The organism is Duganella sp. 1224, assembly GCF_013408245.1.
GTDB lineage: Bacteria > Pseudomonadota > Gammaproteobacteria > Burkholderiales > Burkholderiaceae_D > Rugamonas.
The window spans coordinates 1-44,091 of sequence record NZ_JACBYS010000013.1 but is presented as its reverse complement, the minus strand read 5'-3'; the positions used below and the strand labels follow the sequence as shown (position 1 = coordinate 44,091).

At 64.0% G+C, this 44,091-nt stretch carries 37 protein-coding genes and 1 pseudogene; 23 read left to right on the top strand and 15 right to left on the bottom strand.

The window, feature by feature from the left end; genetic code table 11:
* Nucleotides 1–98: 98 nt before the first annotated feature.
* Nucleotides 99–1,088: an octaprenyl diphosphate synthase gene (gene ispB, locus FHW58_RS27095; protein WP_179676303.1), complete on the bottom strand. Its 990-nt coding sequence runs from the start codon at nt 1,086–1,088 to the stop codon at nt 99–101.
* Nucleotides 1,089–1,339: 251 nt separating this feature from the next.
* On the opposite strand from ispB, the gene rplU reads away from it, so the two are divergent.
* The 4 genes from rplU to proB all read left to right on the top strand — a co-directional run bounded on the left by rplU (nt 1,340) and on the right by proB (nt 4,445).
* On the top strand, nt 1,340–1,651 hold the full coding sequence (rplU, locus tag FHW58_RS27090; RefSeq protein WP_135204478.1) for a 50S ribosomal protein L21: 312 nt from the start codon (nt 1,340–1,342) through the stop codon (nt 1,649–1,651).
* Nucleotides 1,652–1,691: 40 nt separating this feature from the next.
* Nucleotides 1,692–1,952 (top strand): 50S ribosomal protein L27, encoded by a 261-nt coding sequence (gene rpmA, locus FHW58_RS27085; RefSeq protein WP_179676302.1) that lies wholly within the window; start codon nt 1,692–1,694, stop codon nt 1,950–1,952.
* Nucleotides 1,953–2,053: 101 nt separating this feature from the next.
* Complete coding sequence (gene obgE, locus FHW58_RS27080; protein ID WP_179676301.1) at nt 2,054–3,163, top strand: GTPase ObgE; 1,110 nt, start codon at nt 2,054–2,056, stop codon at nt 3,161–3,163.
* A gap of 163 nt (nt 3,164–3,326) precedes the next feature.
* Complete coding sequence (gene proB / locus FHW58_RS27075) at nt 3,327–4,445, top strand: glutamate 5-kinase (protein WP_179676300.1); 1,119 nt, start codon at nt 3,327–3,329, stop codon at nt 4,443–4,445.
* Between the two features lie 84 nt (nt 4,446–4,529).
* Here the strand turns inward: proB and nth are convergent, their stop codons facing one another.
* From nth to fdxA, 5 genes are all read right to left on the bottom strand, one after another.
* On the bottom strand, nt 4,530–5,177 hold the full coding sequence (gene nth, locus FHW58_RS27070; protein WP_179676299.1) for an endonuclease III: 648 nt from the start codon (nt 5,175–5,177) through the stop codon (nt 4,530–4,532).
* The gene (gene rsxB / locus FHW58_RS27065; protein WP_179676298.1) at nt 5,174–5,848 is read right to left on the bottom strand and encodes an electron transport complex subunit RsxB; all 675 of its coding nucleotides are present in this window, start codon (nt 5,846–5,848) and stop codon (nt 5,174–5,176) included. Before rsxB ends, nth begins: the two co-directional genes overlap by 4 nt.
* Before the next feature lie 192 nt (nt 5,849–6,040).
* On the bottom strand, nt 6,041–7,276 hold the full coding sequence (locus FHW58_RS27060) for a polyhydroxyalkanoate depolymerase (RefSeq protein WP_179676297.1): 1,236 nt from the start codon (nt 7,274–7,276) through the stop codon (nt 6,041–6,043).
* 218 nt (nt 7,277–7,494) lie between these two features.
* On the bottom strand, nt 7,495–8,562 hold the full coding sequence (locus tag FHW58_RS27055; RefSeq protein WP_179676296.1) for an NAD(P)/FAD-dependent oxidoreductase: 1,068 nt from the start codon (nt 8,560–8,562) through the stop codon (nt 7,495–7,497).
* Between the two features lie 45 nt (nt 8,563–8,607).
* Nucleotides 8,608–8,931, bottom strand: a complete 324-nt coding sequence (gene fdxA, locus FHW58_RS27050) for a ferredoxin FdxA (protein ID WP_179676295.1) — start codon at nt 8,929–8,931, stop codon at nt 8,608–8,610.
* 244 nt (nt 8,932–9,175) lie between these two features.
* Here fdxA and FHW58_RS27045 point away from each other — a divergent pair, with 244 nt between their 5' ends.
* Nucleotides 9,176–9,454 carry a polyhydroxyalkanoic acid system family protein gene (locus tag FHW58_RS27045; protein WP_179676294.1) on the top strand — a complete coding sequence of 93 codons (279 nt, stop codon included), beginning with the start codon at nt 9,176–9,178 and terminating at the stop codon, nt 9,452–9,454.
* Between the two features lie 158 nt (nt 9,455–9,612).
* Here the strand turns inward: FHW58_RS27045 and FHW58_RS27040 are convergent, their stop codons facing one another.
* Both FHW58_RS27040 and FHW58_RS27035 read right to left on the bottom strand, forming a co-directional pair.
* Nucleotides 9,613–9,864, bottom strand: coding sequence for an acyl-CoA-binding protein (locus FHW58_RS27040; protein ID WP_179676293.1), 252 nt, complete (start codon nt 9,862–9,864; stop codon nt 9,613–9,615).
* Nucleotides 9,865–10,027: 163 nt separating this feature from the next.
* On the bottom strand, nt 10,028–10,315 hold the full coding sequence (locus tag FHW58_RS27035; RefSeq protein ID WP_179676292.1) for an HU family DNA-binding protein: 288 nt from the start codon (nt 10,313–10,315) through the stop codon (nt 10,028–10,030).
* Between the two features lie 216 nt (nt 10,316–10,531).
* Here FHW58_RS27035 and FHW58_RS27030 point away from each other — a divergent pair, with 216 nt between their 5' ends.
* On the top strand, nt 10,532–11,314 hold the full coding sequence (locus FHW58_RS27030; RefSeq protein ID WP_179676291.1) for a zf-HC2 domain-containing protein: 783 nt from the start codon (nt 10,532–10,534) through the stop codon (nt 11,312–11,314).
* A gap of 9 nt (nt 11,315–11,323) precedes the next feature.
* Here the strand turns inward: FHW58_RS27030 and FHW58_RS27025 are convergent, their stop codons facing one another.
* Nucleotides 11,324–11,680, bottom strand: coding sequence for an FKBP-type peptidyl-prolyl cis-trans isomerase (locus tag FHW58_RS27025; RefSeq protein WP_179676290.1), 357 nt, complete (start codon nt 11,678–11,680; stop codon nt 11,324–11,326).
* Between the two features lie 134 nt (nt 11,681–11,814).
* Here FHW58_RS27025 and FHW58_RS27020 point away from each other — a divergent pair, with 134 nt between their 5' ends.
* The 7 genes from FHW58_RS27020 (at nt 11,815) to FHW58_RS26990 (ending at nt 21,011) form a co-directional block, all read left to right on the top strand.
* Nucleotides 11,815–12,768 (top strand): cytochrome D1 domain-containing protein, encoded by a 954-nt coding sequence (locus FHW58_RS27020; protein ID WP_373996740.1) that lies wholly within the window; start codon nt 11,815–11,817, stop codon nt 12,766–12,768.
* Entirely contained in the window at nt 12,768–13,526 is a 759-nt protein-coding gene (locus tag FHW58_RS27015) for a polysaccharide deacetylase family protein (protein ID WP_179676288.1), read from the top strand. The genes FHW58_RS27020 and FHW58_RS27015 overlap by 1 nt, the downstream gene beginning before the upstream one ends.
* Nucleotides 13,523–14,515 (top strand): sterol desaturase family protein, encoded by a 993-nt coding sequence (locus FHW58_RS27010; RefSeq protein ID WP_179676287.1) that lies wholly within the window; start codon nt 13,523–13,525, stop codon nt 14,513–14,515. The genes FHW58_RS27015 and FHW58_RS27010 overlap by 4 nt, the downstream gene beginning before the upstream one ends.
* Complete coding sequence (locus tag FHW58_RS27005; protein WP_179676286.1) at nt 14,515–15,351, top strand: EI24 domain-containing protein; 837 nt, start codon at nt 14,515–14,517, stop codon at nt 15,349–15,351. Before FHW58_RS27010 ends, FHW58_RS27005 begins: the two co-directional genes overlap by 1 nt.
* Before the next feature lie 10 nt (nt 15,352–15,361).
* On the top strand, nt 15,362–16,147 hold the full coding sequence (locus FHW58_RS27000; protein WP_179676285.1) for a molybdopterin-binding protein: 786 nt from the start codon (nt 15,362–15,364) through the stop codon (nt 16,145–16,147).
* Nucleotides 16,148–16,377: 230 nt separating this feature from the next.
* Nucleotides 16,378–19,503, top strand: coding sequence for a transglycosylase domain-containing protein (locus FHW58_RS26995; protein ID WP_179676284.1), 3,126 nt, complete (start codon nt 16,378–16,380; stop codon nt 19,501–19,503).
* A gap of 143 nt (nt 19,504–19,646) precedes the next feature.
* Entirely contained in the window at nt 19,647–21,011 is a 1,365-nt protein-coding gene (locus tag FHW58_RS26990) for a TAXI family TRAP transporter solute-binding subunit (protein ID WP_179676283.1), read from the top strand.
* Between the two features lie 95 nt (nt 21,012–21,106).
* Here FHW58_RS26990 and FHW58_RS26985 read toward each other — a convergent pair whose 3' ends face one another.
* Nucleotides 21,107–21,565: a rhodanese-like domain-containing protein gene (locus FHW58_RS26985; protein WP_179676282.1), complete on the bottom strand. Its 459-nt coding sequence runs from the start codon at nt 21,563–21,565 to the stop codon at nt 21,107–21,109.
* 238 nt (nt 21,566–21,803) lie between these two features.
* On the opposite strand from FHW58_RS26985, the gene glnA reads away from it, so the two are divergent.
* The 4 genes from glnA to ntrC all read left to right on the top strand — a co-directional run bounded on the left by glnA (nt 21,804) and on the right by ntrC (nt 26,508).
* Complete coding sequence (gene glnA / locus FHW58_RS26980; RefSeq protein WP_179676281.1) at nt 21,804–23,219, top strand: type I glutamate--ammonia ligase; 1,416 nt, start codon at nt 21,804–21,806, stop codon at nt 23,217–23,219.
* A gap of 118 nt (nt 23,220–23,337) precedes the next feature.
* Nucleotides 23,338–23,823, top strand: a complete 486-nt coding sequence (locus tag FHW58_RS26975) for a DUF4124 domain-containing protein (protein ID WP_179676280.1) — start codon at nt 23,338–23,340, stop codon at nt 23,821–23,823.
* A gap of 10 nt (nt 23,824–23,833) precedes the next feature.
* Nucleotides 23,834–24,946: a nitrogen regulation protein NR(II) gene (gene glnL / locus FHW58_RS26970; RefSeq protein ID WP_179676279.1), complete on the top strand. Its 1,113-nt coding sequence runs from the start codon at nt 23,834–23,836 to the stop codon at nt 24,944–24,946.
* A 65-nt stretch (nt 24,947–25,011) separates the two neighbouring features.
* Nucleotides 25,012–26,508, top strand: a complete 1,497-nt coding sequence (gene ntrC, locus FHW58_RS26965) for a nitrogen regulation protein NR(I) (protein ID WP_179676278.1) — start codon at nt 25,012–25,014, stop codon at nt 26,506–26,508.
* A gap of 107 nt (nt 26,509–26,615) precedes the next feature.
* On the opposite strand, the gene FHW58_RS26960 is transcribed toward ntrC, so the two are convergent.
* Nucleotides 26,616–27,350, bottom strand: a complete 735-nt coding sequence (locus FHW58_RS26960) for an SDR family oxidoreductase (protein WP_179676277.1) — start codon at nt 27,348–27,350, stop codon at nt 26,616–26,618.
* 93 nt (nt 27,351–27,443) lie between these two features.
* Between FHW58_RS26960 and FHW58_RS26955 the strand changes: the two genes are divergently transcribed.
* Together FHW58_RS26955 and corA are read left to right on the top strand one after the other, a co-directional pair.
* Complete coding sequence (locus FHW58_RS26955; RefSeq protein ID WP_179676276.1) at nt 27,444–28,337, top strand: AraC family transcriptional regulator; 894 nt, start codon at nt 27,444–27,446, stop codon at nt 28,335–28,337.
* 35 nt (nt 28,338–28,372) lie between these two features.
* Nucleotides 28,373–29,341, top strand: coding sequence for a magnesium/cobalt transporter CorA (corA, locus tag FHW58_RS26950; RefSeq protein WP_179676275.1), 969 nt, complete (start codon nt 28,373–28,375; stop codon nt 29,339–29,341).
* A 6-nt stretch (nt 29,342–29,347) separates the two neighbouring features.
* Here the strand turns inward: corA and FHW58_RS26945 are convergent.
* Together FHW58_RS26945 and FHW58_RS26940 are read right to left on the bottom strand one after the other, a co-directional pair.
* A pseudogene (locus FHW58_RS26945) lies at nt 29,348–30,181 on the bottom strand (cyclase family protein); the annotation flags it as partial.
* A 92-nt stretch (nt 30,182–30,273) separates the two neighbouring features.
* Nucleotides 30,274–33,042: a TonB-dependent receptor gene (locus FHW58_RS26940; protein ID WP_179676273.1), complete on the bottom strand. Its 2,769-nt coding sequence runs from the start codon at nt 33,040–33,042 to the stop codon at nt 30,274–30,276.
* Between the two features lie 310 nt (nt 33,043–33,352).
* Here FHW58_RS26940 and FHW58_RS26935 point away from each other — a divergent pair, with 310 nt between their 5' ends.
* Nucleotides 33,353–34,702 carry a GAF domain-containing sensor histidine kinase gene (locus FHW58_RS26935; RefSeq protein ID WP_179676272.1) on the top strand — a complete coding sequence of 450 codons (1,350 nt, stop codon included), beginning with the start codon at nt 33,353–33,355 and terminating at the stop codon, nt 34,700–34,702.
* A 13-nt stretch (nt 34,703–34,715) separates the two neighbouring features.
* Here the strand turns inward: FHW58_RS26935 and FHW58_RS26930 are convergent, their stop codons facing one another.
* Both FHW58_RS26930 and FHW58_RS26925 read right to left on the bottom strand, forming a co-directional pair.
* Nucleotides 34,716–36,347, bottom strand: coding sequence for an NAD(P)/FAD-dependent oxidoreductase (locus FHW58_RS26930; protein ID WP_179676271.1), 1,632 nt, complete (start codon nt 36,345–36,347; stop codon nt 34,716–34,718).
* Between the two features lie 87 nt (nt 36,348–36,434).
* Nucleotides 36,435–37,163 carry a 16S rRNA (uracil(1498)-N(3))-methyltransferase gene (locus tag FHW58_RS26925; RefSeq protein ID WP_179676270.1) on the bottom strand — a complete coding sequence of 243 codons (729 nt, stop codon included), beginning with the start codon at nt 37,161–37,163 and terminating at the stop codon, nt 36,435–36,437.
* Between the two features lie 533 nt (nt 37,164–37,696).
* Here FHW58_RS26925 and FHW58_RS26920 point away from each other — a divergent pair.
* The 3 genes from FHW58_RS26920 to gap all read left to right on the top strand — a co-directional run bounded on the left by FHW58_RS26920 (nt 37,697) and on the right by gap (nt 43,962).
* Entirely contained in the window at nt 37,697–40,744 is a 3,048-nt protein-coding gene (locus FHW58_RS26920) for a TonB-dependent receptor plug domain-containing protein (protein WP_229265510.1), read from the top strand.
* A 164-nt stretch (nt 40,745–40,908) separates the two neighbouring features.
* Nucleotides 40,909–42,903 carry a transketolase gene (tkt, locus tag FHW58_RS26915; protein ID WP_179676269.1) on the top strand — a complete coding sequence of 665 codons (1,995 nt, stop codon included), beginning with the start codon at nt 40,909–40,911 and terminating at the stop codon, nt 42,901–42,903.
* A 48-nt stretch (nt 42,904–42,951) separates the two neighbouring features.
* Nucleotides 42,952–43,962 (top strand): type I glyceraldehyde-3-phosphate dehydrogenase, encoded by a 1,011-nt coding sequence (gene gap, locus FHW58_RS26910; protein WP_176646406.1) that lies wholly within the window; start codon nt 42,952–42,954, stop codon nt 43,960–43,962.
* The last annotated feature ends 129 nt before the right edge of the window (nt 43,963–44,091 follow it).

Below are 44,091 nucleotides of genomic sequence, written 5' to 3'. Positions count from 1 at the left end.
ACTCCGGGGTCAGGTCCTCCATTTCTACACGACCTCTGCCGTACGCGCGCGTACGGCAGAGGTCGTGTAGAAATGGAGGACCTGACCCCGGAGTTGGGTTAGTGGTTGCGGTGGACCGAGAAGTGGGCCAGTTGCTGCAGCGATTCCTTGTAGATGCTGTCCGGCAGGCCGGCGATCGCTTCGGATGCGCGCTTGGCGGCAATCACGGCTTGCTCGCGCGTGTAGTCCAGCGCGCCGCTGCTGGTGATCGCGGCCAGGATGGCGTCGAAGTGCTGCTCGTCGCCGTTCTCGATGCACGAGCGCACCAGCTCGCGCTGCTCGGGCGTGCCGTTCTCCATCAGATAGATCAGCGGCAAGGTCGGCTTGCCTTCGCGCAGGTCGTCGCCGACGTTCTTGCCGATCTCGCTGGCGTCGCCGGCGTAGTCCAGCACGTCGTCGATCAGCTGGAACGCCGTGCCCAGCGAGCGGCCGTATTCGCCGGCGGCGGCGATCTGCTCGTCCGTGGCGCCGGCCACCAGCGCGCCCAGCTCGGCGGCCGCCTCGAACAGCTTGGCGGTCTTGGAGCGGATCACCTGCAGGTAGCGTTCCTGCGTCACGTCCGGGTCGTGCATGTTGAGCAGTTGCAGCACCTCGCCCTCGGCGATGACGTTGGTGGCGTCCGACAGGATCTGCATCACGCGCATGTTGTTCAGGCCGACCATCATCTGGAACGAACGCGAATACAGGAAGTCGCCCACCAGCACCGAGGCGGCGTTGCCGAACAGCGCGTTGGCGGTGGCGCGGCCGCGGCGCAGCGACGATTCATCCACCACGTCGTCGTGCAGCAGCGTGGCGGTGTGGATGAACTCGACCACCGCCGCCAGCTCGTGGTGCGCCGTGCCCTTGTAGGACCAGGCGTTGGCCACCAGCAGGACCAGTACCGGACGGATGCGTTTGCCGCCGGCGCTGATGATGTATTCAGCAATCTGATTGACGAGGGAAACCTCGGAATGCAGGCGTTGGCGGATCACCGCGTTGACCGCGTCCATGTCGGCGGCAATGGTGTGGGTGATGGTGTTTTGGTTGACGTTTTGAGTGGCGGCAGACAAGGCGAACCTGTGCAGTTAGACTATTGGTGCCGGAATTATACGTCATGACCCGCCCCACGGGGCGCTGCCCCCTGCGTTCGGCCCTGGTAAATTAACGCTATGTTAAGCAACCCGCCCGGCAAACTTGTTTGACATACCACGCCCTCCGCGATTTGTGAATAGTTTTTGACGCAAAATTGGTTCCTGTGTATAATCTGCGGTTCCCCGGTTTGCCCGGTGGATTTTCTTAACATTTGAAGAGGTTTCAAATCATGTACGCGGTCATAAAAACCGGCGGCAAACAATACAAAGTTGCTGCAGGCGAAAAACTCAAAGTAGAACAGATACCGGCTGACATTGGTTCCGAAATCACCATCGACCAGGTCCTCGCCGTTGGCGCGGGCGACAGCATCAAGTTTGGTGCGCCGCTGGTTGAAGGTGCCAAGGTTCTGGTCACCGTTGTGTCCCACGGTCGTCACGACAAGGTGAAGATCTTCAAGATGCGTCGTCGTAAGCACTACCAGAAGCATCAGGGTCACCGTCAGAACTACACCGAAATCCAAGTTGTTTCGATCAACGCCTAATCGCGTATCGACACTTTTTTAGTATCCAAGGAGCTTTAGCATGGCACACAAAAAAGGCGGCGGCACTACGCGAAACGGCCGTGACTCGGAATCAAAACGCCTGGGCGTTAAGGTTTACGGCGGTCAATCGATCAACGCTGGCGGCATCATCATTCGTCAACGCGGCACCCCAGTGCGCGCCGGCGAAGGTGTAGGCACCGGCAAAGACCACACCCTGTTCGCCCTGGTGGACGGCGTGGTCAAGTTCGTCAAAAAAGGTGAAGGCTCGAAACAGTTCGTCACCGTAGTAGCAGCAGCGTAATTTACGCTCCGGCCTCGTCATGGGGCCGTTTGTAAGGCGCAAGCCTTCAATCGAAAGGCTCTGCCCATAGGTGGAGCCTTTTAGTTTTATGGCGGTACATCATGAAGTTTATCGACGAAGCAAAAATTGAAGTGATCGGTGGTGACGGCGGCAATGGCTGCTCGTCGTTTTGCCGTGAAAAATTCCGCCCGTTTGGCGGCCCTGACGGCGGCGACGGCGGCAAGGGTGGCTCGATCTGGGCCGTAGCGGACCGTAACATCAATACCTTGGTCGATTTCCGCTTCTCCAAAGTGCACCGCGCCGGCAACGGCGAAGCCGGCCGTGGCGCCGACTGCTATGGCCGCGGCGCCGACGATGTCCACCTGCGCATGCCGCTGGGCACGCTGATCATCGACGACGTCAGCGGCGAAATCCTGGCCGACCTGAGCGAGCACGGCCAGATGGAACTGCTGGCCAAGGGCGGCGAGGGCGGCTGGGGCAACATCCACTTCAAGACCTCGACCAACCGCGCGCCGCGCCAGAAGACCAACGGCAAGGAAGGCGAGCACCGCACGCTGCGCCTGGAGCTGAAGGTGCTGGCCGACGTCGGCCTGCTGGGCATGCCGAATGCCGGCAAGTCGACCTTCATCACCGCCGTGTCCAACGCGCGCCCGAAGATCGCCGATTATCCGTTCACCACCTTGCACCCGAACCTGGGCGTGGTGCGCGTGTCGCACGAGAAGAGCTTCGTGATCGCCGACATTCCGGGCCTGATCGAGGGCGCGGCCGAAGGCGCCGGCCTGGGCCACCAGTTCCTGCGCCACCTGTCGCGCACCGGCCTGCTGCTGCACATCGTCGACCTGGCGCCGTTCGAGGCCTCGGTCGATCCGGTCAAGGAAGCCAAGGCGCTGGTCAATGAGCTGAAGAAGTACGACGAGGCGCTGGTCGACAAGCCGCGCTGGCTGGTGCTGAACAAGCTGGACATGATTCCGGAAGAGGAACGCGCCAAGAAGGTCAAGGACTTCGTCAAGAAGTTCGGCTTCAAGGGCCCGGTGTTCGAGATCTCGGCGCTGAGCCACGACGGCACGCAGGAGCTGGTCAACGCCATCCAGAAGCATCTGGAAGAGACGCGCCACACCGAGCAGCGCGCCGAGGAAACCCAGATGGCCGAAGATGCGCGCGGCATTTCGTCGATCGATCCGGACGATCCACGCTTCAAAATCCTCGACTAATCCTCTGCCTCACCGGCATAATCGGTTATCAGCTGATTATGCCTTCCCATCTCGGCGCCCGTCCTGCCATCGCAGGATCGGCGGCCGTCAGAGCGGCAAGCCGGGCCAACCGCCCGCCAAATCACAGCAGATTTTTCTACGCTTGTTTTGAGAATGTCGCCTTATGAATTCTGTCATACAAAAAGCTACCCGCATCATCATCAAGGTTGGATCGTCGCTGGTCACCAATGATGGGCGCGGACTCGATCACGCCGCCATCGCGCGCTGGGCCTCGCAGATCGCCGGCCTGCGCGCGCTGGGCAAGGAGGTGGTGCTGGTGTCGTCCGGCGCCATCGCCGAGGGCATGCTGCGCCTGGGGTTTGAGCGGCGGCCGACCGACATTCACGAACTGCAGGCTTGCGCCGCCGTCGGCCAGATGGGCCTGGCGCAGATTTACGAGACCAGCTTCCGCGCGCACCAGCTGGGCACCGCGCAGGTGCTGCTGACCCATGCCGACCTGGCGGACCGCGAGCGTTACCTGAATGCGCGCTCGACGCTGACCACCTTGCTGCGCCTGGGCGTGGTGCCGATCATTAATGAGAACGATACGGTGGTCACCGATGAGATCAAGTTCGGCGACAACGATACGCTGGGCGCGCTGGTCGCCAATCTGATCGAGGCCGATGCGCTGATTATTCTCACGGACCAGAAGGGCTTGTACAGCGCCGATCCGCGCAAGGAGCCGTCGGCGGTGCTGATCCAGCATGGCCGCGCGGGCGATCCGGCGCTGGAGGCAATGGCCGGTGGCGCCGGTAGCAGCCTGGGACGCGGCGGCATGCTGACCAAGATTCTGGCGGCCAAGCGGGCGGCCAAGTCGGGGGCGCATACGGTCATCGCGTATGGCCGCGAGCGCGAGGTGCTGGCGCGCTTGGCCAGCGGCGAGTCGATCGGTACGGAGCTGGCGGCGCAGACCGGGCATCTGACGGCGCGCAAGCAGTGGATGGCGGATCATCTGCATACGGCGGGGCAGGTGGTGCTGGATGCCGGCGCGGTGCAGAAGCTGACCGGGGAGGGCAAGTCGCTGCTGCCGATTGGGGTGGTGGACGTCAAGGGCGAGTTTGGACGCGGCGCGGTTATCACCTGCGTTTCGCCGGATGGCGTGGCGGTGGCGCGCGGGTTGTCCAACTATACCAGCGGCGAAACCCGCCGCATCATGCGCAAGCCTTCTTCCGAGATCGAGGCGTTACTTGGCTTCGTTGAGGGCAAGGAGCTGATTCATCGCGATAACCTGGTGTTGCTTTAACCCGCAAGGCCAGGCTGGGGTCAGACCCCGTACGGGGTCTGACCCCACGACTGAGCAGCGGTTGGGGGTGACAGCGGACGCTGCTCAGATACTCGCTGGAGCGGGGGTTTTGGCGCGGTAGTCGCACAGGTCGATCTGCATGCAGTTCCAGCATTCGGGCTTGCGGGCCTTGCAGGTGTAGCGGCCATGCAGGATCAGCCAGTGGTGGGCGTCGTGCAGAAACTCCTTCGGCACGAATTTCAGCAGCTTTTGTTCGACGATGTCGACGTTCTTGCCCGGCGCCAGGCCGGTGCGGTTGGAGACGCGGAAGATGTGCGTGTCAACCGCCATCGTCGGCTGGCCGAAGGCGGTGTTGAGCACCACGTTGGCGGTCTTGCGGCCCACGCCCGGCAGTTCTTCCAGCGCTTCGCGCTCCTGCGGCACCACGCCGCCATGCTTCTCCACCAGAATTCTGCAGGTGGCGATGACGTTCTTGGCCTTGGTCTTGTACAGCCCTATCGTCTGGATGTAGGTCTTCAGTTCCTCCTCGCCCATGTCGAGGATGGCCTGCGGCGTGTTGGCCACCGGGTACAGCTTGCGCGTGGCCTTGTTGACGCCGACGTCGGTGGCCTGCGCCGACAGCAGCACGGCGATCAGCAGTTCAAACGGTGTGGTGTATTCCAGCTCGGTGACAGGGTGGGGATTGGCGGCGCGGAAGCGCACAAACATTTCGTAGCGTTTGGCTGCGTTCATTTATTCTCGGCTTCTTTTTTAAGACGGGTACGCTCCATGGCGGCGGCGATGATGGCGCGCTTGCGTTCCAGCGCGGCGGCCGATGCGGCGTCGGCCGGGTCGATACTGTTGACCTGCTCCAGCTTGGCCTTGGCTTTCTCGGCCAGGCGGGCGTCGTTCTCCTCCTTGTCGCGCTGGAGGCGGAAGGTGCGGAAGTCGTGGCGTTCGCGCGCGGCGTCGGCGTCAGCCTGCGACCACGCGGCCCAGCCGGTAGCCTCGGTCACCGGGTACATGACGATGCAGTCGACCGGGCAGGGCGCCACGCACAGGTCGCAGCCGGTGCACAGCGCCGGCACCACCGTGTGCATCAACTTGGCGGCGCCGACGATGGCATCGACCGGGCAGGCCTGGATGCACAGGGTGCAGCCGATGCACAGCGATTCGTCGATGTAGGCGACGGCGCGCGGCCGTTCCAGGCCATGGGCGGGGTTCAGCGGGATGACCTGGCGCCCGGTGACCGATGACAGGCGCACGATGCCTTCAGCGCCGCCGGGCGGGCACTGGTTGATGTCGGCGTCGCCGGCCGCGATCGCCTCGGCGTAGGGACGGCAGCCGTTGTAGCCGCACTTGGTGCATTGCGTCTGCGGCAGGACGTCTTCAATACGGTCGGCGAGGGTGGGTTCGGTGGACACGGCGGACTAACATCGGGCAAAAGCGACATTATCCGACATCTGCGCGCAGAAGGCCTAAAAACCCCACCCGGTGCGCGGATTGTTTTTCGGGGCTGCGCTGTTGAGGCGGTGCGGCGGCGCTTGCTTCCACCCCGCACACCGCATACCGGGGTCAGACCCCGTACGGGGTCTGACCCCACGGCTGTTCTGGGGTCAGCCGTGCTTTTTGATGAACGCGGCGATCTGCGGGCACACCACTTCGCGCCAGCGGCGGCCGGAGAAGATGCCGTAGTGACCGGCCCCTTCCACCACCAGGTCCTGCTGCATCTCGGCAGGGATGTTGCTGCACAGGTCGTGCGCCGCCTGGGTCTGGCCGGCGCCGGAGATATCGTCCAGCTCGCCCTCGACGGTGAACAACGCCACCGTCTTGATGTCGGCCGGTTGCACCAGCTTGCCGCCCACCAGCCATTCGCCTTTCGGCAGCGCAAAGTCCTGGAACACGGTCTTGATGGTGTCCAGGTAGTACTCGGCCGGCATGTCCAGCACCGCGTTGTACTCGTCGTAGAACTTGCGGTGCGCCTCGGCGGTTTCCTCGTCGCCCTTGACCAGGTGATCGTAGAAATCGCGGTGGCTCTGCGCGTGGCGGCCCGGGTTCATGGCGATGAAGCCGGCGTGCTGCAGGAAGCCCGGATACACCTTGCGGCCAAAGCCCGGATAGTTCGGCGGCACCGGGTAGATCACGGTGTTCTCAAACCACGAATACGGCTTCTCGGTGGCCAGGTTGTTGACCGCGGTGGGCGAGCGGCGCGGGTCGATCGGGCCGCCCATCATGGTCATGGTCTTGGGCAGCTTGGGATCGTTGTCCGAGGCCATCAGCGAAATCGCCGCCAGCACCGGCACGGTTGGCTGGCACACCGAAATCACGTGCACGTCCGGGCCCAGCAGGCGGATGAAGTCCTGCACGTAGTAGATGTAATCGTCGAGGTGGAACGCGCCTTCCGACAGCGGCACCATGCGCGCGTCGGTCCAGTCGGTGATGTAGACGTCATGCTGCACCAGCAGGCCGCGCACGGTGTCGCGCAGCAGCGTCGAGTGGTGGCCGGACAGCGGCGCCACCAGCAGCACGGTCGGCTGTTTGAGCGCCTTGAACTTCTTGTCGTCCAGATCCTTCTTGAAGTGGATCAGGCGGCAGAACGGCTTGTTGACGGTGACGTGCTCGATGATGCCGACCGTCTCGCCCTTGATCTCGGTGCTGTCGATGTCGAAGGTGGGTTTCTCGTAATCCTTGCCCAGGCGGTACAGCAGTTCATAGCCGGCGGCGATGCGCTGCGAGAACGGCGTGTGCGCCAGCGGCGACACCGGGTTGGTGAACAATTTCGCCGACGCCTCCGCCCACTGCATCAGGGGCGTGAGGAAGGAACGCTGCATTTCATGGAGTTGGTAGAGCATAAGACATCCCGGTTTATAGGCATGGTGCGATGCACCAAAACGACATCATAAGCCAAATTATAGGCGCTGTGTTTTTGACGTAAAGCATTTCCGAGTGCCGCTGGGCAAACACTACGTACTATCCACAGACAATCTTGTAAGAAAGAATAATACTGCTGCGGGCATAAAAAAAGCAGCGTTTCCGCTGCTTTCTTGTAGGACAGTGCGCCGCCGTGTACTCAATCGAACACAGGCGTTTCGACGCCCAGCACCTTGTGCAGTTTCGGCGAGGTGGTGGTGTATTGCATGTGGATCTTCTTGTCCGGGAAGATGTACGGCGCGGCGCCGAAGGCGGCCAGCGCGGCTTCGTGGAAGCCCGACAGGATCAGCTTCTTCTTGCCTGGATAGGTGTTGATGTCGCCCACGGCGAAGATGCCCGGCACGTTGGTTTCGAACTTCTCGGTGTTCTGCACCTTCAGCTGGCGGCGCTCGATGTCCAGGCCCCACTCGGCGATCGGGCCCAGCTTGGGCGACAGGCCGTAGAACACCAGCAGCATGTCCAGCGGCACACGGCGGGTGACGCCGTCGGCGGCGGTCACTTTCAGGTGCTCCAGCTTGCCGTCGGCCGAGGCTTCGAAGCCGGTGGCGGTGCCGATCAGCAGCTGCATTTCGTAGTCGTCGCACAGCGCCTTCATCTTGGCCACCGAGGCCGGCGCGGCGCGGAATTCCTCGCGACGGTGCAGCAGCACGACCGACTCGGCCTTGCCGACGAAGTTCAGCGCCCAGTCCAGCGCGGAGTCGCCGCCGCCGCAGATGACCAGGTTCTTGCCTTCGAAGATGGCCGGGTCCTTGACCTTGTAGTGCAGCTGCGTGCCTTCGAACACGTCGATGCCGTCCACCTTCAGCGTGCGCGCCTGGAACGAGCCGACGCCGGCGGCGATGAAGATGGTCTTGGTGATGAACTGGGTGCCGGTGCTGGTTTCGACGTCGAAGCGGCCATCGCCGCGGCGCTCGACCTTGGTTACTTCCTGGCCCAGGTGGAAGGTCGGCTCGAACGGCTCGATCTGCTTGAGCAGGTTGTCGGTCAGCTCCTGGCCGGTGCACGACGGCACGGCCGGGATGTCGTAGATCGGCTTGTCCGGATACAGTTCCACGCACTGGCCACCCACGGCGTTCAGCGAATCGATCACGTGGGCCTTGATTTCCAGCAGGCCGAGCTCGAAGACCTGGAACAAGCCGACCGGGCCGGCGCCAATGATGACGGCATCGGCTTCGATGACGCCCGTAGGGGTGACAGTGCTATTCATACGTGGTTTTTCCTGTGATTTCAGTGTGGCCGCAGCGGCGTGCGCTTAGCGGGCCAGCAGGTGCAGTTTTTCTTTGACGTCCTTGAACTGATCCGCATCCGGCAGGGCGGGAATCGTCTTGGTGATCGAAGGCCAGTTACGCGCCAGATCGACGTTGATCTTGATGAATTGTTGCTGGTCGCCCGGCACATCTTCCTCGGCGTAGATGGCGTTGACCGGGCATTCGGCAACGCAGACGGCGCAGTCGATGCACTCGTCCGGGTCAATGGCGAGGAAGTTTGGGCCTTGGCGGAAACAATCTACCGGGCAAACATCGACGCAGTCCGTATAACGGCAAGCGATGCAAGATTCGGTGACAACGTGGGTCATAACAGTCCTATCAATGTTGGTGTGCTAGCGGCTTCGGTGGCGGGGCAGTGCCTGGCTAACCTTGGCAAAGCACTGTATTTTAAGGTAATTCGCTATTTCTCACAAATTGGGCTTATATACAATACATATAAGCAAATTCGTTCGGCGGAAGCGACAGCGGTCCCCCGCCGCCTGGCGGACTGGCGCGGGCGGGGCGCAACTGGCATCATGGCGGCTTTGTTTTCTTCAGAGCAGGGGGAGCCGCATGGCGGACATCAACATCGTCCAGGAACACCACCTGGCGCCGGAGCAGGCCCGCGCGGCCGCCCAACAAGTGGCCGACAAGCTGGCCGAACAATTTGAACTGGCGTGCCGCTGGGAGGGCGACGTGTTGCGCTTCGAGCGCAGCGGCGTGAATGGCTCGTTGACCTTGCGGCCGAATCAGGCACAGGTGCAGATCGCGCTGGGCTTTCCGATCAGTTTGATGGCGGGGCAGGTGGAAGCCAAGGTGGTGGAGAAGATGCGGAAGGTGTTTGTTGCTTGAAAAATAAAAGGACCGCGGAGGTCCTTTTTTTTCGGGGTGGCGGTTCGCGGGATGTTGGCCGGTCCAAGCAGGCGGGCTGAACGCGCCACCGTTACCCCGAGGCTCCGCTCCGGGGTCAGACCCCGTACGGGGTCTGACCCCACAGCCGCCGTGCGGGCTTACTTCAGGTCTTCGATCAGGTCGATGTACTGCTGCTTGGCCTGATCCTGGCTGGTGCCCTTGAGCTCGGCCCACGCGTCGAACTTGGCGCGGCCCACGAAGTCCGTCATGCCCGGGCGCTCGCCGCTCGCATCGCCGCTCGACGCCTGCTTGAACAGCGCGTAAATCTTCAGCAGCGTCTGGTTGTCCGGACGTTCCGGCAGATTCTTCGAGTCCGCCTGGGCCTGTTCAAACTGTTCTTGCAAACTCATACCGCGCTCCTTGTGATGTGGTTGACCATCGCATCATAACCGCAGCGGCGGCCAAACCCGCTAGAGGGCGCGCTCCAAAACAGAACGGCGGCCATGCCGGGCATCTACCCGCATGAGCCGCCGTCTCGGTGCCCTTGCGGGCACGCGTAAAACTCCGGAAGAATTACTTCTTCTTCGTCGGGTTGACTGCCGATTTCAGCGTGGCGCCAGCCGAGAATTTCGGGGTTTTCGACGCAGCGATCTTGATCGCTTCGCCGGTTGCGGGATTGCGGCCTTTGCGTGCAGCGCGCTTGGCGACGGAGAAGGTGCCGAAGCCGGTGATGCCGACCGAGTCGCCCTTTTTCAGACGTTCGGTGATGATGGCGATCAGGGTGTTCACTGCGCCGTTGGCGGCAGCAGCGGACATCTCGGTGCGTTTCGCAAATTCTGCAATCAGTTCGCCTTTTTTCATTACTACCTCCTTGGTTATTGGAGCGCGCAGATTAGCATAAATATTGTTAAAAGTAATGGTTTCTGTACGAACTCTTGATGAAGTAAGCCTTGTAGTCGCTGCCTCGCTGCGTCGCGGTGTCAACAAGGCCTTGTATTTAAAGGGTTTCTGCGTTTTCACCAATCCCGCATGCGGCGCAAAAAAGGTTTATGATGGAATGCCTAAAGGACGGGAAATATGAGCTTTTCAGACGAGACACTGATGGCCTATGCCGATGGCGAGCTGGACGAAGATACCCGCCGCGCGGTCGAAGCCGCCATGCGCCATGACAGCAGCCTGGCACGCCGGGTGGCGCGGCTGCGCGCGGCGCGCGACGAAGGCGTGTATGCCGACCAGCGCGGCCCGTCCGCCGCGCGCGCGCGCCAGAGCGCCAACGTGGTGCAGCTGGCGGCGGTGCGGGCGCAGCGGCTGGCCGCGCAGCAGGCGGTGCGCAAGGCCGCGCGCCGGCGCTGGAGCTGGCTGGAGTGGAGCGCGCTGGCGTTGGTGATGGTGCTGGGGCTGGCGGCCGGCAAGTTCGGGCTGGCCAAGTGGCAGCCCGACTGGTTTGGCGGCGAGGCCAAGCCGCCGCCGAGCGAGGTGGCCAGCCGCAACGGTTGGCTGCTGGCGCAGGGCAAGCTGGCCACCGCGCTCAGCCAGCAGTTGGGGGCGGCGGTGCAGACCGACAGCGAGGTGCGCGTGGGCCTGAGCTTCCTGTCGAACGAGGGCACGTACTGCCGCAGTTTTACGCTGGTGGGGATGACGCAGGATGTGGTCGGCATTGCCTGCCGCGCCAACGACGAGTGGCGGATACCGGTGATGGTGCAGAATGCGCGGCCGCTGCCGGCGGCCGGCGGCGGCTACCGCGCGGCGGGCACCGAGATGCCGACGGCGCTGCTGGAGGCGATCGACCAGCGCATCGTCGGCGGCATGCTCGATACGCGCGCGGAGCTGGAAGCGCTGCGCCGCAACTGGCAGCGCTAGCGGATGGGCTTAAACGCCCAGCAGTTCCACGTCAAAAATCAGCGTGGCGTTGGGCGGGATCACGCCGCCGGCGCCGCGCGAGCCGTAGCCCAGGTCGGCTGGAATGATCAGCTGGCGGGTGCCGCCGATCTTCATGCCCTGCACGCCTTCGTCCCAGCCGCGGATGACCATGCCGGCGCCCAGCGCGAACTCGAACGGATCGTTGCGGTCTTTGCTCGAATCGAATTTCGGGCCCTTGCTGCCGTCGTCGTTTTGCAGCCAGCCGGTGTAGTGCACGGTGACGTTCTGGCCGGCCTTGGCTTCCGCGCCTTCGCCGACGGTCAGTTCGATGTATTGCAGGCCGGATGGGGTGGTGATGGTGGACATGATCTTCCTTTCATTAGAAACAGGCCGGAATTGTAGCAGGGCCGTCGCACGCATGAAGATTTGTCCCGGTTTCGTCTCGCCAGCGCCCGGTTTGCACGTAAAATAAAGCTTTGCTCTCACTGGCGATGTTTTCCATGTTCCGCAGTCTTGTTTTTTCCACCGTCCTGCTGGCTGTTGGCGCGGCCCAGGCCAATGTCGTGGTGGTCCTGAATTCCCGCGACGCCACCGTACAACTGCTGGACCAGGCCACCTACCAGGACTTCGGCACCATCCCGGTCGGCAAGGAGCCGCACCACCTGATGGCGACGCCGGACAACAAGTCGCTGATCGTCGCCAGCTCGGTCGGCAACGAGCTGATCTTCCTCGACCCGAAAACCGGCAAGCCGCAGCGCACCGTCAAGGACATCCTCGACCCGTACCAGATCGGCTTCTCGCCCGACCAGAAATGGTTCGTGTCGAACTCGCTGCGGCTGGACCGCGTCGACCTGTACAAATACGACGGCGCCAACCTGGCGCTGGCCAAGCGCATCCCGCTGCCCAAGCTGCCGAGCCACATGGCCTTCAACGCCGCCAGCACCATGGTGTTCATCACCCAGCAGGGCAGCGACCAGGTCAGCGCCATCGACCTGACCACGCAGACCGTCAAGTGGACGCTGCCGGTCGGCAAGCTGCCGGCGGGGATCGCCATGACGCCGGACGACCAGTATCTGCTGGTCGGCATCATGGGCAGCGACTACGTGGAAGTGATCGACTGGAAGGCGCAGAAAACCGTCAAGCGCATCAAGACCGGCATGGGCGCGCACAACTTCCGCTCGGCCGGCGATGGGCGCTACACCTACGTCTCCAACCGTGTTTCCAATTCGATTAACATCATTGATCAGAAGACATTGGAAAACGTCGGCCAGATCAACGTGCCCGGCGGCCCGGACTGCATGGAAGTGACCGACGACGGCAAGACCATGTGGGTCACGCTGCGCTGGATCAAGAAGGTGGCGGTGATCGATCTGCCAAGCCGCAAGGTGATCAAGGTGATCCCGGTCGGCCGTTCGCCGCACGGCGTGTTCTTCTTCAATTCCGCGCAACGCTGATGCAGCGCGCCGCCGCCCTGACCCTGTTGGCACTGGCGGCGCCGTTGCAGGCGGCGCCGGCGGCCTGCAAGGGCACCATCTACCTGACCTTTGACACCGGCAGCCAGTCGCAGGCCGGGCTGATCGCCGACACGCTGAACCGCCACCAGATCAAGGCCACCTTCTTCCTGGCCAACGAGAAAACCGTGCGCGGCGATTATTCGCTTGATCCATCCTGGTCCGCGTACTGGAAGGCGCGCGTGGCCGAGGGCCACGCGGTCGGCACCCATACCTGGGACCACGCCGTGTACGCGCGCGACGGCGCCGATGGCGCGGTGGTGGTCAAGCCCGGTTTCGGCCCGCAGGCGGGCAAGCTGGTCAGCTGGACGCCGCAGCAGTATTGCCAGCAGCTTCAGCGCGTCGACCAGCGCTTTGTCGAACTGACCGGCACGCATCTCGATCCGCTATGGCGCGCGCCGGCCGGCCGCACCTCGCCGCGCCTGCTGGAGATCGGCAAGGCCTGCGGCTACGCGCACGTGGGCTGGTCGCCGGCCGGCTTTTCGGGTGACGAACTGGCGAGCGAAAAGTACCCGAATACGGTACTGCTGCGGAAGTCGTTGCGCGAGCTGCGCGGTGGCGATATCGTGCTGATCCACATGGGCATCTGGTCGCGCAAGGACCCTTGGGCGCCGGCGAATCTTGAACCTCTGATTAGCGGGCTGGAGCAGAAAGGCATGTGCTTCGCCACGCTGCGCGAGCATCCGGACTATAAAAAATGATCGACACACTGTCTGACTGGCTCGGCGTGGCGCAGGGCTGGTTGTTTGAAACGGCGGTCCAGCCGCTGGTGTTCCGGCTCGGCTTCGGCGAATTTGTCGAGGACGCGTTCGAGGGCACCGAGTGGCTGCTGATCGGCCTGCTGGAACTGGCGCTGCTGTTCCTGGTGCTGCGGCCGCTGGAGTCCTTGATTCCGGCGCAGAAGATCACCGACCCACGCGCGCGCTGGAACGACTTTATTTACACCGTGCTGCACCGGATCGGCGTGTTTTCGGTGCTGATTTTCTTCACGCTTGATCCGCTGATGGACAGCCTGGCCGGCTGGCTGCGCTTTGATGGCGTCCACCCGTTCAACCTGGAGTCGCTGTGGCCCGGCATCAACCCGCTGGCCGCGTTTGCCGTGTATTTCGTGGTGCTGGACTTCTTCGATTACTGGTATCACCGCGCCTCGCACCACTTCAACTGGTGGTGGGGCCTGCACGGCCTGCACCACAGCCAGCAGAACATGAACCTGTGGAGCGACGACCGCAACCACATCCTCGACGACCTGCTGCGCGACGTGTATATGGGCGTGATCGCACTGTGCATCGGCGTCGAGCCGGCGCAGTATGTGCTGCTGGTGTCGGTGTCGCGTATTCTGCAGAGCCTGCAGCACGCCAACGTCCGCATCCATTTCGGCTGGCTGGGCGAGCGGCTGCTGGTGTCGCCGCGCTATCACCGCATGCACCACGCGATCGGCGCCGGGCACGAGAACAAGGATGGCAAGCTGGGTGGCTGCAATTTTGCCGTGCTGCTGCCGGTGTGGGATATCCTGTTCCGCACCGCCAATTTCACGCCGCAATTCGTCGCCACCGGCATCCGCGACCAGCTGCCGCGCAACGGCGCCGACGGCCGCCAGACTCCGGGGCGCGACTACGGCAAGGGCTTCTGGGCGCAGCAGGTGCTGGGCCTGCGCCGCATGATTGAATACGCACGTAAGGATATTGTTTGATGGGTGGAGTGTTCCGCGCGTGGGGCCGCGCTTTTTTGTCCCAATGGCATGGCAAGATGCTGTTGATGAGCATCGTGCCGTTTCTGCTGGCGCTGGGTGTCTGGGCGGCGGCGCTGTATTTTTATCTGCAGCCGCTGGTCGACTACCTGCACGCGCTGTTCGCCGAACATAACCTGTTCGCCACCAGCACCAGCTGGCTGCGCAGCCTCGGCCTGGGCACGCTGACGGCGGTGGTGGTGCCGCTGATCGCCATGCTGGGCCTGCTGCCGCTGATGATTTTGACCGCGCTGATCTTCATCGGCGTGGTGGCGATGCCGCTGATCGGCCGCCACGTCGGCCTGCGCCATTACCCGCAGCTGGAGCAGCGCAAGGGCGGCTCGGTGCTGGGCAGCGTCGGCGTGGCGCTGGGCGGCATGGCGATTTTCATCGGCTTGTGGATACTGACGTTGCCGCTGTACGCGTTTCCGCCGCTGGCGGTGGTGGTGCAGGCGCTGCTGTGGGGCTGGCTGACCTGCCGCGTGATGGTGTACGACACGCTGGCCGACTACGCCAGCAGCGAGGAGCGCCACCAGATCCTGCGCGAGCACCGCTGGCCGCTGCTAGTGATCGGCGTGGTGTCGGGCGCCGCCGGCGCGCTGCCGGGCGCCATCTGGCTGGGCGGCGTGATGGCGGTGGTGATGTTCCCCTTCCTGGCGGCCGTGTCGATCTGGCTGTATGTGCTGATTTTTATCTTTACCGGCTTGTGGTTCGCGTACTATTGCCTGGATGCGCTGGCGCGCCTGCGGGCGGCCGCTGCCGCGGAAACAGCCGCCGTCATTCCGGCGGAACTTACTTAAGGATACTCAGATGGCAATCGGACTCATCATCATCGGCGACGAAATCCTGTCGGGGCGCCGCGTCGACCAGCATTTCCCCAAGGTCGTGCAGATGCTGGCGGCGCGCGGCCTGCAACTGACCTGGGCCGAGATCCTGCCGGACGACCCGGCCCGCATCACCGCCACGCTGAAGCGTACCTTTGCCAGCGACGACATCGTGTTCTGCTGCGGCGGCATCGGCGCCACGCCGGACGACCACACCCGCCAGGCCGCCGCCGACGCGCTCGGCCTGCCGCTGGTGCTGCACGAGCAGGGCAAGCGCAACATCCAGCAGCGCATCCTGCAAATAGCGCAGGAGGCCGGCCAGAGCGCCGACCTGAACTCACCGGAAAACCTGCACCGCCTCAAGATGGCCGAATTCGCCGAGGGCGCGGCGCTGATTCCCAATCCGTACAACAACATCGCCGGCTTCGCGCTGCGCAAGCACTACTTCGTGCCGGGCTTCCCGGTGATGGCCTGGCCGATGCTGGAGTGGGTGCTGGACAACCACTACGCCGACCTGTTCAACCGCGAGCCGCGGCTGGAGGAATCAGTGCTGGTGTACGAGACGGCCGAATCGGCGCTGACGCCACTGATGGTGGCGATCGAGCAGCAATTCCCGCGCGTCAAAGTGTTCAGCCTGCCCAGCGTGGGCGACGCCACCACCCGCCGCCACATCGAACTGGGCGTCAAGGGCGAGCCGGTGCAAACGGCCACCGCGTTCCTGCAACTGTGCGACGAGTTGCGCAAGCTTCAGGTAGAGTTCAAGCCGGCCTAATCCGCTTATCGGCTGCAATGTGACAGTCGCATGACACGGCGTTCCTTCTTCGGAGAGAACGCCGTTGTTTTTTTGCGAAAAATAAACGGTGCCAAGCAATTATTGTGCGTCCGCTCCCATCGTCATCGCTGTGATGTGGTGCAATGGAAGCTAGCAAGACTGACTGAAACATCGTGATGCTGCCTCCAAATACAACCGAATCATCCGAAGCCCATCTGGCGCAAGCGCAGATGGATCCACCCCTACCGCCAGAAGAAGGCGCCCCCAAGAAAAGCAAACGCAAACGCAACGCGCTGCTGCTGGTGCTGCTGGTCGGCGCCTCGTTCGCGATTTACTGGGGCTATCGCGAAACGCTGACCTCGTCGATGCAGGCGCGCATCTTCAGCGACCTGGCCGGCAAGATGACCTATAAGGTGGAAAAGGGGCCGAGCAAATCGATCCGCTTCCCGCACGACAGCCCGTACGACGAGCGGCTGGGCTACGCCGGCCTGCCGGACTACATCGGCAAACTGAGCCAGCGCGACTACCAGGTCGCGGCGCAGGCGCGCATCTCGTCCAAGATGGCCGACATGGTCGACATGGGCGTGTTTGCCACCTACCGCGAAAAGACCAAGACCGGCCTGACGATTTACGACTGCCGCGCGCAGGAACTGTTTGCCGCCAGCTACCCGGAGCGCATCTACAACAAGTTCGAGCAGGCGCCCCAGGTGCTGGTCAGCAGCTTGCTGTTCATCGAAAACCGCGAGCTGCTGGACAACACCTACCCGAAACGCAATCCGGCGGTGGAGTGGGACCGGCTGGGCAAGGCGGTGCTGGAAAAAACCGCCAGCGCGGTCGGCGGCGGCCATCGCGCGGCCGGCGGCAGCACGCTGGCCACGCAGATCGAAAAGTACCGCCACTCGCCGGAAGGCCGCACCGGCTCGATGAAAGACAAGCTGCAGCAGATGGTGTCGGCCAGCATGCGCTCCTACATGGACGGCCCGGACACCAGCAAGGCGCGCCGCCGCATCGTGCTGGAATACCTGAACACCGTGCCGCTGTCGGCCAAGCCGGGCTATGGCGAGGTGAACGGCATCGGCGACGGCATGTGGGTGTGGTACGGCCGCTCGTTTGACGACGTCAACCAGCGCCTGAACGGCAAGCTGGAGAAGCCGGATGCGGAAACCGCGCGGGTGTTCAAGGAAGCGCTGAGCCTGATGATCGCGCAGCGCCGTCCGAGCTACTACCTGGGCGACGGCGCCGCCGACCTGGAGGTGCTGGCCAACAGCCACCTGCGCATCCTGGCCAACGATGGCGCCATCACGCCGGCCATGCGCGACATGGCGCTGAAGCAGCACCTGCACCCGGCTACCGGCAACGGCCTGCAATCGGCGCCGCCGCAGACTTTCGTCAGCCGCAAGGCCTCGAACGCGATCCGCAACCACCTGGCCAACCTGCTGGGCGACAACCGCATGTACAACCTGGACCGGCTGGACCTGACCGTGGTCAGCACGCTGGACGCGCAGGCCCAGACCGCCGTGACGCAGGTGCTGCGCGACCTGCGCGATCCGGAAAAGGCCAAGGCCGCCGGCCTGACCGGCAAGGGCATGTTGGGCAACGGCGATCCGGCCAACGTGGTGTACAGCTTCACCTTGCTGGAGAAGGGCGAGCAGAACAACCTGCTGCGCCTGCAGACCGACAACTTCGACCAGCCGCTGGACATCAACGAGGGCGCCAAGCTGGACCTGGGCTCGACCGCCAAGCTGCGCACGCTGGTCACCTACCTGGACATCGTGGACCAGCTGCACAAGAAGTACGGCGGCATGGACAATGCCGCGCTGAGCCAGGTCAAGGTCGATCCGCAGGACAAGCTGTCACAGTGGGCGATCGACTACTTCAAGGCGCTGCCGGTCGATCCCGACAAGCGCGCGCTGACGCCGATGCTGAACGCGGCCATGGAGCGCAAGTACTCCGGCAACCCGGGCGAGGGCTTCTTCACCGGCGGCGGCCTGCACCACTTCGGCAACTTCTCCAAGGAAGACAACAGCAAGATCCTGACCGTGACCGAGGCGCTGCGCCACTCCACCAACCTGGTGTTCGTGCGGCTGATGCGCGATGTGGCCAAGTTCTACATGTTCCAGTCGCCGGGCTCGTCGGCCTCGCTGCTGGCCGACGCCGACGATCCGCGCCGCGCCGGCTACCTGGCGCGCTTCGCCGACAAGGAAGGCAAGGAATTCCTGGTGCGCTTCTACGCCAAGTACAAGGGCAAGCCGCAGAACGAGATCGACAAGATCGTCATCGCCAACATCCGCAGCACCGCCACGCGGCTGGCGGTGATCCACCGCACGCTGTACCCGGAAGCTACGGTGGCGCAGTTCAGCGCCTACCTGCACGACAACCTGCCGTCGCAGAACGAAGTGCCGGAAGACCGTGTGGCCAAGCTGTACGAGCAGTACTCGGCCGACAACTGGTCGCTGGCCGACCGCGGCTACCTGGCGCGCGTGCATCCGCTGGAGCTGTGGATGGCGGCCTACATGCTCAAGCATCCGGGCGCGACGCTGACGCAGATGACGGCGGCCAGCGAGAAGGAACGGCAGGAGGTCTACCAGTGGCTGTTCAAGACCCACCGCAAGCATGCGCAGGACAAGCGCATCGCCGGGCTGATCGAGGTGGAAGGCTTCATGGAAATCCACAAGCAGTGGAAGAAGATGGGCTATCCGTTCGACTCGCTGGTGCCGTCGTACGCCACCACGCTGGGCGCCTCGGCCGACCGGCCGGCCTCGCTGGCGGAGATGATGGGGATTATCGTCAACGGCGGCGTGCGCAAGAGTTCGCAGCGCATCACCTCGCTGCACTTCGCCAAGGGCACGCCGTATGAAACGCTGGTGACCAAGGCGCCGCCGACCGGCAACGAACAGGTGATCTCGCCGGAAGTGGCGCGGGTGACGGCGGACGCGATCCGCGGCGTGGTATCGGACGGCACGGCCAAGCGGGTGAAGTCGGCATTCGTGTCGGCCGACGGCGCAATCATCCCGGTGGGCGGCAAGACCGGCACCGGCGACCAGCGCTTCGACGTCTACGCGGCGGGCGGGCGGCTGATCGAATCGCGCTACGTGAACCGGTCGGCGACGTTTGTGTTCAACATCGGCGAGCGCTTCTTTGGTTCGATGACGGCGTACGTGCACGGGCCGGAGTCGAAGAACTACGACTTCACCAGCGCGCTGCCGGTGCAACTGCTGGTGGTGCTGGCGCCGAGCCTGATGCCGCTGATCGAACCGCACGCCGTGCCCAAACCCGGCGCAGCGCCGATGGTAATGAAAGTCGGGGGCATGGCACCCGAAGTCGCAAAGCCGCCGCTGCAGGCCTGCGGCGGTTAATTCCAACCCGCACGGCGGCACACCGGGGTCTGACCCCGTGCGGGGTCAGACCCCAGCCTTTCCGGGTTGCCGCCGCGTGCTCCCCTTGCATAGTTTCATAATTGTTGGCAATGTATCAGCCCATGAAACCTATGCGCCACCACATGTCCAAGATCCTCAAGTTCACGCAGTTCTCGTTCCGGGACCTGATCGTTGCCGCCGCGCCGACGGTGCTGACGATCGTCGGCGTCTGCCTGCTGGCCTACTGGCTGGTTGACCCGGCGCCGCCGCGCACGGTGCGGCTCGGCACCGGCCAGGAAAACTCCGCCTACGAGGAATTCGGCAAGAAATACGCCGCCGCGCTGGCCAAGCACGGCGTCAAGGTCACGCTGGTGCCGTCGGCCGGCTCCAGTGAAAACCTGCGCAACTTGAAAGACGGCAAGGTCGACATCGCCTTCGTGCAAAGCGGCTCCACCAACGAGGAGGCGGCCGAGCGCGAGGGCCTGTCCTCGCTGGGCAGCCTGTTCGTCGAGCCGCTGTGGCTGTTCCTGCGCGAAGAGACGGGCCAGCCGCCGATCACCCAGCTGACGCAGTTGCGCGGCAAAAAGATCAACTACGGTCCCAAGGGCTCCGGCTCGCCGCGCCTGCTGCGCCAGATCCTCGAACTGAATGGCGTCGAGAAGGACGAAGTGGAGCGCTTTTCGCTGGCGAACACGCCGGCCACGGTGGAGTTGCTGGAAGGCCGCATCGACGGCCTGGTGTTCACCTCGGCGCCGGAAGCGCCGCTGATCCAGATGCTGCTGCAAACGCCGGGCATCCGGCTGTTCGACTTCAACCAGGCCGAGGCGTATTCGCGCAAGCTGCCGTTCCTGACGCACGTGGTGCTGCCGCAAGGGATTGTCGACCTGGGCCGCAACATACCGGCCGAGAACTACAGCCTGATCGCGCCGACCGCCACGCTGGTGGCGCGCGAGGACTTGCACTCGGCGCTGGTGGACCTGTTCGTGCAGGCGGCGGCCGCGATCCACGGCGGCGCCGGCTGGTTCCAGCAGCAGGGCCAGTTCCCGTCGGCCAAGTACACCGAGATTCCGGTCGATCCGGAGGCGGCCAAGTTCTACAAGAGCGGGCCGCCGTTCCTGCAGCGCTACATGACCTTCTGGCTGGCCAATTTCTTCGACCGCATGTGGGTGCTGGTGGTGGCGCTGGGCGCGCTGATCCTGCCGCTATCGAAGGTGGTGCCGCCGCTGTACGTGTGGCGCATCCGCTCGCGCGTGTACAAGTGGTACGGCCAATTGCGCGCGGTGGAGCAGAAGGTGGAGGAAGCGCCGGAAGCGACGCGCATGCAGGTGTACGAGGAGCAGCTGAAGCGGCTGGATCAGATCGAGGAGTTGGTCAACCAGGTGTCGATACCGCTGTCGTTTGCCGATGGGTTGTATGGCTTGCGCAGCCACATCCAGTTCGTGCGCAAGCGCATCCAGTTCCTGATGGGCGAGGCCAGCGCGGCGCCAGCGGAATCCGTGCCAATATAAACCGGGGTCAGGTCCGGCATTCGGACACGAGCACAACCGTAGGGAAGACTACGGTTGTGCTCGTGTCCGAATGCCGGACCTGACCCCGGTTTAGATCAGGCACCGATCCAGGGCAGGCCGGCGTGGCACCAGCCGTTGACGTTTTTGCGGTGCCCATGCTCATCCTTCTCGCCCTCGAAGCCTTCGAGAATGTCGTAGCAATGCTGGTAGCCATGCTCGGTCGCCAGCTTGGCTGCACCACGCGAGCGCACGCCGGAGCGGCACAGGAACAAAATGACCTGGTCCTTGCGCGCCACGCCATTCAATTGCTCGATAAAGTCATGGTTGGCGTTGCCGCCCGGGTAGGTTGCCCACTGCACCGCACCATGTTGGGCGTCCGGAATGGCCACCCGGCCCACCCAGTCGCGCTCGGCATTGGTGCGCACGTCCACCAGCTTGATCGCGTTTTCCAGACTGATCAGCTCATACGCCTCGGCCGGCGTCACCGCGCCGGCATAGGGCCAGTCCTTGCTGCGGCTGCGGGCAAGGGCGAGAATCTCATCAATTTTGCTCATAAGGTGTTCCGGTTATAAGTTTGAGTTTATTATATGGCGTCCGCGCGCGCCTGCGACCCCGATGCACCAAAACCATGCGCTTTTCAGAAAAAATTCCAAAACGCACTCATGAGGTGCAAAATGTTGGAGTCGCACCAAAGAGGTGCGCGATTGTTCTGCCCATACTGCGTTTCAGGCTGGCACGGATACTGCTTATTTAGGTCCCACGAGTTCCACATATTCCCTTTAGGAGATACGCATGGCAATTACGGCCGCAGAAGTTTTGAAAATAGTCCAGGAAAACGAAGTCAAATTCGTTGATTTCCGTTTCGCAGATACCCGCGGTAAAGAACAGCACGTCACCGTGCCAGTGTCGGCTTTCGACATCGACAAGTTCGAATCGGGTCACGCGTTTGACGGTTCCTCGATCGCCGGCTGGAAAGGCATTGAAGCATCGGACATGATTCTGCTGCCGGACCCAAACACCGCGCGCATCGATCCGTTCATGGAAGAAACCACGCTGTTCATGCAGTGCGACGTCATCGAGCCAGCCGACGGCAAGGGCTATGACCGCGACCCACGCTCCATCGCCAAGCGCGCCGAAGCCTACCTGAAATCGTCGGGCATCGGCGACACCGCCTACTTCGGCCCGGAACCAGAATTCTTCATCTTCGACAGCGTGCGCTGGAAGATCGACATGTCGGGCTGCTTCGTCAAAGTGGACTCGGACGAAGCCTCGTGGTCGACCGACAAGGAAATCGAAGGCGGCAACAGCGGCCACCGTCCAACCGTCAAGGGCGGCTACTTCCCGGTCCCGCCAGTGGACAGCTTCCAGGACATGCGTTCGGAAATGTGCCTGATCCTGGAATCGCTGGGCATTCCGGTGGAAGTGCACCACCACGAAGTGGCCGGCGCCGGCCAGAACGAAATCGGCACCAAGTTCTCGACCCTGGTTGAGCGCGCCGACTGGACCCAGAACCTGAAATACGTGGTGCACAACGTGGCCCACAGCTACGGCAAGACCGCCACCTTCATGCCGAAGCCTATCGTTGGCGACAACGGTTCGGGCATGCACGTGCACCAGTCGATCTGGAAAGACGGCAGCAACCTGTTCGCCGGCGACGGCTATGCCGGCCTGTCGGAAACCGCGCTGTACTACATCGGCGGCATCATCAAGCACGCCAAGGCGCTGAACGCGATCACCAATCCAGGCACCAACTCGTACAAGCGCCTGGTGCCAGGCTTCGAAGCCCCGGTCAAACTGGCGTACTCGGCGAAAAACCGCTCGGCCTCGATCCGTATTCCGCACGTGGCCAATCCTAAAGGCCGCCGCATCGAAACCCGCTTCCCGGACCCGCTGGCCAACGTCTACCTGTGCTTCGCCGCGCTGCTGATGGCCGGCCTGGACGGTATCCAGAACAAGATCCACCCGGGCGAGGCCGCGTCGAAAGACCTGTACCACCTGCCGCCGGAAGAAGACGCACTGATCCCGACCGTGTGCGCCTCGCTGGAAGAAGCGCTGGACAACCTGAACAAGGACCGCGAGTTCCTGACCCGTGGCGGCGTGTTCACCGACTCGATGATCGATGCCTACATCGAACTGAAGATGCAGGACGTGCAGCGCATGCGCATGACCACTCACCCTGCTGAGTTCGACATGTACTACTCGCTGTAACCACCGGGCGCCACGGCGCCGGTGAGCGGCATCCGACGCGGGGCGAGCGCTGGCTTTCCCCGCGTTTTTATTTGGATGCGGTATAGTCGGGTGGAGCGTTCCACCCACGGATTTACGAATGACAACCAGTTTGAAATTGAGCGTGCTGCTGGCGCTGCTGGCCTCGGCGGCGGCGCAAGCGCAGATCTACAAGTGCCAGCCGCCCGGCGGCAGCGTCGAGTTCACCGACATCAACCGCGGCAGCTACTGCAAGCTGATGGATCTGCCGGGGATGACGGTGCCGGCGCCGGCGCGCCGCAGCGCGCCGGCCAGCGCGCGGCCGCCGCAGCCGGCGCCGGCGCCAGGCGAGTTCCCGCGCGTCGACAGCGCCGAGCAGAAGGCGCGCGACGCCGACCGCCGCGGCATCCTCGAAGACGAACTGAAGAACGAGCAGCTGAAGCTGGCCGAGTTGCGCCGCGAATTCAACGGCGGCGAGCCGGAGCGCCGCGGCGACGAGCGCAACTACGCCAAGTACCAGGAGCGGGTGGCGGCGCTGCGCGACAGCATCAGCCGCTCGGAAAAGAATGTCGATGCCTTGAAACGCGAGATCGCGAATATCCGATGACGAGTTAATTATGAGCCTAGTCAACAAGATCGCCGCCCGCGCGGCAGCCGCCATCCACCGTCCGCCGGCGCTGGCCGGCTTGGAATTGCTGGCCTCGGCCGTGGTGCTGCTGGACGCCGACGGCCACATCGCCTACGCCAACGCGGCCGCCGAGAACCTGCTGGAAAGCTCGCTGAAGGCGCTGTCGCGCCAGAAGCTGAGCGCGCAGTTCGTCAATCCCGACGAGCTGGAGCACATCTGCGCACAGGCGCGCGAACACAAGTTTTCCGACCTGCGCCAGGACCTGGCGCTGGAGCGCGCCGGCCGCGAGCCGCTGCACGTGCACAGCATGGTGTCGGCGGTGGAGGAGCCTGCCGGCGGCGTGCTGATCGAGCTGCGCGAAAACCAGCAGCACCTCAAGCTGGACCGCGAGGAACGCATCCTCGACCAGAGCCAGGTCAACAAGGAGCTGATCCGCAACCTGGCGCACGAGATCAAGAACCCGCTGGGCGGCATCCGCGGCGCCGCGCAGTTGCTGGAGATGGAGCTGCCGGGCGCGCACGCGGTGCAGCTGCGCGAGTACACCCAGGTCATCATCAAGGAGGCCGACCGCCTGCAGACGCTGGTGGACCGCCTGCTGGCGCCGCACCGCCGGCCGCACATCGTCGGCGACGTCAACATCCACGAGGTGCTGGAGCGCGTGCGCAGCCTGATGCTGGCCGAGTTCCCGTCCGGCCTGACCATTTTGCGCGACTACGACGCCTCGATTCCCGAGTTCCGCGGCGACAAGGAGCAGCTGATCCAGACCGTGCTCAACATCGCGCACAACGCCGCGCAGGCGCTGTCGGCGCAGATCGAGGCCGGCGACGCCCAGATCGTGTTCAAGACGCGGGTGGCGCGCCAGGTCACGCTGGCCAAGGTCCGCTACGGGCTGGCATTAGACTTGCATATCATCGACAATGGACCGGGTATCGCACCCCAGATCCGCGACCGCATCTTTTACCCGCTGGTATCCGGCAGGGAAGGCGGCAGCGGCCTGGGGCTGACCTTGGCGCAGACCTTCGTGCAGCAGCACATGGGCGTGATCGAGTGCGAGAGCCGGCCTGGATGTACGGATTTCCGTATTTTGCTGCCGTTGCCATAAGCCGCGGCGGGCATTGCGGTCCGTCTCCGTTGATTGACGATCCTCGCGGAAAATACATAAAACACATGAAGCCAATCTGGATAGTAGACGACGACGAATCGATCCGCTGGGTACTGGAAAAAGCACTGGCCAGGGAAAACCTGGCCACCAAGAGTTTTGCCAACGCGCGCGACGCCATCGCCGCGCTGGAATACGAGACGCCACAGGTGCTGGTGTCCGACATCCGCATGCCGGGCGATTCCGGCCTCGACCTGCTGCAGCTGGTGAAGTCGCGCTTCCCGGGCCTGCCGGTCATCATCATCACCGCCTTCTCCGACCTCGATTCGGCGGTGGCGGCCTTCCAGGGCGGTGCCTTTGAATACCTGGCCAAGCCGTTCGACATCGACAAGGCCGTGGAACTGATCCGCCGCGCGCTGGACGAGAGCCTGCGCGAAACCAGCGTTGAATCGGGCCCGGCCGAGACGCCGGAAATTCTCGGCCAGGCGCCAGCAATGCAGGAAGTGTTCCGCGCCATCGGCCGCCTGTCGCAATCCAACGTGACGGTGCTGATCACCGGCGAGTCCGGCTCCGGCAAGGAGCTGGTGGCGCGCGCGCTGCACAAGCACTCGCCGCGCGCGGCGCAGCCGTTCATCGCGCTCAACACGGCGGCGATTCCCAAGGACTTGCTGGAGTCCGAACTGTTCGGCCACGAGCGCGGCGCCTTCACCGGCGCCCAGACCACGCGCCGCGGCCGCTTCGAGCAGGCCGAGGGCGGCACGCTGTTCCTCGACGAGATCGGCGACATGCCGTTCGATTTGCAAACGCGCTTGCTGCGCGTGCTGTCGGACGGCCATTTCTACCGCGTTGGCGGCCACCAGCCGCTGAAGGCCAATGTGCGCGTGATTACCGCCACCCACCAGAACCTGGAACAGCGCGTGCGCGATGGCCTGTTCCGCGAGGACTTGTTCCACCGCCTGAACGTGATCCGGCTGCGCCTGCCCAGTTTGAGGGAGCGGCGCGAGGACATCCCTATTTTGGTGCGTCACTTCCTGGTGCAGAGCGCGAAACAATTAGGCGTGGAAGCCAAGCGCATGAGCGACGCCGCGCTGCAGTTCCTGTGCGGGCTGGAGTTGCCGGGCAATGTGCGTCAGCTGGAGAATCTGTGCAACTGGATCACCGTGATGGCGCCGGGGCAGACGGTGGAGATCAAGGATCTGCCGCTGGAGCTGTCGCAAGAGCAGGGCGGTGGCGCGGCGGCGCCGGCGCTGGCGCAGGCCGAGGGCTATAGCGTGCAGCAGCACCACGGCACCGTGACGCCGGTGGCGGCGGCCGAAGCGCCGGCCAGCGCGTCGCCGGATGCGTGGTTGAGTTTGCTGGAGATGCAGGCCGCCAGCATGTTGAGCGGCGGCCAGCAGGAGGTGATGGCGGTGCTGGGACGGCAGTTCGAGTCGGCGCTGATTCGTACCGCGCTGAAGCACACGCACGGGCGCAAGAACGATGCGGCGGTGCGGCTGGGCATCGGCCGCAACACCATCACCCGCAAGATCGCCGAGCTCGGCATCGACGGCGCCAAGGATGATTGAGCGCTAACGCCAACCCCGGAGGGATAGGGTCAGACCCCGTACGGGGTCTGACCCTGCGCGCCGCAGTGCGGGGTAAACTGTGCCGCAGCGGTCGCGCGTGAACCGCCTTACCCCGTCAGGGCCACCGCGTCCGCGCCGGCGGGAATGCGCATCGGCGCCGCGGGGTCTGTTGCCGCGCGCCATATCGCTTCCACGACATCGCCAGCCTCGGTGACCGCTTCCGTGGACTGCGCCCATCCTTCAAACACACGTTGCGTCAGTTCCTCGTAGGCCGGGTGCATTTGCAGCCGCTGCTTCGCGTTCGCCCCAAAGCTGGTGGACGGCGCACGTCCCGGCAGCACCAGGTGCGCGCGCACATTGAACGACGCCAACTCCAGCGCCAGCGATTCGGTAAATGCATTCACCGCCGCCTTGCTTCCGGTGTACACCGACAACAGCGGCAACGGCTTCAGCGTCACGCTGGACGTGACATTGATGACCACCCCCGCGCGCCGCTGGCGGAACTGCGGCAGCACCGCCTGCGTCATGGCAATGGTGCCGAACACATTGGTGTCGAACACCGCGCGCACGGTCGCCATGTCGACGCCTTCCAGCGCCCCCAGCGCGCCGATGCCGGCGTTGTTGACCAGTACATCCACCGGGCCGGCCTCCGCGACCAGCCGCGCGATGCTGCCGGCGTCGGCCACATCCAGTTCCAGCACCCGCAAGCGCGGCGAGGCCGGCAGCAGGTCCGCGCGCGGCGTGCGCATGGTGGCGATGACGTTCCAGTCACGGTCGAGGAAATAGCGGGCGGTCGCCAGGCCAAAGCCGGATGAGCAGCCAGTAATCAAAATCGTTTTCATGCGAGCTCCTTGAGTTGAGTGACTCCACTGTAGTGCGCCACTGCCGGACTTGCTACAATCAGCAGTCCATGTTTCATTTGCGAGAGTCCAGACATGATCGATCCACTGGCCGAGGTGGTGACACTATTGCAACCACGTGCGCAGTTGTCCAAGGTGGTCAGCGGCGCCGGCGCCTGGCGGGTGCGGCGCTCGCACGCGGGCCAGCCGTTTTACTGCGTGGTGCTGGAGGGCGCCAGCCTGCTGACGATCAGCGGGCGGGCGCCGTTGCCGCTGGCGCAGGGCGATTTTGTGCTGATCCCCGAGTCGCACGAGTTCGCCATGACCAGCCCGCTGCCACCGCCGGCCGCGGCCGACGACCCGCCGCCGCTGCCGTTGGCCGACGGCGCCTTCCGCCTGGGCGCCGCCGACGCGCCGGCCGAGACGGTGCTGCTGGTCGGCCACTGCACCTTCGACTCGCCGGACGCGGCGCTGCTGGTGTCGCTGCTGCCGCAGCTGATCCATATTCGCGGCGAGCAGCGCCTGGCCACGCTGGTGCAACTGGTGCGCGACGAGTCACGTGCCAAGCGGCCGGGACGCGCGCTGGTGCTGTCGCATCTGCTGGAAGTGCTGCTGATCGAGGCGCTGCGCTCGGCCGCCGTCACCGCCGGCGCGCCCGGCCTGCTGCGCGGCCTGGCCGACGAGCGGCTGGCGGTGGCGCTGCGCCGCATGCACGAGGACAGCGCGCGGCCGTGGACGGTGGCGCAGCTGGCCAGGGAGGCGGCACTGTCGCGCTCGGCGTTCTTCGAGCGCTTCAGCGCCGCCGTCGGCGTGGCGCCGATGGCCTATCTGCTGCGCTGGCGCATGGCGCGCGCCAAGCAGCTGCTGCGGCGGCAGGCCAGCGTCGCCGCCGTGGCGGAGCAGGTCGGCTACGGCTCGGCCAGCGCCTTCAGCGTGGCGTTCACCCGTTACGCCGGCGTCACGCCGACGTCGTGGCTGCGCTTGAGGTAAGCTCTCGGCTGATAAAGCAATTTTATGGATGACGTATGCTGATTAATTGTGTGGCCTACCAGGATGGTAAAAAACTGGCCGACATTCCGGTCGAAGACATCAGCGACTATATCGAGCAGCCGGAAACCTTTGTCTGGGTGGCGCTGCGCGACGCCCAGCCGGACGAGCTGGCGGTGATGCAGCAGGAATTCGGCCTGCACGAGCTGGCCGTCGAGGACGCCAGCCGCGGCCACCAGCGGCCCAAGATCGAGGAGTACGGCGATTCGCTGTTCGTGGTGGTCAAGACCATCGAGTGCCACGACGGCGACGTGGCGGTGGGCGAGGTCGATATTTTCGTCGGCCAGAACTATGTGCTGTCGTCGCGCGACGGCAGCAGCCAGCACGGCTTCCAGAGCGTGCGCACGCGCGCCGAGAAGGAGCCGCACATGCTGCGCCTCGGCCCGGCCTTCGTGCTGTACGCGCTGATGGACGCCGTGGTGGACCGCTATTTCCCGGTGCTGGACATGCTGGAAACCGAGTTGGAAAAGATCGAGGAGCTGATCTTCACCCAGGGCCGGCAGCGCGACAACATCCAGCGGCTGTACGAGCTGAAAAGCAAGGTGACGACGGTGCGCCACGTGGTGGCGCCGCTGATGGAGGCGATGGGGCGGCTGCACGGCGGCCGCGTGCCATCCATGTGCCTCGACACGCAGGAATACTTCCGCGACGTGCACGACCACCTGCACCGCATCAGCGGCGCGCTGGACGGCATCCGCGACACCATCGCCACGGCGATCCAGGTCAATCTGTCGATGGTGGCCATCGAGGAAAGCGAAGTCAACAAGCGGCTGGCGGCGTGGGCGGCGATCTTCGCCATCGTCACCGCGTTCGCCGGCCTGTGGGGCATGAACTTCAAGTACATGCCCGAGCTGGAGTGGAAGTTCGGCTACCCGATGGCGATCGCCATCATGGTCGGCGTCTGCCTGTACCTGCACCGGCGCTTCAAGAAGGCCGGCTGGCTGTGAGGTTCCTCAGGTCAGGGCCACCGGATTGACGTTGACCTGGGTGGAGCCGACGTAGAGCGGCTGCCCCAGCACAAACAGGCATTCATACACGCGGTCGCGCACCAGCGCCCGGGTATCGATCAGCTCCAGGTTGTAGATGCCGCGCTGCGCCAGCATGAACTGGTTGACCGGGAATTCCTCGCCGCTCGGGTTGGGATAGACTTCGGACGCCCAGGTGTCGCCGCCAAAGGCGACGATGTCGCGCGCGGCCAGCCAGCGCGCGGCGTCCATGTCGATGCCCGGCTCGACCTCCAGAAATTGCTGGTGGTCCTTGCCGATCAGTTCCAGCCAGCCGGTGTTGAACAGCACCACGTCGCCGGCCTCGATGGTGAGCCCCTGGCGCGCCAGCGTGGCCTCGATGTCGGCCACGGTGATGGCCGTGCCGCCGGGGACGATGTCGACGCCGAAGTGCGCCACCATGTCCAGCACCACCGCGCGCGCCACCAGCGGCGGCACCTTCTCCACGCCCAGCTTCTTGACGCCTTCGACGGTGACGAAGTCCTCGGCCCGGTTTCCGTTGTAATACACGTGGTTGATGCCGATGTGGCCGATGCCATTGAGCTGCGTGCCGACGCCGGTCCAGGCAACCGCCAGTTCGTCCTTGAAGGTGAACTGGTTGGGGCCGGTGGTCTTGCCGGCCTGCTCGCCCGGCTGGATGTTGTACAGCTTGAAGCTGCGGTGGCGGAAGGCAGGCAGGTCCTTGCTGACCGGCACCGCCAGCGGATAGGTCTTGCCGGTTTTGATCAGTCTGGCGGCCTTGAGCACGCGCTCAGGCGTGATCAGATGGGCGGCGCCGATTGCGGCGCACGGTAAAAACTGTTTTGCGCCGGCCACAACAGAAAAAAAGCCCGCGCAGCAGGCGCTGCGCGGGCTTTTTACGGAGCTGCTACGGCTTAGAACTTGTAGCCAGCGGTCACGTAGACGAAGCGGCCACGTGGATCGTACTGGTTGATGTCGTAGCCGGCCTGGAACTGGTTGGTCACGGCGGTACCAATCGGTTGAGGCTGCTTGTCGAACAGGTTCTTCACGCCCAGCGCCAGGGTCAGGTTTTTGATGCCTTTCCAGGTCACGTTGGCGTCGTAGATGGTTTCGGCGCCGATGAACACACGGTTGTCGTTCAGGTCGTGGCCCACTTCGTAGCCGGTGCGGAAGTTCTGCACCAGGGTGGTGGCCCATGGACCATTGCTCCAGGTGGCTGCCAACTGGTGTTTCCAACGCAGGACCACGCCGCCGTTTTGGGCGCCGATGACCGGAGTGCCGGAGCCGTCCACGATGGTGCCGACCTTGTGCGAGATGTCGCCGCCAGGGCTGGTCTGGTTGAAGTCGTCCATGTAGGTGCCGTTCAGGTTCACGTCCAGCTTGCCGAAGCTGAAGTTATCCTTCCAGTTCGCGAACACGTCCAGACCCTGCACGTTGGCGTTGCCGGTGTTGGCCAGGGTTTGCTTGATGCTGACGATGTCGTTGCCGTTCAGCGTCACCAGGCCAGCGTAGGCCGGGTCGCCAGCGCGGAAGCGCGACACCACTTCCTGTGCCGACGGGGTGGCCAGGATGTCACGGATGTTGATGTTGAAGAAGTCAACACCGATGCTGGTCGACGCCACTGGCTGCCATACCACGCCGAACGAGTACTGCTTCGACTTTTCTGGCTTCAGGTTCGGGTTGCCGCCGGTCAGCGAGTTCACCTGCAGGCCGTTTTGCTTGGTGCCTGGATCGTTGAACTGTTCCGAGGTACCCAGCGTTTGCGGGGTCCACAGGTCCACCAGCGATGGCGCGCGGAAGCCGGTGCCGTACGAACCGCGCAGCACCAGTTCCTTGATTGGCTGCCAGCGGAAGTTACCCTTCCAGTTGGCGCTGTTGCCGACGTCGTTGTACTTGTCATCACGCGCGGCCAGGTTGACTTCCAGCGACTTCAGCACAGGAATGCTCAGTTCGCCGAAGGCCGAGTTCACGGTACGGCTGCGGTCGATAGGCACCACCGAGCCGCCCAGGCCCGAGATGTCGCCCGACTCATACGCGGCGCTCGGGTCGGTCACGTACTTTTCCTTGCGCGACTGCAGGCCCAACGCGTATTGCGGGGTAATGCCGGCCACGTTCCAGAAGTCGCCGGTGATCTTGGCGTCGAAGGCATCGCTGGTCGACTTGGCGTTCAGGAAGGTGCCGCTGAAGGCTGCGCTCTTCAGCTGGTCGGCCAGGGCGCCGGTTTGCACGCCGCCTGGTGCCCATGGGTTCCAGTTGCTGGCGTTGATGATCTTGGCGTAGGCCACTTGCGAGAAGTAGCCGGTGGTCACTGCGCTTTCCAGCTTCGATTCGTTGTGGCTGACGGCGACTTCATAGTCGGCGAAGCTCAGCGAGCCTTTGGCGCCGAACACCACGCGGGCTTGCTTGGCGGTGTCGACGTTCTGGCGTGGGCCGAAGTCAAACACGCGCGAGGTGATCGACAGCGGCTTGCCGATCAGCGAGGTGAAGCCCTGGCTGGTCAGGTAAGGCACGGCGATCGACTGGTACACCGGGTTCGTCGGGTACAGCAGCAGCGCGGCGTCCACGCCTTGGGCGGCGAACTGGGCATCGGTTTCGAAGAACGACGCGCGTGCTGGCGACGGCTGGTAGGTCTGTGTGACCTTGCTCTGCGAGTACAGTACGTCAGCGAACAGCTGGTGGTTATCGTTGATCTGATAGGTCAGGTTGCTGGTGAAGTTGTACAGCTCACGATCCGGGGTCAGGCCGACGTCCGGGCCGCTGTCGTAGGCGCAATATGGGCTGCCTTTGGCGCCGCCTTGCAGGGTCGCCATCTTGATGGTCGAGCACTTGTCGCCGATTGCCAGCGGGTTGCCGTAGCCGGAGCCGCCGCTGCTGAAGCCGGCGTCAGGACCGCCGTTCGGGCCCGGGGTGAACGAACCCTGAATGTTGCCCAGACCGGTAGCGGTCGAATTGTAGTAGGGCAGGCGGGTGGCCGATTTGGCGTAGTCACGGTCACGACCGAACAGCGCTTTTTCCTTTTCGTACGAGCCCGACGCAACGATGCTCAGCTTGTCGTTGTTGTAGCCGCCGGTGATCGAGGCGCGGCCGTTCTGGCCACCGCCGCTTTCGGTCGGCGAGCCGTAGGTGCCGGTCACTTCAATGCCTTCGACGCGTTTCGACAGGATGAAGTTGACCACGCCGGCCACGGCATCCGAACCGTACACGCCCGAGGCGCCGTCTTTCAGGATTTCCACGCGCTCGATGGCGGCCAGTGGAATGGCATTGATGTTGACCGAGGCGCCATCGCTACCAGCGAAGGCGGCCAGGCGGCGGCCGTTGACCAGCACCAGGGTACGGGTCGAGCCCAGGCCGCGCAGCGAGATCGACGACAGGCCGCCGGTCGAGGTGCCGGCGCCGGTGGCGTTGGTGGTGCCGCCAGCCGACGAGAATGCCGAGATCGACTGCAGCAGTTCTTCGGTGCTGGTGGCACCGGTCTTGGCGATGTCAGCCTTGCTGACGATCTGCACTGGCAGCGAGGTTTCGTTGTCGACGCGTTTCACAGACGAACCGGTAATTTCCACGCGTTGGATCACAGGGGTGTCCTGTGCGAATGCAGGCTGGGCCAGCAGGCCGGCGCCGATCAGCGCCGCGCTGCCCGAGAACATCAGGCGCACTGCACGCGAGATTGCGGTTTCCATCATCATTGATTGAGCTCCTAGGAGTGTTGTTGTACATCGTCACATTGGAAGACGAGCCAGGACAATTGCTTTATAAATTATCCAAGCTAAGCATGAAACCACTGGAAGTACCCTACGGTCAATTGACAAGATGGAATGTCAGCATAATAAACAACACTTTTGCCCGCTTTTTACCCTAAAAGGGGACTACTTTTACATTAATATACAAAGTCTTGCGTAGATAAACCACAAATTGTGCTAAAGAACCGTTTTTTATTAACCAAGGTTAACGGGTTTGACGCTAAAATTGCCCGGTGAGCGATGCGGGAGCCAGGCCATGAGTGAGCACAACAGGCTGTTCGATGCGGCAGATGGCCGGGCCCTGGCCGAGGCGGCGCTACGGTCGATTACCGATTCCACGGCGCGGGCGCGCGGCGACGATTTCCTGCGCATCCTGGTGCGCGACCTGGCGCGCGCGCTGGATGTGCGTTACGTGATCGCCGGCCGCGTGATCGCCATGGAGGACGGCGAGGGCATCCGCACGCTGGCCGTGTGGGGCGGCGCCGACTACCTGCCCAACATGGAATACAGCCTGCGCCACACGCCGTGCCAGGACGTCACCGAGCAATGCATGTGCTTCCATGGCAGCGGCATCCAGGCCGATTACCCGCAGGACACGCTGCTGGTCGACATGCAGGCCGAGAGCTACATCGGCATGCCGATGATCGATACCGAGGGGCAGACGCTGGGCATCCTGTCGGCCATCGACACCAGGCCGATGGCCGAGGACAAGCGGCTGCTGGCGCTGTCGCTGCTGTCGATCTTCGCCGCCCGCGGCGCCGCCGAGCTGCAGCACCAGGACCGCGAGCAGCAGCTGGAGGCCACCGTGCAGCGCCGCACCGACGCCTTGCTGGCGGCGCAGGCCACGCTGGTCGAGCAGGAAAAAATGGTGGCGCTGGGCACGCTGGTGGCGGGCGTGGCGCACGAGGTCAACACGCCGATCGGCGTCGCCGTCACGGCGGCCTCCACCATGGTCAGCTACGCCGACGACCTGATCCGGTGCGTCGGCGGCGAGCGCGTCAGCCGCTCCGAGCTGCTGGCGACGGCGCAGCGGCTGCGCGAGGGCGCCCAGCTGATCGAGCGCAACCTGGCGCGCGCGGCCGACCTGATCGGCAACTTCAAGCAACTGGCGGTGGACCAGGGCAGCACCCATGTGTCGGAAGTGAGCTTGCGCGAGCACGCGCTGAGCGTGGTGTCGGCGCACGGGCCGGAGCTGCGCAAGGTGGGCCTCGCGGTGGAGGTCGACATCGCGCCGGATTTGCGCACGCGGCTGGACGCCGGGCGCTGGTCGCAGGTGCTGTCCAACCTGCTGATGAACGCGGCCAAGCACGGCTACCCGAACGGCGGGCCGGGGCGGGTGACGCTGGCCGCGCGGCTGGCGCTGGATGGCGGCGCGCGCTGGCTGCTGCTGGAGTTCGCCGACGACGGCGTCGGCCTGACGCCCGAGGTGCGCGAGCGCGTGTTCGAACCGTTTTTCACCACCAAGCGCGGGCAGGGCGGCTCGGGGCTGGGCATGCACATCGTCTACACCATTGTGCACCAGATGGGCGGCCAGGTGGCGGTGGCCGCCCCCGCGCCCGACAGCGCCGGCTGCCGCATCAAGCTGCGGCTGCCGGTGCGCGATTAAAAAGCAGCTGGGCTTACTGCGCGGCCAGCGACAGGGCGACCGCCTCGGCCACCTTGATGCCGTCGACGCCGGCCGACAGGATGCCGCCGGCGTAGCCTGCGCCTTCGCCGGCCGGGAACAGGCCGCGCGTGTTCAGGCTCTGCAGCGTGTCGTCGTCGCGCTTGATGCGGATCGGCGACGAGGTGCGCGTTTCCAGCCCGGTCAGCACGGCGTCGTGCTTGAAGTAGCCCTTGATCTGCTTGTCGAACGCCGGGAAGGCCTCGCGCAGCGCCGTCACCGCGAACTCCGGCAGGATCTGCGCCAGGTCGGTCAGCGTGATGCCCGGCTTGTACGACGGCGTCACCGCGCCAAAGTCGGTCGAGGCGCGGCCGGCCACGAAGTCGCCCATCAGCTGGCCGGGGGCGTTGTAGGTGCCGCCGCCCAGCTTGAACGCCTTCTCTTCCAGGTCGCGCTGGAAGGCGACGCCGGCCAGCGGATGGCCCGGATAATCGACTTCCGGCGAAATGCTGACCACGATGGCGCTGTTGGCGTTGCGCTCGTTGCGCGAATACTGGCTCATGCCGTTGGTGACCACGCGGCCCGGCTCGGACGCCGCCGCCACCACCGTGCCGCCCGGGCACATGCAGAAGCTGTACACCGCGCGGCCGTTCGAGGCGTGGTGCACCAGCTTGTAGTCGGCCGCGCCCAGGATCGGGTGGCCGGCGTTGGGGCCGAAGCGGCAGGCGTCGATCAGCGATTGCGGGTGCTCGACGCGGAAGCCGATCGAGAACGGTTTGGCCTCGATGTAGACGCCGCGCTCGTACAGCATTTCGAAGGTGTCGCGCGCGCTGTGGCCGATGGCCAGCACCACGTGGTTGGTGGCGATGCGCTCGCCGCTCTGCAGCACGATGCCGCGCACCTGGCGGCCGTCGGCCGTGTCCTCGATGTCGATGTCGGTGACCTTGCTTTCAAAGCGGTATTCGCCGCCCAGCGCCTCGATCGTCTCGCGCATCGACTCGACCATCTTGACCAGGCGGAAGGTGCCAATGTGCGGCTTGCTGACGTAGATGATTTCCTCCGGCGCGCCGGCCTTGACGAACTCGGTCAGCACCTTGCGGCCGTAGTGTTTCGGGTCCTTGATCTGGCTGTACAGCTTGCCGTCCGAGAAGGTGCCGGCGCCGCCTTCGCCGAATTGCACGTTCGATTCCGGGTTGAGCTTGCGCTGGCGCCAGAAGCCGAAGGTGTCAACGGTGCGCTCGCGCACGATCTTGCCGCGCTCGACGATGATGGGGCGCAGGCCCATCTGCGCCAGGATCAGCGCCGCCAGCAGGCCGCACGGGCCGATGCCGATCACCACCGGGCGCTGGAAATCGGCGCGGGCGGCGATGGCCTGGCCGTCGGCGACGAATTTGTACGAGGTGTCGGGCGAGGGCATCAGGTGCACGTCATGCTGCAGGCGCTGCAGCACGGCCGCCTCGTTGGCGACGTCGACGTCCAGCGAGTAGATCAGCACGATGGCGGTTTTCTTGCGCGCGTCGTAGCTGCGCTTGTAGACGGTGTAGCCGCGCAGGTCGGCGGCGGGGATGTCCAGGCGCGCCAAGATGGCGGCCGGCAGTTGCTCCTCGCTGTGGTTGAGTGGGAGCTTGAGTTCGTTGATACGCAACATGGGTGGAGGGTTCCGAAAATTGCAGGGCTCCGTAGCTAGCGGAGAGCGAAACGGTATTTTACCCTGAGCAGCCGCGGCGGCGTCAGTTCAGGCCAGCCCGCCCCACGCCGCGCTCAGCACCGACACCGCCATCAACGCCGCCGTCTCGGTGCGCAGGATGCGCGGTCCCATCGCCAGCGGCAAGGCGCCGTGGCGCAGCGCCAGCGCTTCTTCCTGCTCGCTGAGACCGCCTTCGGGGCCAACCACCAGGGTTACCGCCTGCGGTGCCTGGTGGCGCGCCCAGCTGGCCAGCGAGTGCTCGGCGCGCGGCGTCAGGATGATGCGGCGGTGCAGGTCCTGCTGGGTGATCCACTGTTTATAGTCTTGCGGGGGCGCCAGTTGGGCCAGCCGGTTGCGGCCGCTCTGCTCGGCGGCAGCGACAATGATGCCGCGCCAGTGGTCCAGTTTTTTCTCGGCCCGCTCGGCCGACAGTTTCACCACGCAGCGTTGCGCCGCCAGCGGCTGGAAGCCCGACACGCCCAGTTCAATCGCCTTTTCGATGATCCAGTCCATCTTGCTGCCCTCGGGCAGGGCTTGCGCCAGGGTAATGGCAAACGGCAACTCGGCCTCGCGCGCCACGTGGGCCTTGATGTCGGCGCTGGCACTGCGGCGGCCGATCTCGCCCAGGCTGGCGGTGTATTCGCCACCGTCGCCGTTGAACAGGGTGACCAGGTCGCCGCGGCCCAGGCGCAGCACCTGCACGTGGTGGGCGACCGCTTCAGGCAGATCGACAAGCTGGCCTATCGCCAGCGGCTGGGAAACGTAAAAGCGGGGCATGGGAATCCGATCGAGAGACGAGCCGCCATTTTAATCGGTGCCGCCCCGGCGAGAAACCGCTGCAAACTATCGGTCAATGACGCCCTGTGTTGGTGCGTATTAATTCCATGTTGGTGCGGGCAGGTGATGGCGTGCACCAGCAGGTTTCGCGCGGATCGCGGCCACAGAATTTTATTCTGAAAAGATGGCAAAACCTGCTTGCGTGGAAAATTTTATATCGATATGCGGAAGTTGCGCGGAACAAACAGTGGGTGTTTGTGTGAGAGGAACGCATGAAATCTGCCGTCCCATCATAAATTATTTATCCACCCTCTTACATAAAATAAACACGTTTTCTGTCAATTTTTCCGTTTCGCGTTGTTTTATTGCATAACAAAAGTTGTATTGTTGACACACTTGTTTGCCGCGTGTTTTTATTGATTTATGGGCAGGCAGCACCCGCCCGTAATTGTTGGTAAGTAAGAGCTCTCCACAGAGAGAGAATGGGTATTGTTGCCTACAAGGCAAAATTTATTCAAATTGGGAATACACTCATGATGTTACGTAAAACAGTTCTTGTGAACGCGTTGTCGCTCGCCTTTGGCACGGCAGCGTTGACCATGGCCGTTGTGCAGCCGGCCATGGCGCAGTCGAATGCCAGCGGTACCGTTTATGGCCGCGTGGCGCCAGGCAGCGCGACCGCGGTTGTGCTGAAGAACCTCGACACCAACCAGACCCGTACCACCGCTGTGGACGCCAGCGGCGCGTTCAGCGCCACCTCGCTGCCGGTCGGCCGCTACAGCGCCACGCTGATGAATGGTGCGACCACCGGCGCCACCACCAACCTGGAAGTCCTGGTGGGCCAGGGTGTGGAAGCCGTGTTCGGCGGCGGCGTACAGACCGTGCAGGTGAGCGGCCGTCGCAGCCGTATCGACATGACCAGCGCCAACAACGGCGCCACTTTCACCGCGCGCGAACTGGACAAACTGCCGATCGCCCGCAGCGTGGAAGCGATTGTGCAACTGGCGCCGAACACCACCCGCGGCGACCCTACCTATTCAGCCGGCGCCAGTATCGGCGGCGGCGGCGCATCGGAAAATGCGTACTACATCAACGGTTTCCCGGTCACCAACCCGCTGAGCCAGCTGGGCGGCTTTGAGCTGCCATTCGGCGCCATCGCCCAGGCCCAGGTGCTGACTGGCGGCTACGGCGCCGAGTTCGGCCGTTCGGTCGGCGGTGTGGTCAACATCACCACCAAATCCGGTACCAACACCTGGGAAGTGGGTGGCCTGATCTCGACCACGCCAAAAGACTGGCGCGCTCACTACAAGGATATGTACTACTCCAACACCGGCGTGTTCCCTGCCACCGATGGCACGCTGCGTATCCGTCGTGAAAACAATACCCGCGAACAGACCCAGTACTCTGCCTATGTTGGCGGTCCGCTGATCAAAGATACCTTGTTCGGCTTCGTCGCCCTGGAGCAGACCGAAGACGAAGTGTCGGGCGTCTACAATGGCCGTACCGCGCTGACCAATGCGTCGAACGGCTGGCGCGACTACCAGACCACCACCCAGCGCTACTACATCAAGCTGGACTGGAACATCACCGACAACCATCGCCTGGAATACACCGGCATCGGTGACCTGCCGAAGACCAACACCCAGTACCGCTCGTACGACTACGTGACCCGCGCCGTGGGCAGCAAAGTCAACTCGTCGACCCACGAGGAATACGGCCCATTCAACCCGAACGGCGGCCAGGCCAACATCCTGCGCTACGTCGGCAACATCACCGACGACCTCACCGTCAACGCGCTGTACGGCAAATCGCGTGCGCGCCACATCTATACCCCGGCCGGCTACGATCCAACCATCGCGCAGGTCACCGCTTCGCCGGAAAACCAGGTCGCCGGCCTGAACTACACGGGTGGCCAGCCGTTCAGCACCAACCAGCCATACAACGGCGCCCAGGATAACGTGATCTCGAAACGCCTGGACCTGGAATACAAGCTGGGCAGCCACAAGCTGCGTGCCGGTCTGGACAACAACTCGATGTCGTCGCTGAACGCCGGCGACGCGCTGGCGGGCGGCGCCCTGTGGACCTACCTGAAGACCGATCCGTCCAAACCGCTCGCGGTTGCAGGCGGCACCGTTCCGGCGCTGGCCGGCCGCGGCGCGCTGGCGTCGCAAGGCTACTACGTGTCGAAGACGCTGACGTCGACCGTGTCGAACGCCTATGCCGGCCAGGACGCGCAGTACATCGAAGACCAGTGGCAGATCACGCCAAAACTGCTGGTGACCGGTGGTATCCGTCGTGAAGGCTTCTACAACGCCAACCAGGACGGCACCAAGTACATCGAGATGAAGAACCAGATCGCGCCGCGCCTGTCGGCCGTGTGGGACGCCAATGGCGACAACTCGATGAAGGTCTTCGGTAGCGCCGGCCGTTACACGCTGCAGATGCCAACCGTGATCGCTCTGCGTGGCGCCAACGGTTCGCTGAACACCACCCAGTACTTTACCTACACCGGCACCGACTCGCACGGCGCGCCGACCGGCATCACGGCCATCACCAACCCGCTGTCGGCCAACAACGAACTCGGTCAGGCGAAAGACCCGAAAACCGTTGCCGCGCTGGACATGAAGCCGTCGTACCAGGATGAGATCACGCTGGGCTTCGAAAAAGCCTACAGCCCGAGCCTGAACTTCGGCGTCAAGGCCACCTACCGTACCCTGAAATCGACCATCGACGACTTCTGCGACGCCCGCGTATTCGAAAAATACGCTGCCCAGCACAACATCGATACGTCGAACTGGGGCGGCTTCAGCTGCGCATCGTTCAATCCGGGCGAAGCCAACGACTTCCTGGTTGACTACGCAGGCACCGGCAAGAACTACACCCGCGTTCACCTGAGCAAGGAAGACCTGGGCTTCGACAAGGCCAAGCGTACCTACGCCGCGCTGGACTTCTTCGCCGAGCACCCATTCCGCGATGGCTGGTATGGCAAGGTCAACTACACCCTGGGCCGCAGCAAGGGCAACACCGAAGGTCAGACCCTGTCGGATACCACCAACGCCCAACCGGACGTGGCGGCGACCCAGACCTGGGACTACAAGGAGCTGATGCAGTACTCGGACGGCCTGCTGCCGAACGACCGCCGGCACCAGATCAAGGCCTTCGGCTTCTATGAAGTCACGCCGCAGATCACCGTCGGTGGCTTCCTGACCCTGGCTTCGGGCCGTCCGCGTTCGTGCTCGGGCACCAACCCGACCACCATCGGCACCGACTACAACTACAACTCGGCGTCGCACTACTGCTTCGGCGTGACCGGCGACAAGAACGTGCCGTCGCCACGTGGCACCGTGGGCCGTCTGCCATGGGAAAAAACCCTGGACCTGAACGCCGCATGGCGTCCGACCTTCCTGCCAGGCCTGTCGCTGAAAGTGGACGTGTACAACGTGCTGAACGACCAGACCGCGCAGAAAGTGGTCGAGCGTTACAACACCAACAACGCCCGTTACGCGCTGTACGAATCGGTGCTGGCCTACACTGCGCCACGCGCGTTCAAGTTCACCGCGGAGTTCAACAAGAAGTTCTAAGTTGGCTATCGGCGCCGGCCTGACCGGCGCCTGAGAGCAGGGGCGGCGTGCCATTCTGGACGCCGCCCTTTTTCGTTCTGGCGACGCTGCTCTGGTAGAATAGCCAGCTTCAGAAAGTAGCCGGCCTACTGCAAACGCATTCAAACTCCGTGATTGACCACACCATGACTTTTACGCCCCAACACCCACAAAAAGCCAATGCGATCCGCGCGCTGGCCATGGACGCCGTCCAGAAGGCCAATTCCGGCCACCCAGGCATGCCGATGGGCATGGCCGAGATCGCGGTTGCGCTGTGGAGCGGCCACTACCGCCACAATCCGGCCAACCCGGGCTGGGTCAACCGCGACCGCTTCCTGCTGTCCAACGGCCACGGCTCGATGCTGCACTACGCGCTGCTGCACCTGAGCGGCTACGCGGTGAGCATGGATGACATCCAGGCCTTCCGCCAGCTGCACTCGAAGACCCCGGGTCACCCGGAAGTGGGCTACACCCCGGGCGTGGAAACCACCACCGGCCCGCTGGGCCAGGGCATCGCCAACGCGGTCGGCATGGCGCTGGCCGAGTGGCTGCTGGCGAGCGAATTCAACAAGCCGGGCCTGGACGTGGTCGATCACTATACCTACGCCTTCGTCGGCGATGGCTGCCTGATGGAGGGCATCTCGCACGAGGCGTGCGCGCTGGCCGGTACGCTGGGTCTGAAAAAACTGATCGCGCTGTACGACGACAACGGCATCTCGATCGACGGCAAGGTGGAAGGCTGGTTCACCGACGACACCCCGGCCCGTTTCGAGGCCTACGGCTGGAACGTGATCCGCGCGGTCGACGGCCACGACGTGGCCGCCGTCTCGGCCGCCATCGAAGCGGCCAAACAAGCCGGCAAGCCGACCCTGATCTGCTGCAAGACCATCATCGGCAAGGGCTCGCCTAACCTGCAGGGCGGCGACAAGGTGCACGGCGCCGCGCTGGGCGACAAGGAAGTGGCCGCCGTGCGCGAATACATCGGCTGGAGCGCTGCCCCGTTCGAGGTGCCGGCCGACGTCTACGCCGCCTGGGACTTCAAGGCCGCCGGCGCCCAGCTGGAAGCCGACTGGGCTGCCAAGTTCGCCGAGTACAGCGCCCAATACCCGCAGGAAGCCGCTGAGCTGAGCCGTCGCATGGCCGGCGAGCTGCCGGGCAACTTCGAGGCGACGCTGGCCGCCGGCATCGCCGCCACCGTCGAGAAAAAGGAAAACATCGCCACCCGCAAGGCCAGCCAGAACGCCATCCAGGCGCTGGCGCCGGTGCTGCCGGAATTCCTCGGCGGCTCGGCCGACCTGACCGGCTCCAACCTGACCAACTGGAAGGAAATCACCCCGGTGCGTTCCGGCCAGCCCGGCAACCACATCAACTACGGCGTGCGCGAGTTCGGCATGTCGGCGATCATGAACGGCGTCGCCCTGCACGGCGGCTACATCCCGTTCGGCGCCACCTTCCTGACCTTCGCCGACTACAGCCGCAACGCGCTGCGCATGGCCGCGCTGATGAAGCAGCGTTCGATCTTCGTGTTCACCCACGATTCGATCGGCCTGGGCGAGGACGGCCCGACCCACCAGTCGGTCGAGCACGTGTCGTCGCTGCGCCTGATCCCCAACCTGGACAACTGGCGGCCGTGCGACACCACCGAGTCGATGGTGGCGTGGGGCGAGGCGGTCAAGCGCAAGAATGGCCCGTCGACGCTGATCTTCTCGCGCCAGAACCTGCCGTACCAGGAGCGCAGCGCCGCGCAGATCGCCGACATCGCGCGCGGCGGCTACGTGCTGAAGGAAGTCGCCGACGCCAAGGTGACGCTGATCGCCACCGGCTCGGAAATCGAACTGGCGCAGGCTGCCGCCACCGCGCTGGCGGCCGAGGGCATCGCCGCGCGCGTGGTGTCGATGCCGTCGACCGACGTGTTTGACCGTCAGGACGCCGCCTACAAGGCCAGCGTGCTGACCAAGGGCGTGCCGCGCGTGGCGATCGAGGCGGGCGTGACCGATTTCTGGTACAAGTACGTCGGTCTGGAAGGCGCGGTGGTGGGCATCGATACCTTCGGTGAGTCGGCCCCGGCGGGGGTGCTGTTCAAGCACTTCGGCTTCACGGTGGACAACGTCGTGGCGAAAGTCAAAACGGTCATTGCTTAATCTATAATTGCTTATTGCGGTACTAATATTTCTAATCAGGAGCAAAGTATGACGATCAAAGTTGCAATCAATGGCTATGGCCGTATCGGCCGTAATGTGCTGCGTGCATTCTACGAAGGCGGCAAGAAGCAAGACATCCAGATCGTGGCGATTAACGACCTGGGCGATGCCAAGGCCAATGCCCACCTGACCCGCTACGACACCGCCCACGGCAAGTTCCCGGGCACCGTGGAAGTGGACGGCGACAACATGATCGTGAACGGCGACGTGATCCGCGTGTTCGCGCAGCGCAACCCGGCGGAAATCCCGTGGGGCGACCTCGGCGTGGACGTGGTGCTGGAGTGCACCGGCTTCTTCACCACCAAGGAAAAAGCCTCGGCCCACCTGAAGGGCGGCGCCAAGAAGGTGATCATCTCGGCGCCGGGCGGCAAGGATGTCGACGCCACCATCGTCTACGGCGTCAACCACGGCGTGCTGAAGGCGTCGGACACCGTGATCTCGAACGCCTCGTGCACCACCAACTGCCTGGCGCCGCTGGTCAAGCCGCTGAACGACGCCATCGGCCTGGAAAACGGCCTGATGACCACCGTCCACGCCTACACCAACGACCAGGTGCTGACCGACGTCATGCACGAAGACCTGCGCCGCGCCCGTTCGGCCACGCAGTCGATGATCCCGACCAAGACCGGCGCCGCCGCCGCGGTCGGCCTGGTGCTGCCGGAGCTGAACGGCAAGCTGGACGGCTACGCCATCCGCGTGCCGACCATCAACGTGTCGATCGTCGACCTGTCGTTCATCGCCAAGCGCGACACCACCGTCGATGAAATCAACGCGCTGATGAAGGCCGCCGCCGAGGGCCCGCTGAAAGGCGTGCTGACCTACAACACCGAGCCGCTGGTGTCGGTCGACTTCAACCACAACCCGGCCTCGTCCAACTTCGACGCCACCCTGACCAAGGTGTCGGGCCGGCTGGTCAAGGTATCGTCGTGGTACGACAACGAGTGGGGCTTCTCGAACCGCATGCTGGACACCACCGTGGCGCTGATGAGCGCCAAGTAAGCGCGCCGGCCAACAAAAAAGCCTCCCTCGGGAGTAATGCCGTTCAGTTAAGACTGAACGGCATTTTTATTTTGCGGTGTTGTAAACGTAAGAAGAGCCTGTTAACCTGCGGCTCATGCTTGATGATGC

Coding starts and splice junctions, on each gene's coding strand:
- FHW58_RS27010 (WP_179676287.1), top strand. CDS start 13,523: ATGATCGACACACTGTCTGACTGGCTCGGCGTGGCGCAGGGCTGGTTG.
- FHW58_RS27020 (WP_373996740.1), top strand. CDS start 11,815: ATGTTCCGCAGTCTTGTTTTTTCCACCGTCCTGCTGGCTGTTGGCGCG.
- FHW58_RS27005 (WP_179676286.1), top strand. CDS start 14,515: ATGGGTGGAGTGTTCCGCGCGTGGGGCCGCGCTTTTTTGTCCCAATGG.
- glnL (WP_179676279.1), top strand. CDS start 23,834: ATGAGCCTAGTCAACAAGATCGCCGCCCGCGCGGCAGCCGCCATCCAC.
- FHW58_RS27000 (WP_179676285.1), top strand. CDS start 15,362: ATGGCAATCGGACTCATCATCATCGGCGACGAAATCCTGTCGGGGCGC.
- rpmA (WP_179676302.1), top strand. CDS start 1,692: ATGGCACACAAAAAAGGCGGCGGCACTACGCGAAACGGCCGTGACTCG.
- FHW58_RS26925 (WP_179676270.1), bottom strand. CDS start 37,163: ATGCCCCGCTTTTACGTTTCCCAGCCGCTGGCGATAGGCCAGCTTGTC.
- FHW58_RS26935 (WP_179676272.1), top strand. CDS start 33,353: ATGAGTGAGCACAACAGGCTGTTCGATGCGGCAGATGGCCGGGCCCTG.
- FHW58_RS27035 (WP_179676292.1), bottom strand. CDS start 10,315: ATGAAAAAAGGCGAACTGATTGCAGAATTTGCGAAACGCACCGAGATG.
- FHW58_RS26920 (WP_229265510.1), top strand. CDS start 37,697: ATGATGTTACGTAAAACAGTTCTTGTGAACGCGTTGTCGCTCGCCTTT.
- FHW58_RS27030 (WP_179676291.1), top strand. CDS start 10,532: ATGAGCTTTTCAGACGAGACACTGATGGCCTATGCCGATGGCGAGCTG.
- FHW58_RS27025 (WP_179676290.1), bottom strand. CDS start 11,680: ATGTCCACCATCACCACCCCATCCGGCCTGCAATACATCGAACTGACC.
- ntrC (WP_179676278.1), top strand. CDS start 25,012: ATGAAGCCAATCTGGATAGTAGACGACGACGAATCGATCCGCTGGGTA.
- FHW58_RS27060 (WP_179676297.1), bottom strand. CDS start 7,276: ATGCTCTACCAACTCCATGAAATGCAGCGTTCCTTCCTCACGCCCCTG.
- glnA (WP_179676281.1), top strand. CDS start 21,804: ATGGCAATTACGGCCGCAGAAGTTTTGAAAATAGTCCAGGAAAACGAA.
- tkt (WP_179676269.1), top strand. CDS start 40,909: ATGACTTTTACGCCCCAACACCCACAAAAAGCCAATGCGATCCGCGCG.
- FHW58_RS26960 (WP_179676277.1), bottom strand. CDS start 27,350: ATGAAAACGATTTTGATTACTGGCTGCTCATCCGGCTTTGGCCTGGCG.
- proB (WP_179676300.1), top strand. CDS start 3,327: ATGAATTCTGTCATACAAAAAGCTACCCGCATCATCATCAAGGTTGGA.
- FHW58_RS26995 (WP_179676284.1), top strand. CDS start 16,378: ATGGATCCACCCCTACCGCCAGAAGAAGGCGCCCCCAAGAAAAGCAAA.
- gap (WP_176646406.1), top strand. CDS start 42,952: ATGACGATCAAAGTTGCAATCAATGGCTATGGCCGTATCGGCCGTAAT.
- FHW58_RS26940 (WP_179676273.1), bottom strand. CDS start 33,042: ATGATGATGGAAACCGCAATCTCGCGTGCAGTGCGCCTGATGTTCTCG.
- FHW58_RS26975 (WP_179676280.1), top strand. CDS start 23,338: ATGACAACCAGTTTGAAATTGAGCGTGCTGCTGGCGCTGCTGGCCTCG.
- obgE (WP_179676301.1), top strand. CDS start 2,054: ATGAAGTTTATCGACGAAGCAAAAATTGAAGTGATCGGTGGTGACGGC.
- FHW58_RS27055 (WP_179676296.1), bottom strand. CDS start 8,562: ATGAATAGCACTGTCACCCCTACGGGCGTCATCGAAGCCGATGCCGTC.
- FHW58_RS27015 (WP_179676288.1), top strand. CDS start 12,768: ATGCAGCGCGCCGCCGCCCTGACCCTGTTGGCACTGGCGGCGCCGTTG.
- rplU (WP_135204478.1), top strand. CDS start 1,340: ATGTACGCGGTCATAAAAACCGGCGGCAAACAATACAAAGTTGCTGCA.
- FHW58_RS27045 (WP_179676294.1), top strand. CDS start 9,176: ATGGCGGACATCAACATCGTCCAGGAACACCACCTGGCGCCGGAGCAG.
- FHW58_RS26930 (WP_179676271.1), bottom strand. CDS start 36,347: ATGTTGCGTATCAACGAACTCAAGCTCCCACTCAACCACAGCGAGGAG.
- nth (WP_179676299.1), bottom strand. CDS start 5,177: ATGAACGCAGCCAAACGCTACGAAATGTTTGTGCGCTTCCGCGCCGCC.
- corA (WP_179676275.1), top strand. CDS start 28,373: ATGCTGATTAATTGTGTGGCCTACCAGGATGGTAAAAAACTGGCCGAC.
- FHW58_RS26955 (WP_179676276.1), top strand. CDS start 27,444: ATGATCGATCCACTGGCCGAGGTGGTGACACTATTGCAACCACGTGCG.
- fdxA (WP_179676295.1), bottom strand. CDS start 8,931: ATGACCCACGTTGTCACCGAATCTTGCATCGCTTGCCGTTATACGGAC.
- FHW58_RS26985 (WP_179676282.1), bottom strand. CDS start 21,565: ATGAGCAAAATTGATGAGATTCTCGCCCTTGCCCGCAGCCGCAGCAAG.
- FHW58_RS27040 (WP_179676293.1), bottom strand. CDS start 9,864: ATGAGTTTGCAAGAACAGTTTGAACAGGCCCAGGCGGACTCGAAGAAT.
- FHW58_RS26990 (WP_179676283.1), top strand. CDS start 19,647: ATGTCCAAGATCCTCAAGTTCACGCAGTTCTCGTTCCGGGACCTGATC.